The organism is Fibrobacter sp. UBA3718 (assembly GCF_002371935.1).
Classification (GTDB): Bacteria; Fibrobacterota; Fibrobacteria; order Fibrobacterales; family Fibrobacteraceae; genus Fibrobacter.
The window spans coordinates 115,344-173,014 of the sequence record NZ_DFHR01000022.1; the positions used below are offsets into that span (position 1 = coordinate 115,344).

Consider the following 57,671-nt stretch of genomic DNA (forward strand, 5'->3'; position numbering starts at 1 on the left):
AACAATTTCAAGATATTTTGAACCGTGACTTCGCTTCCCTTCAATCTCTTGTTTGAGTCAAACGCGACAGCACGATTCCCCGGCTCAACAATAGCAGGCTGACCTCCGCCATATGATGTCGTAGAATGTCCCGATGCGGCAAATACCAATGCAGCAGATATCAACAAAAATATGGCAAACTTTTTCATAGCCTTTCTCCTACTCTGTCAAGAATCCATTTTTAAGAGTGGCATTTAGCATTGGCAGGCACTGTTTCAAATCTTTGAACGAATCTAGCTGGCAAGACGAGCATTTACTGCCGGACTTACCGCAAAATTTCGGGATTCCGCCGCCATATGTCACATACGATTCGAAGTCGTCATCCTGCTGGCAATCACATTTAAGCATAAAACCCTTCTTGAAAACTATCAGGAACTCTTCTGACGCTCCACGAGAGCACATTCCATGTTGAATATTCTGCCATACTGAGAAATCTTTCCGCTCAACAACCGATTCGTAGTAGCCTTGGCCTTCACCGCCAAAGTCTTCGCACTCATCTGCTGCAGAGCCACCTTCGACACAGCGGACGGACATGGCTCCCTTCTTGCTGTAATTGTTCTTGTCGCTCTTTTGCGCCTTGAAGCTAAAGTAGGCATAGTTTCCCTTGTCCTTGCTCGCCGAGCCATCCGTCCAGAAATCGGCGCGGAGGCCTTCGAGTTCGTATTTTCCCTTACTGTTACGGAATCCGGCCGGCTGCACCTGAAGCGTCTTCTGGTAGTCCGCATCGCTCAGGGAATTCCAGTCGCTTTCCGAGGCTATCCTCCATCCGTCCGGGCAGGCGTTCTGAGCCGCATCGAACGTGTAGAGGCGACCGTACAGTTTGCAATTGGACTCGTCGTCATCGTAGCAGAAGCTGTTCTTCGTCTTGAAGTTCAGGTTTTCGGCCAACCACTTCGTGCCCCCTATCTCGACGACCTTGTACATTTGGCCGTCACGGGAATCGGTTAGCGACTCAGCAATTCCGCTCAAAGCCGCCACAAGAACAATCACCGTAACCAAGGGAATTCTTTTCATACCGATTTACTTTTTTAACGTTTTTTCTTTTTAGCCTTGGTCAAGATATCGATAACCTGGTTACGGTACTTCTGCTGTTCCTTAGTTTCCATCGGGAGATCCCTTGCCTTTCTCATCGCCGAATCATCGACAATGGCACCGCCGCTAATTAGCACCTTGATGATATCGATGGGCTTTGCGAATTCCAAGGCGACATTTAAGGGCTTCTCCCACCAAGAATTCGTCGGTTCAGCGTGGAATCCGTTCTTGAGCAACGTAATCAGCACACGGTGATTGTCGTTGTTCCTGACCGCAATCCTGACGAGAAGATTCTTTTCCGCTTCATTGTAGCCCTGCGCCATCCCTGCGCCCAGCAACAGCGAGACAACTTCGGGGCCATTGTTCGCCACGGCGTCCTGCAAGGCATCCCAACCGTTATTTTCGGAGTCGCGGGCATCGATATCGGCCCCTGCTGCCATGAGCATTTTAGCGAAGGCCGGATTTGAATTAAACTTGGCGGCCATCAGGAAGGGAGTCATTCCGCTCTTGGTTTGCGCATTCACAAAAGCGCCCTTCTTGATGAGCACCTGCATGGCCTTGAGGTCCCTACCAAACAACGCCACCGCATGAAGCGGGGTCCAACCGTCGTCACCCTTGACCTCGTTCACATCAGCACCGTCCCTGATAGCATCGAGAACCATCTTTTCGGTCAGATTCGAGTCTGCACAGAAGCCAACAAAATTCCCACGGAAGGGAGCACGTGCACCGGCCTTCTTCAACATATTGATGATATTCGAGTTTTCCTTGTATTGAGCAAACTCAAGAAGCGTAAACCCACCCTCACGAACAACATTCACGTTTGCTTTCGCATTAACAAGGACACGAACCATATCTTCGTCGGAATTGTCCACAGCAGCGGTCAACGGGGTTGAGTCATCACTGCCGCAATTCTGGTTGACGTTCGCCTTTGCCGCTATAAGGGACTTCACGACAGCGGCGTTTCCTTCCTGATATGCCGCAAGGCAAAGCGGATTTGTAATCGTGCCATCGTCACGACGGATTTTTCTGTTCACGTCCGGCTTTTTCTTGAGAAGCAAATCAACTATTTCCTTGTTTTTATAAACAATAGCGAATTCAAGAGCATTGATTTTCCCGCCATTCTTAAGCGTTGCCACATTAGTCTTGGGATCATACCCCGCTTGCAAAAGGGCCTGGACAATGCCCACGTTCCCTTTTTCAATAGCAACCCGCATCGGGTCAAAATGTTCGCCGTTCCAAATTAAGTTGTTCAAATCCACCTTGGCCTTGAGGAATGCCTGTATCACAAAAATCGGAGATTCTGCCCTAATGACGTCCGCAAACACGGACTGAGTCTTATCCATATTAATGTACCCGTTCGGATCCAAGCCTGCCTGCAAAAGCATTACGGCCATCGTATCACCAACCGGGATCTCTTTATTGGACCACACCAAGCCCCAGAGGGGGACTGCCGCATAGGCCACATCATTAGGATTGACCCCCGTCTCAAGGATGTCCTTCAGTTTGTCCGTGGATCCTTGAGAGATAATGACATCCGACAATACAGATATCTGAGACTTGCCTCGTGGCTTAAAAAAGGCAAGCGCAGGCTTGGCTCCCGCCGCAAGCAAGGTTTTCACGACATTCTGCCTATTCGTAACTCCAAATGCATATCCAAGAGGCATGGCACCGTCCAACGCAATATCATTGACCAAAGCACCCTTCTCGATTAGCTGCCGGATGATTTCATCCTGATTTTGGGCAAGGTCGGAGTTCAGTTCCGCCTCGTCGCTGCCTTCTTCAGCATCCAAATACTCATGTTGCAAAGCATAGTGCATAATGCCGCGTCCGCGATGATCCCACCTCTTGACGTCGGCACCTTGCGAGAGCAAATAGTTAAATGCCTTGAGGTCACATTCCTTCGCGGCCATCATCAGGAGTGTCGCTCCTTCGGCATTCCTGATGTTGTCGATTTTTTTGTCTTTCAACATTTCGCCGCACTTGTCCATGTTAGAACGATTGAAGCAGGCCTTCGTAAACTCCTCGAAGTTCTTCTCGAGCTTCGCGGGCACAAAGTCCTTGCATTCACCGTCCTTTGCAATGAACTGAGGAAAGCGATTCTTTTCCTCATCGAAACAGCTGATGAAGGCGTCCAGCTGGGGTTCAAACAAGCCACTCTTGGGCTGCTTGTCTTCCGCAACCGCCTCCTTAAACAATTTCAAGCACTTATGGTGCTGCTTGAGCCATTCACCGCGTTGAGCCGCACAATCTTGAGCAAAAGCGTGCGAGGCGAAGGCCGCGACAAGCACAACGGCAAAATGTCGAAAGCGCATTTTTATTCCCCTTGCTTTTCGTTGTCCTGAGAATCCTTAACAAGCGCCTTTTCCAAACGCTTCAACGAACGCTGGAGCGAGAAGAGGGCCAGGGCGATGATAATGATGAGAATCGCGAGGAATCCATCTTTGACATATTCCTTGCCCTTCGGGACAAGTTCTTTCTGCGATTCGGCACGTTCGTTGGCTTCACGCAGAGCCTCTTCCCTCTCCGCATTGTAGTCGCGGAGAAGCCTGTAGTTTTCGGCCACACGCTCGTTCGTTTCTGCAAGGAACGCTTCGTAGAAACAAGTCATGTTGTAGTAGAAGTCCGAACCTACATGCAGCTGAGTCATGGAAAGGAACTTATCCGTAGCCTTGTGCCATTCGTCCCTTGCATAGCCATTGACCTTGTAGGCAGGATTGGCCTTGAATTCCTTCTTGAATTCCTTGTATTCAGGCATGCCGACCTTGAAGATCATGGCAAACTGTTCATAGCCAGCATCACCCGCGATCAGTTCTGCGCCAAACTTTGCATAGGTTTCGTCGCTCACATAGTAGAGGTTCAAGAAATCCTTGTATGCAGAGCGGGCCGTCCTGAACGTCTTGAGACGGTCCTGCCCCGGAGCAAGTTTCACGAGCCTGAGCAACTTGTCAAATATCGGGCGACCCGTTTCGGCATTCTTGAGCATGAAATCGGCGAACTGGTCGAAGAGCTTATCCACATCCATGGTAATGGATGCATCCGCAGCGTTTCCAATAATACCATCGATAGTTTCCCAAAGGGTCCAGAGTTCCTCGACTTCAGCCACGCCTTCGAGCCAATTCAAGGAGGTTTTCAAGATAGCGGGGCGGACCGCGACCTGGTAGCGCATCAGGCGGTCTGCCAAATTGTCCGCAGTCACCTGCTGGCTCACACTGTCAAACGGATAAATTCTCTGCAGCTTGGCATGAATCTCGGCACCAGCCTTGGTGTCGATCTGGCCACTGACATAGCAGCGGGAAGGATAAATCCAATCACCGAAATCACCGTATTCGTAGTGACCTTCGCTATGTTCGCATATCAGCTTCTTGCCGGGACGGGTGAGCTTCACGGAAGGCATGGCCTCCTGGAGCTTTGCAAGAGAGACATCCGGCGGCAGGGCCTCGGACTCTTCATCGCCTTCGCGAGAAACAACACGGCGAGCAGCCGGCTTTCTGGCACCCGAGGTCCTTGCAGGTTTCATATTCTGAGCACATTCCTGAACCTGCTGTGCTGTCACTTCCTGCTGTTCAACCATCTTGGGCGCAGACACGCTACGCTTGATAACCGGAGTCAGGCCCCAAATAACCATAATTACGCCCACAATGCAGACGATTATGGCAACCGCCGTGCCGACATGCCCCACAATATGGGTTGCCGGGAAATCGTACTTTTCCTCGATCTGGGTCAGGCGGTCCGTGCTCTTGGGCTTCAGGTTCAACCATTTTTGGTTAATCTTGCCAAAGAAACGGCAGATAGCTGCAACGAATTTATTGTTTTTCATAGGTCATCCTTTATTAACATGTCTTTTCAAAAAATATAAAAAGAAATTTACAAAAACGCGTCAACGAAAAAAAAAGGCAACATTTCGTTGTTATTCTCTCATTTTTACGAACAACCAGCCCGTCAAAATCCATCAAAACGTCATTTTTTGCACCTTATCAGCAGATTTTGACCTTCATGGACTACGACATCCTCCTTTTATATATATTGCGGACGAGGAGAATTATGTTTAGAGCCTTATTTATTTTATTGGCCACGGCAGCATTTTGCTACGCCCAAGCAGGCGCAAGCGTCGAAGTTCCACCATCCATTTTCACATCCGATTCCCTGGAAGCGGAAAGATTGGCCCTAGAAACCCGAACAGATTTCAACGAGCACTACCGTAACCTGATCGAGCAAGAGAAGAAGGATATCAGCCACAAGACAAATCTCGCCATTCTTGGCGGAATGCTAATTGGCGGCGGCGGGGTCCTTACCGCCATGTACGCCAAAGACGGATTCGATTCCGATGGCCAGGAATCGCTCAAAGAGGCGCTAAGAACGGAACTTTTCATCGTTTCTATAGGTTTAACAGCCGTCGGAGTTGTGGGCCTCAGTTACAACCTATACGCGCTTTTCAACAAGGACGGACTCTACAATCAGTTGGAATCATACAAAAAAGCGCACGAAATCTACAAACGCAGGCGCGACGAACAACATAACGGCACAAAGCTCACCCTCGCACCAACGTTCAACATAGCCAACTCCGCGGCGGGGATGAACATGCTAATCCTTTTTTAAAAAAGATTTCATTTATCTCCATGCTTTGCGACTTTATTATTTTTAGGCAAAAGGTCGCATTATGAAAAAAACATTCGCATTTTTGTTTGTTGTCGCAATCGTCTGCTTTGCCCAGGACCGTCACCAGATGGGTAGCAATTACTACGCCTACCCCACTCCGACTGCTAAATACACCAAGGCACCCGCAGGCTACAAGCCATTTTACCTGAGCCACTACGGCAGGCACGGCAGCCGATTCCACCAGCCGGCCGACCACTATCATGCGCTGTACAATACGCTCGCCAAGGCGGATTCCTTAGGCAAGCTCACGGACCTCGGCAAGAGCCTGCTTGAACGCGCCAAGTTCCTGGACGAATACGCCGCCCCGCGTGCAGGCGACTTGACCCAGCTCGGCGTGGCCCAGCATCAGGGAATCGCAAAGCGCATGGTCAAGAACTTCCCTGAAGTTTTCAAGAATAACGCCTATGTAGAAGCCTACGCCAGCACCAGCGTACGCTGCGTCGTGAGCATGGCAGCATTCCTCGAAGAACTGCATGCGCTAAAGCCCAAGGTCGAAATTCACCAGGAATCGGGCAAGTACCTGATGAGTTTCATCAGCCCGCTCGACTTCGGGAAAATCATCGGTGAATCGAACACCCCCACCTGGCAAAAAGAAAACGAAAAACTCTACAGCCACGTGAATCCGACTCGCATGATGCGAACGATTTTCAATGATTCCAACTACATCCAGAAGAATGTAGACGCAGGCGACCTTTTCAGCAAGATTTATGAAATCGGCAACAGCCTGCAAGGTAGCCCCGAAATCGAATTCAACTTTGACGACCTGTGGACCGAAGAAGACCTTGCCGCTCGCTGGCATGCACAGAACGCCTGGTGGTACAGCGTTCTCGGCAACAATCCATTCGCCCAAAAACAGGGGCTCGACAACGCCCGCCCGCTCTTGAAAAACGTTCTGGATGAAGCCGACAAGGTGATTGCTGCCGACACAGCCAAAACAGACAAAACCGCAGGTAAGAAGCCCGCGAAAAAGACCACAGCGACGCTCCGCTTCGGCCACGATACGGTGATTTTCCCGTTTGCAGTGCTTTTACAGCTAGAAAACGGCACGCAGAACACCGGCATCGAAACCGCAGACATGGAAAACCTGCACAAGGTCTGGCGCGACTATGAAATCAGCCCGATGGCCGCCAACATACAGCTCGTATTCTACAAGTCCAGCAAGAAGGGCGCCCCGATTTTAGTGAAAGTGATGCTCAACGAAATCGAGCAGAAACTGCCCGTGACATGCGATACAGCAACAGTAAAGAACTGCCCCGCCACCCCGTATTACCGCTGGGATGACGTCAAGGAATTTTACGGCAAGATTGCAACGGGCAAATAACCTGCGACTGCCTGTATAAAGGAAAATCCCTCGCATCGGCGAGGGACTTTTTATGTTTAATGTTTCTGTTGTACTTGGTCTTGTCGCGGACGATTCTTGTCCGTAACGTGGCTCCGTTCTGGGAGCCGTCTATGCGTAGCGTTCGCATTCTTGCGCTTTCCGTTGCGGCATCAGCAACCTTGCCCGCTGCTTTCGCTCTGTTTTTAGCCATAGGGGCCTCCTTGAGGGGGAAATATAAATTATTTTTTAGGACATGCAAAGGATTGATATGAAAAAAGCATATTGCGTTCTGTTTTCCGCCCTACTGATGGTCGCCTGCGGCGACGACAATTCATCGTCTGCAGATGACCAAGAACTTTCGTCTTCTTCAGAAGAAGTTGCTATCGAATCATCTTCGGACGAAAAAATCGTTAGTTCGTCTTCTGAAAAAAAGGAAGAACAGAATTCTTCTTCAAGCGTTCAAGAAGCAAATTCTTCTAGCGACAAGGGGGAATCTTTGCCTTCGGATGACGGCTGGATTACCACAATAAGCATCGACCATTTTTCTTTCTTTGATGAAGAACATCTCAGGTACTATTTCCTCGAAGAGGAATGCGATTACGATTCCGCCACAAATTCTTTCAAATGGATAGCGGAAGACTACACGGGCGTTTTTGACAGGTACGACGTGTCGCCAACTATGTTCCAATCCGAATATGGCGGAGACTCGCTTAGATATATGATAGACCATTCCTTCGGATTCAAGATGTCTAATGACACTCTATACGAATGCGATTACATCGGAGACTCCTGCGAAACCATAGAAACCGCAACCGTATACGTCGGTACTTCCAAATCCATTTTTTCAACATGGGAATGTGTCGGCAGAATCTATCATGGAATATATGCTGAGATTCCTTCCAACTATAAAATCACCCTTACACTGACTCCTAAGCAGAGAAGCATAACAACCCGCAGCAAAATCACAGGATCAAGCTACACACCCGAACCACGACAATATTGCGGCGTCATCTATGATTTATTTAATGACGAACAAAAAGAGGAATCCTGCAATAATCAACTTCAAAAAGTCCAGGAACTTCCTACCGACACAGTCTTTATAAGCAAAGACTTGTGGATTGTCGCCAAGGATTTAAATAAGGCCGACATTTCCGTAAACAACCAAATCTTCGAGGTTTCATTCAACCACACATTAGAGATGGCCCCCACGCAAATTTCAACATTCACTAATCAAATAACCTTTCAAGGAATCACCTGCGCCTGGTGGCAAAGAAATGTCGAAATAACGCAAGAGTACTGCGAAAACGGCGACCACAGCCAAGATTTCGTCGAAAGCGAATACAGCAACATCCATCGAACATTCATCAAACAACTTCAAGGATCCAGCGACAACGAGAAAGAATTCGATGAATGCATCAAGCAATTTAATTTGAAATAAAAATTGAGTCTTGATTTAACGCAAAATATCCGCCGTCATGGTTTCAAACGCCTGCTGCTTGCAGTTTCGGGCGGGTTGGATTCCATTTGCCTGGCGCATTATTTCATTGTTAACCGCGAAGTACTCGGCATTGAATGGCTCGGAATTGCACATGTGCATCACGGGCTGCGGGTCGGAACAGCCGACAGGGATGCCGCATTTGTGGAGGAATTTGCGAAGTCACACAATATTCCGTTTTTCTTGAAAAAGTTGGATGGCGAAGCGTTAAAAAGTGCCGAAAGTTCGCTCGAAGAAAACGCACGGGACGCAAGGTATAAGGCGCTGGTCGAGATTGTAAATGAAATTGGAGATTCCCGCCTGCGCGGAAATGACAATAAAGGCATCATCGTCACGGCGCACCATGCGGGCGACCAGGCGGAAACGATGTACATGCGCCTCCGCCGCGGCACGACACTCGCCGGATTGCGGGGAATCCAATCGCTGCGGGCGTTAGACTCTATTGGACACGGCACATTTCACACTACACACCTCATCTACCGTCCTTTCCTTAACGTGACGCGCGAGGAACTACTCGCCTACACCCGCGAGAACAATCTCACCTGGTGCGAAGACGAGAGCAATGCCGACGTGAAATTCGCCCGCAACAAGGTGCGGCATGAACTATTGCCCCTGCTGGAACGGGAATGCCCCGGCGCGACAGCACAACTCTGCCGGATTGCGGAGCTTGCAGACCGGGCGTACAAGAAGGTGATGAAGAAATGCTATACTCTTTTCACCATCGCTCTTTGCAAGGAGCCTCTTGTAAAGGAGATCCCCACCTTGGTGGCCATGCGCACTAAACAACAAGTTGTTAAGTGCTGTCCGCCCGCCTACGCGGGGATGACAAGTAAGGAAGCCGGGATTGTTCAGTGCATTACCCTGGACAAGAAAAAGTTCCATAAAATTCTGCGTGAACACGCGGACGCGGACCTCTCGGAAATGTTCCGCCTGTGGCTCGCCGAACAAGGTTTCCGCTTCCCCATCGGGTTCTTCTACGGCCCGAAAGAGCCCGCTCACGTCAAAATTCCGCACCGGGCGGCCTACCGCAGGCGTTCTATCGTTAAAATCGGCCATACCATCAAGATTTGCGAATTTCGCACCCCCGAGGAAGCCCAGAAATTTGTATCTTGCGAGATGAAAGAAAAAGGATTATAATGAGCCAAACCAAGAAGCCCGCCTCCCCGTTCAAGAATCGGAACTTTATCATTGTTCTTATTATACTTGTCATGCTGTTCGTGATGTTCCCGCTTACCGGGCAGGACAAGGAACAAAACCTGACACGCACTGAATTCTTGGCCATGATGGGAGATTCCACCAAGGTCATTACCGAACTTTCGCTGCAGAAGACTCCCGACGGCATCATCATCGAGGGTGCCTACAAGCTCACTCCCGAAGAGATTGCCGAAGCGAACAAGAACAGGAGTCCCATCGCACGCTTCACGCGTTCCGACAATGCGGGTGACACCAAGCACTTCACGAGCCACATGCTCGAAATTTCCAACGATCAGATTACCGCCTGGGAAATGTTCAAGGGCGTGAAGGTGAAGGTCATCCACGAATCGACCACGTGGCTCGACACCATCATGGCGTTCCTCCCGGTCATTATCCTCATCGCGTTCTTCTGGATAATGACGAGCCGCCAGATGGGCGGTGGCGGCAAGAACCCGTTCAGCTTTGGCAAGAGCCAGGCAAAGATTATCGGTAACGACCCGAAGAAGAAGACCACGTTCAACGACGTGGCGGGTTGCGACGAGGCAAAGCAGGACTTGCAGGAACTCGTGGAGTTCTTGAAGGACCCGAAAAAATACGACGAACTCGGCGGACGAATCCCGAAGGGGGCTCTGCTCGTCGGGCCTCCGGGTACCGGCAAGACTCTCCTCGCACGCGCAGTCGCGGGCGAAGCGGGAGTGCCGTTCTTCAGCATGTCGGGTTCGGACTTCGTGGAAATGTTCGTGGGCGTAGGTGCTAGCCGCGTGCGCGACCTCTTTGAAACCGGCAAGAAAAACGCCCCGTGCATTCTGTTCATCGACGAAATCGACGCAGTGGGTCGCCAGCGTGGCGCAGGCCTCGGTGGCGGGCACGACGAACGAGAACAGACTCTGAACCAGCTTCTCGTGGAGATGGATGGTTTCGCAGCAAACGAAGGCGTCATCCTGATTGCAGCCACCAACCGCCCCGACGTGCTCGACAAGGCGCTGCTCCGTCCGGGACGCTTCGACCGCCAGATCGTGGTGGGACTGCCCGACCTCAAGGGCCGCGAAGAAATCCTGAAGGTACACCTGAAGAAGCGCAAGGTACCTCTCGACAAGGACGTGGATGTATCGGCCATCGCGAAGGGAACGCCGGGACTTGCCGGTGCAGACCTCGAGAACCTCGTGAACGAGGCCGCCCTGCTCGCCGCGCGGTTCAACAACAAGAAGGTGACGATGCTCGACTTCGAAGAAGCCCGCGACAAGCTCAGCATGGGTGCCGAGCGCCGCACGCTCCTGATGACCGACGAAGAGAAGCGCCACACCGCCTACCACGAAGCGGGCCACGCCCTCATGACGCTCCTGTGCAAGCACAGCGACCCGCTCCACAAGATTACGATTATCCCGCGCGGCCGCGCTCTCGGCGTCACGATGAGCCTCCCGGAACGCGACCAGGTGAGCTACAGCCGCGAATACGCAGAAGAGCGCATCATGATCATGATGTCAGGCCGCCTTGCAGAACTCATATTCTTCAACCACCAGAGCACGGGTGCATCTAACGACATCCAGCGCGCAACAGAACTTGCCCGCAAGATGGTCACTGAATGGGGCTTCGACGACGAAATCGGGCCGGTATGCTACAGCCGCGCCGACGGCGAAGTGTTCCTAGGTCGCGAAATAAGCAAGCCGAAGGAAATGTCCGAGATGATGGCCGAGAAAATCGACAACGCGGTCAACAGCCTCATCAAGCGTCTGGATGCCGCGGCACGCAAGCTCATCGAAGAACACAAGGACAAGCTTATCGACCTCGCCGAAGCGCTGTTCGAATTCGAAGTGCTCGACCGCGAAGAAATCGACAAGGTCATGGCGGGCGAAAAGCTCACCGGCACCAAGAAGAGCCGCCAGTACCAGGCTCTCGAAGAGATGGCCGAAAAGAAGAAGCGCGAAGAGACGCCCCCGCCCGACCCGGGAAAGCAGCCGCCGGTAGCCCCGGTCGCCGATGCACCCGTTGCAGAAATCAAGCCCGCCCCCGCTGGCGGTACGACTCCGGCAAGCGACGGCGAAGCTCATTCAACTACAGTCGAACCGCACGAACAGGAAAACTCGTAGATGCTGAAGCCTGTCCTGGAACAAAGCCGTGCCCTCCCCTGGAAAGTCGGGAACAAGGTCATTCCCTGTTCTACGCCTCTCGTGATGGGAATCGTGAACGTGACTCCGGACAGTTTCTTTGACGGCGGCAAGCACAACTCGCCCGAGGCAGCCTACGAGCATGCGGTATCGCTCCTGCAGCAGGGAGCGGACATTCTCGATATCGGCGGGGAAAGCAGCAGGCCCGGTTCCGCACCCGTAAGCGAGCAGGAAGAAATGGACCGCGTATGCCCCGTAGTGGAGGCGCTCGCACAGCTTGCAAACATTTCGGGAGACCTCGACAATCCGGGTTCCCGCGAGTTCTACATCTCGGTCGATACCGTAAAGTCGCGTGTCGCGCGCGAATGCATGAAACTCGGGGCGCACATCATCAACGACATCAGCGCCTGCGCGATGGACCCCGAAATGGCGGGCGTCGCCGCAAGCACCGGAGCAAGCGTGGTCCTCAACCACATGCGCGGAAACTTCGGCACCATGCAGCAGGATTTCAAGCCCTATGCGAACGTGGTCGCAGAGGTGCGCGAGGAGCTCTTGTCTCGCGCGGAAGCTCTCATCAAGGCAGGCGTCGAGAAGTCCAGAATTTGCATCGACCCCGGCATCGGATTCGGGAAAACTGCACAGGACAATATCGACCTGATGAAATCTACCGAGGAATTCCTCGCGGAAGGCTACCCCATCCTTGTGGGCACATCCCGAAAGTCCTATATCGGGAAGATTGCGGGCCTCGAAAAGAGCGACAGGCTCATCCCCACCATCACTGCAGGCATTATCGCAGTCCTCGGGGGTGCATCCGCACTCCGCGTTCACGACGTGCGGGAGACAAAAGAATCTATACTTTACCTGGAGGCGCTGAAGACCCATGGTACTGTTTAAACTTTTTGACGTCATCGACGTGAGAATGGCCGACATCCTGGACATTCTGCTCGTTTCCATCATCCTTTACTACGTGTTCCTGCTGTTCCGCGGCACTCGTGCCGTACAGATGATTGTAGGCGGCCTCCTGCTCATTGGCGCATGGCTCATCGCCCAGTGGTGGGAACTGCGAAGCATCTCCTGGATGCTCAGCAACCTCACGAGCATCGGCATTATCGCCCTCGTCATCCTCTTCCAGCCAGAAATTCGAAGTGCCCTTACGCGAATCGGCCAGACCATCAGCCGAGCCGACTTACGCCAGCTTTTCTTCCATTCCAGCGGCCTCGACGACGTAACGGAATCCATCACCAACGCCGTGCAGGACCTCGCGAAGAACCATGTGGGCGCGCTCATCGTGCTCGAAAAGCGCGTGGGCCTTCGCAACTACGAGGAGACCGGAGAAATTTTGAACGCACGAATCAGTTCGCGACTGCTTCGAGCACTGTTCTTTCCGAATTCGGCCCTCCATGACGGTGCCGTGCTCCTGAACAGCCATAGCATCGTCGCGGCAGGATGCATTTTGCCGATGCCAACCGGAAACGTAGAAGGCGATGCGGGCTACGGCATGCGCCACCGTGCAGCCAAGGCGCTCGCCGCAGAATGCGACGCCATGGTGATTGTCGTTTCCGAAGAGACGGGCGGCATTTCTATTGCCTACCGCAACAGCCTGCGCCGCAAGCTTTCCATCAAGGAACTTGAAGCCGAAATCAAGCGCCACTGGGCCGAACTCTTCCACGAAGAAATTGCCGTGCCCGAAAAAGTGGAAATCGAAGAATAGCCACCTCAAACAAGTTTAAGAACCGCCATGACAGAGAATACGCCGAACGAACAGCAAGATCTAGAAAAAGACGAAACCCTCGATGCCAAGGCCAAGAAGCGCAAGAAGAAGAACATTGTCGTTCTTGTCATCATGTTCCTTTTGCTGCTTTGCCTCTTTATTGTGCAGTGTCAGCTCGACAGGATCAAGCAGGAAGCCCTGCAGAAGCAACAGCAAACCGAGCTCGAAGCCAGGCAGAACTACATTCTCGACAGTCTGCGTCGCATGGAAAAGGCCAAGATGGACAGCCTAGCCAGCGCAGAAGAAGCCCGCATTGCCGACAGCCTCCGAGCAGCAGATAGCGCACGCGTAGCAGATTCCATCCGCGTTGCCGATTCGCTCGCGAACCTGAAACCGGAAATCAACAAGGATAGCCTTCGCCATGTGCGCGACAGCGTGAAGCACGTGCGCGACAGCATCCGCGCCGTGAACGATTCGCTTCAGAAAGTGGAACAGGCGCGCAACGACAGCATAGCCAAGGCCGAAAAGGCCCGGCTCGACTCACTTGAAAAGAAGCGCGTGCAGGACAGCATCCGTTCCTCGGACAAGACACCCCCGTCCGCCGAAATCACGCCGCCTGCCGGCCGCTACTACGACCCCATCAAGCTGAAGGTAAAATGCGACGAAATCAAGTGCAAGACATTCCTTTCGATTGGCGACACTATGAATCCGGTCGAGGCAGGCAAGGCCGTTGAATACAACAAGACCGGAAGCGTTTTCTACCTCGCCGAGGATTCCGTCGGCAACCGCAGCAAGTGGGAAGAGGCCAAATACGACATGGCATCGGACAACGTGTGCGGCAAGAACGCCTACCCCGTCCCCGTCGGCGGGAAGACGGTCTGCGTGGACGCCTACGAATACCCGAACGAACCTGATGCCGTCCCGCGTGACATGGTGAACCAGGAACAGGCGGTAGAGCTCTGCAAGCAAGCCGGCAAGCACCTCTGCAGCATCGACGAATGGCAGGCGGCGTGCCGCGGCAAGGACAAAGGACGCTACTCCTACGGCGACAGCTACCGTCAGAACAAGTGCAATACAAACACCAAGGCCGTGAAGCGCAGCGGACGCAAGGAACAGTGCCGCAGCTGGTACGGCATGTACGATATGAACGGGAACCTCTGGGAATGGACTTCCACCACAAGCAAGGACCATCCGAACATGTTCCTCGTGGCGGGCGGCGCATGGAACACGAACAACGAAAGCAAGTGCACCGACAGCAAGTTCAGCTTCTACCCGCAGAACCAATACCCGAGCGTCGGATTCCGCTGCTGCAGATAGAGGTAAATATAGTCGGGCAAACAAGTTTGCCCCCCCGCACAAGTCTTTGACTTGTGCGTTAATGAATGCAGTTCTCGGGCGATGGAATATTTAATCGATCAATTCCACGTGCAGGTGTTCGGCTTCGCCTTTTTCCCAGAGAACGCGGGCTCGACCGGCAAGGCGCTTCTGCGCTATTTCGATAACGGACTTACGTTCTTCGAGAAGCAGTCCCTTCAAGCGAAAGTCGAGAGCCTTGTTCTCATAATGTTTGGAATTGCGGACGTGGTAAGGATAATCGTTTCCGCTTGTTATGACGGGCACATATTCGAAACCCATCACCTCATGAAATGCGTTCACGATTTCAAGGCCCACGGAATCCATCGCTGGCTCCAGGCTTTCGAGGTACACCCCCTGTTTTTGTCGAGTCCGCTTGAGCAAAAGTCTATGGACCCCTCCCTGCGAAAAGGGCTTATGCGACATTTTCAACTGCCGTAGATACTCTTCCGCATCAAAAACAACCTCCGTTTCCGGTTTGGGCTCGAACTTCTGAACAGGGCGATCATTTGTCCTAATAAGCAGATAGACTCCCAAAAGTAGGAGTATTGCCAAAAAAGGAGCTGCGAAGGTCACATATTTCATCGTTCTCTTTAAAAATAACTATTTTGAGAGACATGAAAAAGATTATTTCCATCGCACTTTTCTCCCTCCTCGCCCTCTCCTTTAGCGGATGCCAAAAGGATGAAGGTCAGTTCGTCGGATGCTGGCTTGGCGAAGCCAACATGATTTTCGAAGTCATCCCGAACGAAGGCAACAACTACATCATCCGCAACATCAACGGCGACCTCGACGCCTCCTATAAGGACGGAGCCATTCGCGGCAAGAATTCCTACGACATGGAATACCTGATGAGGGTCAAGGGCGATTCTGCCTTCTACGAATTCGGTGGTGTCACAACCGGATACAAGAGGATTTCCAAGGACGAATACAACAGGATTTTCGAATCCCTGAAGAAGTAGTCCTATTTTCCTTCCATTGTTTCGCGGACAACCTGTTCGAGCGCCTTCGCGTTCGGCACTCCGCTCCAGACACCCTTGATGTAGCCTTCGCCGTCGAGCAGCATGAGCGTCGGTACGGCGCGGATTCCGTAGCGGCGCCAAAAGTCCTTGGTCGCATCGCGATATAGCGGATAAGGAGAACGATGCTGACGTTCATAGAACGCGTTGAGCGTCGAAAGGGGTTCGTCGGCAATTCCAATGACCTCAAGCCCCTGGTTGCCGAGCTTGTTGTAAAGATTTTCGAGAATCGGGAGGGTCTGGTGGCATGGTCCGCACCAGGTCGCCCAAAAATCGAGAAGCGTCGCCTTGGGTTTTACCTTGCGCTTTTCGCCGTTCTGGTAGAAGTTCTTGCCGAATTCCGCCATCTTGCTCCCGATGGCAGAACCCGTGAGACTGCTGATGTCATCGGGACGGTCGGTGAGCTTCACCTTGAGATTTTTCTTCTTGCCATCGCGAAGTATTTCGACAGCGACAACTGCTCCCGCCTTCGAAGACGAAATGACGGAGGTTATCTGCGACATGTCGGTAAGCGGCTTGCCCGCAAAACCGATGACCTTGTCGCCTGCGACAATGCCTGCGGCCACGCAGCCAGAACCAGGATGTACGCCTTTCACATCGAGCGCGAGGTGGTTTTCAAATTCGACCTTCTTGAAGATGAGGCCGAGCCACGGTCCCGCAAACGAAGGCGCAACAGCAAACAGTAGTGAAAACAACAACGTGCGCTTCAAATTATTCATCATTTCATTTCCTTAAAAAAACAGCAGCGAAAAGCGGATGTTCACTATAAGGCGACCGCTCTCGTCCACGAGGAGTCGATCGTTCATCTTGGTGACTGGTTCGCCCAGAAGGTAGCTTGCCTGGACCTCGATTCTTCCTAGCAATTCGGTCTTCTTGAAAAACAGGATGTCGCGTCCGTAACCGAATTCAACCGCTGGCGAAAAGAACCACTCATCAAAATGTTCCATGCAGAATACCGACGCAGAAAAATGCAAAAAATCGTCATGTCCCGTTTGAATCAGCGCTCCCTTGAAATACCATCGCCAGTCAAGTCCGGTCTCAACGAATTCTCCCGCAATGGAAATTCCGCCATGGAGGCCAAGCGAATGAAGGCGATGGATCCGGTATTCGGCATCGACATCGACAGTTCCGTCGAACCCGCGAAGGTAATACGCCAGCGAGAGGCCCCCGCCAACAACAAAGCCCGGCATGGACATGTCGCTGTCAGAAACCTCGTCCTCGACCGGGAGGCCCATAAAATCACGGCTCCACCCAAACGCTACGGCCAAAAGCAGGATCAGAAAAGACTTGAAGACAACGTTCATTGTCAAAAACACAAATAAACTTATTTCTTCGGATTTCGGTCGTCATATTCGCCGAGCGACTTATAGCCGTCGTTCAGCATCGCATCCATGAGTTCGTTTCGCATGGCGTGGGCAGCCATCCAGCGGAAAGCCACCACGGAATAGCACTGCACCGCATCGACACCGAGCTTGATGAGGTCGTAAATCTTGTACCCGTGGTCAATGCCGCCGCACGCAATAACGCTCATCTGCGGATAATGTTCGCGAATATACTTCACGTTCCACACCATGTTGTCGAACAGCGGACGACCAGACATGCCACCGCAGTCGCCATCGGCACGGAGAGGCTTGAGATCCTCAAGTTTTACGTTCACGGGCAGTTCGCTCAGTTTCGCGGTCGGGTACGTATTCCCGATGACAACCCCATTCACGCCCGTACGTACAAGCATTTCCATAATGGAAATCAGGTGCCGTTCCGAAAGGTCGGGGCTGAGTTTCGCATACACCGCCTTGCGCAGTCCGAGACCGTTCCTGAAATTCATTATTTCGGTAAAGATACGTTCCGAAAAACTCATGTCGAGGTCCACGCGTGACTCGCCTGTATTGGGGCAGCTCACGTTGATTTCGATATAGTCACCTGCACGGTAGGCAATCGAGAAACTTTCGAGGATATCCTTCAGCTTTTCTTCGGGGTCCGTAAGTCCCGGAGTCTCCGCGACCGAGATACCCACACAGAGGCCCGCCTTGTGCGCCTTCACGAGTTGCGCATCCACACGCTTCGCAATGACCTCCACACCTTCGTTATTGAGGCCCATACTATTGTGGATGGCACGGTCCTCTTCCAAGAAACCGATGCGCGGACGATGCGTATTCCCTTCGCGGAAATGGCGAGTCGCCGTTCCCACGGTAATGCCACCAAAGCCGACATTTGCGTAATCCTTGATACGGAGAGCCGTCTTGTTCGCGCCGGCCGCCAAAATGATGGGGCAACCGAGATAGAGCGAATTGCTGTGGTCCGAAAAAGTGATGACACGCTTAAGAGGCTTGCTCAAATCCGGGCGTCCGCCCATGAATGGGATAAACGGAGCAAAACGAGCGGCATACTTGAACGAGTCGTGCCTGAACTCCGGGGAATTGTGGAAAATCTTACGAATAAGCGCAAGAACCTTGTCGCTAAAACGCAAATAGTATTCGTGGTTGATGCAATCGTTCGCCATATTATTTAAATTACAAAAAAAAGAGGTTAAAAAGTGCTTACGAACGTAGAAAATAGAATCCAAGAGAGTTTCCCCAGCTATATCGATGCCCTCAAGCGGCTTGTGCGCATTCCGTCTATCAGTTTCGACAATTTTGACCAGAAATTCGTGCAACAGAGCGCGGAAGCCGTCAAGAAAATGTTCGTGGAGGCCGGTCTTAAGAACGTGCAGTTCCTGCTGCCGCCGAGCGGGAGGGCGACCGTATATGCCGAAAGCCTCACGAGCCCCGACAAGCCCACGATTTTACTCTACGCGCATCACGATGTGCAACCCACCATGCGCGAGGCTTTGTGGAACAGCGCCCCGTTTGAGCCCGAAATCCGCGGCGACCGCATCTACGGGCGCGGCACCGCCGACGACAAGGCGGGCATAATCACGCACCTTGCGGCATTCAAGCAGGTACGCGAAATGCTCGGCGACAAGGGACCAAACCTCAAGTTTATCATCGAGGGCGAAGAGGAATCCGGGAGTGCAGGCTTCGCAGAAATATTGCGCGAGCACGCGAAACTCCTGAAGTGCGACGCGGTGATTGTGGCCGACCTCGGGAACTTCGCGAAGGGGACTCCCTCCATCACGACAACTCTCCGCGGGATGAGCGCGGTGAACATCACCCTCCGCAGCACCAAGACGCCGCTCCATTCCGGCAGCTGGTCGGGCCCGATTCCCGACCCCGCTCAGGCACTCTGCCGCATGATAGCGTCGCTGACCGACGAGCGCGGGAACATCGCCATCCCGAATTTTGAGGATGGCCTCGTACCGCCTACGCCCGAGGAACTGGAATCGTACCGCAGTCTCGGCTACAGCGAAAAGACGTTCCGCAGCGAGAGCGGCGTTTTGGACAAAGTAAGCCTCACCGTCCCCGAAGGGGAAATTCTCGAATCGCTCTGGCGCAGGCCTTCCATCGTGGTGACCGCGATGGAGTCGGGCAACCGATCGAGCGCGGGAAACGTGCTCCAGGACTGCGCCTACGCCCGCATCGGAATCAGGCTTGCGCCCGGCATGAACGCGGACCGCTGTTCACAAATGCTCGTGGACTTTTTGAAGGCTCAGGTCCCGAACGGGCTCGAATTTACCGCCGAAATCGAGGACGGTGCAAACCCGTTCGTCACCGACACGCAACACCCCTTCTTCAAGAAGATGAGCGAAGCAATGGCGCAAGCCTACAAGAACGATACCAAGTTCATCGGCTGCGGGGCAAGCATCCCGGGTGCAGAACTCTTCCGCAAGACCTTCGGCGACATTCCCATACTGCTCACCGGCCTCGAGGACCCCGAATGTGCGGCCCACGGCGAGAACGAAAGCCTCTACCTGCCCGATTTCGAGGCAGGCATTGTCGCCGAGACGCTGTTCTTTATGTCGCTTGCATAAAGCGACCCCGTTTTTTTAGAATTTGCTATATTGGAAACCTATGGAAAAGAAATTGGTTGTACTGACGGGTGCTGGTATCAGCGCAGAATCCGGGCTCCGCACCTTCCGCGGAAACGACGGGATGTGGGAACACGAGAATATCGAGGACGTATGTACGCCCGGCGCGCTCAGGCGCGACCCGAAGCGCGTGATGGACTTTTACAACTTCTTGCGCAAGGGACTCCCCGAACACAAGCCGAACGCAGCCCACATTGCACTCGCCGAACTCGAGAAGCGCCTAGGCGACCATTTTCTGCTGGTGACCCAGAACGTTGACGACCTTCATGAACGCGCGGGCAGTAAGCGCATCTTGCACATGCACGGCGACCTGATGAAGCTCCGCTGCATGAACCACCCCGACCACGAATTCATGTTCAAGGGTGAAGAAACGCTCGAGACCAAGTGTCCGTTCTGCGGAGCAGGCACCCGCCCCGACATCGTGTTCTTTGAGGAAGTTCCGCTCTACATGGACATGATACAGAACGCACTGCGCGACTGCGACGAGTTCGTGTACATCGGCACGAGCAGCGTCGTGTACCCCGCCGCCGGTTTCAAGAACTTTGCCAAGCGCTTTGGCGCGAAGGTGACCTGCCTCAACCTCGAAATTCCCGCACACGACCCGGATACCGACGTATTTGTGCAGGGCAAGGCGACCGAAATCGTACCCAAGTGGTGCGAAGAGTTTGTATAAAATGCCGCGACTTAGCGAATCCGAAGCTTTAGACCTGTTTTTAAACGCACCGCTCGACGAACTCTGCGCACGCGCAAACGCCGAGAAGGAACGCCTGCACGGGAAATCCGTGTACTGGGTGAACAACCGCCAGATCAACTACACCAACGTGTGCGTACTGCACTGCAAGTTCTGCGCCTTCTCGAAAATCAAGAAGGATAGCCCCACCGCATACGACTGGGACTACGGCACCATCCGGAACAAGGCCGCAGAAGCGATTGCCGGAGGCGCACGGGAACTGCACATCGTAGGCGGGCTCCACCCGGACCATCCATTCGATTACTACATCGAGATGTTGCGCAAACTTCGCGTAGAATTCCCAAAAGTGAACCTGAAGGCTTTTACCGCGGTAGAGATTTGCCACTTCGCGAAAATCTCGGGCCAGACACCCCTGCAGATCATGACCACGCTCAAGGAAGCGGGCCTGGACGCCCTCCCCGGCGGAGGCGCCGAAATCTTGGTGCAGAGCGTGCGCGACCAGATTTGCCCCGGCAAGGAAACCGGCGAGGAATGGCTCGACGTGCACCGCGCCGCACACAAGATTGGCATCCCGACAAATGCCACCATGCTGTTCGGGCACATCGAGAAGCCCGAGGACCGCATCGCCCACATGCGCATGCTGCGCGACCTGCAAGACGAAGCACCCGGATTCTTCGCGTTCATCCCGCTCGTGTACCACCCGGAGCACAACGCGCTGCACAAGATTGTCCCGAACATCACGAGCGAAGAAGACATCTTGCGCACTGTCGCCGTCGCAAGGCTGTTCCTCGACAACTTCCCGCATATCAAGGCCTACTGGATACAGATGGGCATCGAGACCGCGATGAAGGCGCTACACGCCGGAGCCTCCGACCTGGACGGCACGATTATCGAGGAAAAGATTACGCATGCGGCTGGCGCCACCGTACCCGTGGGCATGAGCCCCGAGCGCATGAAGTCGCTTATTGCAGGCGAAGGCCTTACCCCGGTCGAAAGGGATGCACTATACGAACGATTCTCCTAACGAGAATTGTTCTTTTGGCAATTCTTTTTTATACATTATGGACATGAAGACGTTATCTAGAATTTTATCCGCACTCCTGCTGTTTGTGGCATTCTCCTTCGCCAACATAACGCAGGATTCCTCCGTCAGTCGTTTCGACAAGCTCAACGACCTTGCCGCCACAGGCGACTCCGCCGTTGCGACTGTCGACGCCAACAAAACCTCTGCAACCGACGTTTCCAGCGCCGTGGATTCTATCGGTCGCTCTACTCCCTCCAGAATGACAGCCAATAAGAAGCGCGCCGTCTGGATTAAGCTCGAAGGCGACGTGGAACCTTCCATGTACGATTTCTGCGCCCGCGCCATCGCCGACGCCCTCAAGGAAAATCCGGACTACATCGTCTTTGAAATCAACACCTTCGGCGGCAGGCTCGATGCCGCCTTCGACCTGGTCGACACCATCATGGCGGTCAAGGGCCCCGAGACCATCGCCCTCGTGAAGAAGAAGGCCATCAGCGCGGGCAGCCTCATCGCTCTCGCCTGCAAAAAACTCTACATGCTCGAAGCCACGACCATCGGTGACTGCGCGCCCATTGTGCAGGGCGGCGACGGCACCCCGCAAATCGTCGGCGAAAAAATACAGTCCCCGCTCCGTGCCAAGTTCAGGAACCTCGCCCAGCGCAACGGCTACCCCGAACTGCTGAGTTCCGCATTCGTAACTCCGGAACTCGAAGTGCTCGAACTCACCGCCAAGCTCGACAAGGGCAAGAAGACGGAACGCGACACAACGCTCATCATCGAAGGCCAGAAATACGCTGTCCTCGACAGCGCCGACAAGAAGTTCTGGGGCGCCCCGAAGATTCTCGTGAAGAAGGGCGAACTCCTGACCATGACCGACAAGGAAGCCATGGAACTCGGGTTCTCCAAGGGCACGTTCAAGGACCGTAACGAATTCGAGACGACGCTTGCCATCGAGAAGGCCAGTGAAGTCGAGACGACGCTCGGCGAAGACATCGCCGCCGCTATCGCGGCTATCTCCGGCATATTGCTCATCATCGGATTCGGTGCGCTCTATATCGAGTTCAAGACTCCGGGCTTCGGGCTCTTCGGTATCATCGGCATCATCCTCATCGGCATCGTGTTCCTCGGGCAGTTCGCCCCGCAGCTCGACGGCTACATTCCAGCCATCCTGCTCGTCGCGGGTGTAATCCTCTTCCTTGTAGAAATATTCGTGATGCCCGGAACATTCCTGTTCGGCATCGGCGGCATCATCTGCATGATTATCGCGCTTGCGATGTCGTTCTCGCCCGGAGAACTCCCGGAATACGTCCCCGACGCCGTCGAGACGACGTTCGATGCGACCCCATGGCTACTGGGACTGCTCTACATGCTATGCTGTGCGGGCGTCGCGCTCGTGTTCCCGATTGCCGCGAGCAAGTACCTGATTCCGCTCCTGCCCGAAGGCTGGACCCCCATGCTCAAGACCGACCTGGAAACCGCCGCCTCCCCCACGGAATCCGTGCAGGAAGTGCATGTAGGCGACACCGGTACAGCAAAGACGTTCCTGCGCCCCGTAGGCCAGGCCAGCTTTACTATGCCCGACGGCAGCACCAAGCTGTTTGACGTGCAGACCCACGGCGAAATCATCGAGGCAAACACCCGCGTGAAGGTCGAATCCGTGCAGGAAGGCCATATCTGGGTCGTTCTGGACGAGAACGCCTAAAAATTTTAGTAGAATTTGAAAAAATAACACCGGAGACAAACAATGGATACACTCCTTATCGTTGGAATCATCATTGCGGCCATCGCCGTCATCATCCTTCTCGCCTTTATCGGCAAGTTCTTCAGCCTCTGGCTCCAGGCCTTGTTCTCCAGGGCAAACGTGAGCATTTTCCAGCTCATCGGTATGCGCCTGCGTAAGGTGCCGCCCCAAGTCATCGTGGAAGCACGAATCCTCAGCTGCAAGGCGGGCCTTCCCGTAGACACGAACCTGCTCGAAGCCCACTACCTCAGCCGCGGTAACGTGCTCCGCGTGATTCAGGCCCTGATTGCAGCAAACAAGGCGAACATCAAGCTCAACTTTACGGAAGCCGCAGCTATCGACCTCGCCGGCCGTAACGTGCTCGAAGCCGTGCAGATGTCCGTGAACCCGAAGGTCATCACGACCCCGAAGGTTTCGGCAGTGGCCCTCGACGGTATCCAGCTGCATGCCATTACGCGTATTACCGTGCGTGCCAGCATCCAGAAACTCGTCGGTGGCGCAGGCGAAGATACCGTAATCGCCCGTGTGGGTGAAGGCATCGTCTCGTCCATCGGTTCCGCACAAACTCACAAGGACGTGCTCGAGAACCCGAACATGATTTCCAAGAAGGTGCTCGCATCGGGCCTCGACGCCGGTACCGCATTCGAAATTCTCTCCATCGACATCGCAGACGTGGACGTGGGCCAGAACATCGGCGCCATCCTCGAAACCGACCGTGCCGAAGCCGACAAGAAGATTGCGCAGGCCAAGGCCGAAGAACGCCGTGCCATGGCTTACGCCGCCGAACAGGAAATGAAGGCGAAGGTCATGGAAATGAAGGCGAAGCTCGTGGAAGCCGAAGCCCAGATCCCGATGGCCATGGCATCTGCTCTCCGCGACGGCAAGCTCGGCGTGATGGACTACTACAACCTCAAGAATATCGAAGCCGACACCCAGATGAGGAAGGAAATCGGCAACGCTCCCGAGGCCAAGTAAACGTTTGTAGGGCAATATGGAAACCCTAATATTCCTAGCCATCGCAGTCGTCATCGCGATCTTCGAGAACAAGGTCAAGAAATCAAGGGAACAGAAACATCTGCCTCCCTCCGTGCCCGGCGATTACGATAACGAACATGCGGAAGATTCCCAGGACGAGGCGCAGCAAGCAGCCCCGCCCCGCTCGTTGCAGGACTTGATCCGCCAGTTCGAAAATGCGCAGCGCGAGGCAGAGCAAGGAAATATCGAACCGCCGACTCCCCCTGTGGAGGAACAGCATCGTGATCCGAGCGAACCGCTTACGCTCCGGGATATCGCCGAAGAGGTCATCGGAGAAGACGTCATCGACCTTGAATTCCTGATGGACACCTTCGATGTCGACGAGAATACCGCAGCCGAAATGCTCATGGACTTGCAGGCCCACCGGATCGTGGGCCGAGACATGGGCGAAGGCGAATGCGACGTGCTGGTGCACGACCTCGACGAACTCGAAAACCTGCTGAACCGTACTGACAGCCAGCCCTCCAGTAGCAAAAAGAACGAGGCCACGGAACAGGTGCGGCAAGATGCGGATGAAGATGTTCATAAAGCCGAACTCGAACGCCAACGCGAACTCAACGAACTCGAAGCCCGCGCCAAGGCCGCCCGCGAAAATGCGGCCGCCATCGCGGCTGTATCAGCCGATGACGACGAAACTCCGGTTCGCCGCCATGCAGCCCTCGTCTCGACGAAAAATATCGCCGACGTGCGCAAGGGATTCATCTGGGCGAAGGTGCTGGACGAGCCCCGCTTCAAGCGACGCTGGAGTACACAATACCGCTAAGGGCGCTCTAAACATATTATATTTTCGCCATCATGAAACTTCTACAGACTCCCCCCGACTTAAACAAGATCGCACGCCCGAACTGGATTGAAATCAACCTGGACGCCCTCTGCAATAACATTCAATTTATCCGCAGCCAGATACCCGCGAACACGAAGATTCTCCTGCCAGTGAAGGCCGATTCCTACGGACACGGGAGTCTCGCCTGCTCGTTTGCCGCCAAGTTCGGTGGAGCCGACTACCTCGGAGTCGCCCACATCAGCGAAGGGATGCTGCTTCGCCAATACGGCATGGACTTGCCCATCCTGGTTCTCGGCCCCTGCACGCCCGCAGACTTCGCCTACTTCGTCGAATTCCAGCTCACTGCCGCCATTACGGACATCCGCACGGCCATGGCGTTCGACCAGTTCCTCAAGGAAACGGGCACGACCTGCAAGGCGCATTTGGCGATTGATACCGGCATGAACCGCTACGGTTTCGATGCCGAGGACTTCAACAACATCCGCGCGGCGCTCAGCCTCAAGAGTCTCAAGTTCGAAGGCATGTTCACGCACCTCGCCACAGCCGACATGCCGGGGAACCCGAAAACCGATATCCAGATCCAGCGCTTCACGCGGCTCGTGGACGTGCTTGAAGCGGAAGGCCTCCGTCCGGAAATCTGTCACTGTTCAAGTTCTGCGGGTACGCTCACACGCCCCGAAAGCCACTTCGACATGGTGCGTCCGGGCCTTGCGCTCTACGGCTACAACTGCATGGGGGCGGCCCCCTCGCCGTGGCCCATCAAGCCCGTCATGAAAATCAAGTCCACCATCCGCCACATCCACGACGTAAAGCCCGGCGAGACGGTGAGCTACGGTGGCTACTGGATGGCGCAACAGCCCACGCGCATCGCAACCATCGCCATCGGCTACGGTGACGGCTACCTGCGTGGCGAATACAACAAGGGATTCGTCTTTATCCGCGGACAGCTTTGCCCGATTCTCGGCCGCGTATGCATGGACGCGACGATGGTCGACGTGAGCCACATTCCCGATGTCCAGGTCGGAGAAACGGTCGACGTCGTGAACGGTGAACTCGATTTCCGCATCTCGATGGAAAGTGTCGCGGACGACCACCACACAATTCCGTACGAACTAACAAGCCGCGTGGCACGCCGCCTGTACCGCAAGTACTACTGGAAAAACCGTCTGGTGCGCTGGGACTACCTGCGTCAGGAATTCGGAGTCAAGGACTACAAGGAATTCCCGCTGCGGTAACGCTTATCACATCAAGCCTTTGAAAACCTGGACAAGAACTGTGCCAGGCGCTCGTTGCCCGATTTGCGGAACACGTGGTCGGGGGTCCCCTGCTCCACGATGACGCCACCATCCATGAAGATGACCTTGTCGGCCACGTCGCGGGCAAAGGCCATTTCGTGAGTCACAATGACCATGGTCATCTTGTCTTCGGCCAGTTTCTTGATAATCTTGAGCACTTCGCCGGTGAGTTCCGGGTCCAGCGCAGAGGTGGGTTCGTCAAAGAAAAGAATCTTCGGGTTCATCGCGAGGGCACGGGCAATGGACACCCGCTGCTGCTGACCGCCGCTAAGTTCGCAGGGGTAAGCCTTCTCCTTGCCTTCGAGGCCCATACGCTTGAGCAAGAATCGGCCCATGGCGCGGGCGTCCTTGCGCTCGTCCCCAAGCACTCGTACCGGAGCAAGACAAAGGTTCTGCAGCACCGTCAGGTGCGGGAACAAGTTGAAGTTCTGGAACACGAGTCCCGTAGAAAGACGGATTTCGCGGAGCGTTTTCGCCGGCGCGTACTTGACCGCCGGGCCAGAGCCTAAAGGTCCCTTCGCCGAATCACTCGGCACCACCATGTCCTTGCCATCGACCTGCACAAAACCGCCGTCAACCGTTTCGAGCTGGGTAAGGCAGCGCAACAGCGTACTCTTGCCGGAACCGCTGGGTCCGATAATCGAGAGCACCTCGCCCGCCTTCAGGTCAAAAGAGATATCCTTGAGCACATGCAAGTCGCCAAAGGACTTCTTGACGTGTTCTACCTTGAGGATCGGCGCAGATTCATTCATGTTTTCCATTCCACGCCTCACTTATAGTAATTGAGCTTGCGTTCCACGTAGGCGAAAAGCACGCTCAGTAAAAGGTTCGCCACATAGTAGAACACGCCCGCCACGAACAGCGGATAAATACTCGCATAGGCGGCCTGCTGTTTCTTGGCCAGCGCAAAAAGTTCCGTCACCGCAATCACCTGCGCAAGCGAAGTATCCTTCACCAGGGTAATGACTTCGTTAGCGCTTGCTGGCACCACGCGCTTGACCACCTGCGGGAGGATAATACGGAAGAACGTCTGCGTGCGGGTCATGCCCAGCATGTAGGCCGCCTCGTACTGCCCCTTGGGTATCGACTGGATGCCGCCGCGGAAAATCTCGGCAAAGTAGGCCGCATAGTTTATCGAAAACGCCACGATTACCGCCGGGAAGCGGTCAAACGAAAAATCCACGCCCGCATATTCGCTCAGGTAGTAGGAGCCGAAGTAAATCGCCACAATCTGGAGCAGCAAAGGGGTGCCGCGCATCACCGAGATGTAGAACGACACCGGGTAACGCACCACGCGCCACTTGCTCATCTTAAGGACCGCAATGAGCAGGCCCAACGGAATCGAGAACAGGAGCGTAAGCCCGAAAATGGCGAGCGTTGTGCAGAAGCCGCCCCAGAGAATCGGGAGTAAATTGCTCAGGTCAGACATGGAACCGCGCGCCGGCCGTTATTTGCCGAACCACTTGGCAGAGATTTCGTCGAACTTGCCGTCGGCCTTCATGGCAGCCAAGGTGGAATTCACGGCATCACGCAGGGCCTGGTCCTTCTTGCGGAAACCCACGGCGTAGACTTCGTCGGAGAGACCTTCCTCGAGCACCGTGTAGTCCTTCGCGTTCGTCACAATCCAGTACTTGGCCACGATTTCGTCCAGGAACACGGCGTCAACCCCACCCTTGTCCAAATCCATGAGCGCCGTCTGGTTGTCGTCAAACGGGACGATTTCCTTGGCGGCCTTGCCCGCTTCGGAAGCATCCAGCAGCTTCTGGGCGGTAGAGCCGTTCTGCACGGCAATCTTCTTGCCGGCGAGGGCAGCGAGACTTGCAAGCGCCTTGTCCTTCACCGTGAAAATCATGCGGTTCTTGAGATACGGGTCGCTCAGGTTCATGGCCTTCGCGCGGGCGCTGTCCACGCTCATGCCGTTCCAGATGCAGTCAATCTTGCCGGTGTTCAGTTCCTGTTCCTTCGCATCCCACGAAATCGGCTGCGTCTTGAGCTTCACGCCCAAGCGCGCACAAACTTCGGTGGCGAGGTCGATATCGAAGCCCACGATGTTGTTGTCCTTGTCGCGGAAACCCATCGGCGGGAAGGAATCGTCGAGACCGAGCACGAACTCGCCCGCCGCCTTCACCTTGTTCAGAGATTCATCGGCCTGAGTCTTGGATTCCGCCTTCTGGTCGTTGCAGGCAGAAAGAACCGCGGCACACGCAACCGCCGCAAACATCGCTAAAAGCTTTTTCATCTTGAAGTCCTCTTTTTGATTTACAAGAGAAATATAGAAAAAGGGCCGCATTCCAATGAATACGGATAATCAAGCAGCCCTTTTATTTAACGCCTGTATGATTCGCTTTTTAATTTTTTTCACCAAAACAGGAGTTTCAAGGCGAATTGGGTTGGCATATCAATTTTGAATAATGTATATTATGAGGGAGGTTTATATGGAAGTTCTGAACCCGACACAGCTACATCTTCTAAAGATGTTCTCTTTCGCCAAGGATTCTGAGTCTTTGGAAGAAATTCGTGTTGCCCTGATGGATGTCTTTGCCAAGAGGGTTGAAAAAGACATGGACGATCTTTGGGATTCCGGCAAATGGGACAATAAAAAGAACGAAGCTGTCTTATGCGAACACTTGCGAACTCCCTATAAAGCAGTATGAGAATTGTTCTCGACACCAATTGCCTTCTAGCCTCTCTTTCCAAAAGAGGGGCTTACTAGATTGCGCCATCGCAGGAAACGCTACATACGTCGTTTCGAATGACGCTCATTTCGACATCCTTAAAGAAATTGACTTTCCGAAATTAATCTTGAAAAATCTGCAAGAATTTTCTGCAATGCTACAATAAGCAGAATCGTTATACTACGCAAAAAGGGCCGCATCACTGCGGTCCCTTTTAATGCTTTGAATCCTATCGGGGCTACGCCCCTCTAGGATGACATGCTCAAAGGCCTGAAGCCCCACACCTCAAAGGGAGCGAAGCGACCGACCTCATACCTCACACCTCTTAGTCCTTCCCGTACACCTTTTCGGCATAGGTCACGGTAGCACCGAGGTATTCGCGGTTCATCTTGGCGATGTAATCCACGGTGATACCCTTCGGGCAGGCGGCCTGGCATTCGTACAGGTTCGTGCAGTTGCCGAAGCCTTCCTTGTCCATCTGAGCGACCATGGCGAGCACGCGCTTCTTCGCCTCGACCCTATGACAACCGTTCGCGCTAGACGCAAAAAAAAATCTAATTAGCGCTCACTCCCACCTAAAGGTGGCCATGTACACTAAGCAACAAGTTGCCAAGTGTCCAAAGGTCGCCATCACGACTCGTCAATACGAGTCGCTTTTGGCTCACAGGGGTCACTATCCCTAACGCAAATGCGGCAAATTGCTTTACCAGTGTTACTCTGATTAGAAATGAATATTCATCTATTTAAATGTTTTGATATTTACTTCAGCCTGTCTCAACGTGATGTACTCTCCATTGCTTTCATCTGCAAAATGCCCCATTATTCCCAAGTTTAAGATGCTATTATTGAAGGCCTCTTTAATAAAAAAATTCAAGTTTTCTTCAAATAATGGATTCAAATAAAGCGTGTGACCTCCATTACTAAATCCGTAATTCGTATGTAGTTTACTATTAATTTGGGTAAGAATATCCGCGCAGTTTTGTTTATCTACATCATCTATTTCCTTATTGTCTTTTCGACGAAATCCCAAGAAAAAGAGAATTCCCTTTGGCTCTTCCCTATTGACACTAATTACAAACTTATATTCTATTGTACATTTAAAGTTTTCAGTTTTGTCCTTTGGATATGTAAAATAGTATGCTAAATATAGCCGACGTTTGTCCTTCTTTTCAAGAGCAAATGTTCCTATTTCCGAAAAAGTGCCTTTAGCAAGGTTATCAAGTTTTTCTTTCAAACCATAGAGAATCGGAAAATGTTCGTGATTTACAAGCTTTAATGCTTTTGCGAATTCAGCGACGTCACTCATATTCACATCTCGGCTCTCAGAAGATATTCCGTCAAATCAACCGCTTTTTTCAACGCATCTGCCAATTTTGATTGTGTCGCCGGAGCAGTTATTTCATTTTCTTGTTTTTCATCGGGTCCTAAAGGCCACAACTCTAGACCGCGAACAGACGGTGGATACCCTTCATTTGTGAAGGTTTTAATTTTTGCGTTAGGAAAAACCTTTCGAACCACCTTTATTTCCATGTCTGTTAAATTGTTTTTCTGATAATCCTTTTTCGACGGGTCTATTTTAAGGAATTCTATGGACACATGGTCAATCGGCAGACTTGTTGAAAGAACAAGGTTGACTCTACAGCACCCATTGTCAACAGAATAGTAAACTTCATTTTTGGGAACACAACCAGCATTCACTCCCTTAGGAGAAAGATTATCCTCGCACTTAGATGTCCACGGCACGCCAGCCTGCTGAAAAACAGCATTGGCAAACTGTTCTTGGACGGGATATTGCGGATTCATATCACCCGTGTAGTATTTATTTACCGGCATATAAAACTCCTTTGTATTTAATTGTGAATTGTTTTTTTGAGCGGGGCGGGCTTGCTTGCGCTGGCCCGCGGTGGTGGACTTCCTTGGCAAGCACGCTTGCCTAGGAAGTTCATCACGGAGAATCCTTGAGGCAACGAACCGAGTAGCCGTAGCACTTATTGTAGCCGATGTAGTCGCGGTACGCATCGACCGCGCTCAAGTACCAGTAGTTGGCGCTACCGCTATAGTTCTCAGTGGCACTCCAGAAGTTGGCTCGAGTGCCGACACTGTAGAAGCTACCAGTGCTGTAGTAGCCAGCAGGGAGCGCAGCAAAGCCGTAGGTGTCCTTCGGGTCGCTCCAGTACCCCATAGCCTGCATGGCGTAAGGGGATCCCATAATGGTATAAAGAGTAACCCATTCTTCGCGTGTCGGAATGTGCCAGCCTTCAGGGCAAATTCCACGCACAGGGTATGTCGGTGTACAAAATTTGCCATATCCGCAATTCTTGCCATTCATACTCCACTTGCCCACACTATCCATAGCGGCAGCCCATGTATATAAACGCCCGTATTTTGTGCAACTGTCAGCTTCGTTGTAATAACACCAAGAATTTCCCTTCATCCCTACGTATGCCACACTGTCGGAATAATTCAGGTTTTCCGCCATCCAAGTTTGGCTTCCGATAGTTACCGTCCTGTAAGCCTTGCCATCCCTTGAATCAAACAAATCGCCTTCGACATTTTCTATGGATCCATTCCACAATCCGTCGCTACACAGATAAACAGAATCTTGCGCCACCGAAAGTTGTTTCCTAATTTCATTACCCTCTGTATAACTGACGCAACCCTTCTCAAGAGATATTTCTTCATCTGAAGCATTTCTAAATACACCTGCGTCACAAACGTATTTGTTTGTTGAAATAATCTTTCCATCAACTATTGAACCATCTGTGTTGCAAACTTTTTCGTAGGTATCGTATTCCAAAGCAGTAGCCTCCATCCAGGCATTATTCCTACAGATGTAATAAACATTTTCAAATTCGCTTACAACTTCCGCGTTACTTGTTCCGCAAATGCCAATGGCCGTTTCCCTTTCTGATACGGCCCATTTGGAGCCATCGTAAACATATACTGTATCTGTCACATTGCCTTTCTTGTACTCACCCGTCTTTCCTGTAGTCCATTCGTAGGTATCTTTTTGACAGGTGGTTGCAGCCACCCACTGATTACCATTACAGATAAAGTATTTATTAAAGTTTTTGCTCAACTTGTTGCTGTTCGGAGCAACGATATCCTTACGGTTGACGGAGCACCCGCCCAGCCCATACACGTTGTTCCAATAGATGTCCAAGTAGGTTTCATAATCTGGAATATCCAAGATGTTCCAACTCTTTACCGAGGCCCGAACGGTGCCGTAATCAAGGTCATGCGCCCAGTCTGCCATGTCGGCCTTGGTCTGCAGGTCGTTCCATTCGCCGTCGGTCTTGATATCTGCAATGAACTTGTCTATGGCATTTTGAATCTCGACATCGCTACGGTCACCCATGACCAGCGCCGAAATTGCAAGAAGAGTTGCATTGCCCGCGCTGGTGGTCGCGCTCACGCCCTCGTTCTGGAAAATGGCGAAATCTTCGGAATAGGTCACGGCGGTCGCAAACTCGAAGGCCGTCATGATCTCCTGGGCAGCCTGTTTCTTCGCGGCATAAACACTGTACCCCTTTTCTTGCACCAAGTAAAGTACACGGTCATATTCCAAATGGGTAAGCAGATTTATATTCACTTCGGTCCGTTTCTCCGAAAAGTCGGTCAAGGCTCGGAGCGTCATGGAATCCTTGGACCATTCACCGGTCACCTCGTTCCTGTAAAGACCTCGGACTTCAAGTTTCGCACAAGGGTAAGCAAGGCTCACCTTGGGAATTACAAAATCCCCCTTGTTGCTGGAGATTTCATCTTCGTAAACGACTCCCGAAGGTTTCAAATCCTTTTTCAGTTCATACAGGTTCAGCGGCGAGCCGAACTTGAACGGACCCTTCTGCGCAACACCCGTCACAGAGATATTCTCCCTGACAAAGCCCTCGGGCAAACCATCTTCGCTGGACGAGAACTTCGCGTCACTTTGAGAAACACTAGAAGACGACCCGGCTGATGAGCCTGCCGAATCATTAGCCCGATCAGGGTCCTTATTCGCTCCATCATCCAGAGTCCAGTCACCATTTTCGCAGACATAGGCGGACTTTTCGTCTTTCACGTAAGCGGTTGTCCCCTCACGCTTGCCGGAACACACAGGCAAGTCATCAAACGAGGCTGCAACGATATCGGTATCTGTAGGTTCGACAAGTTCGCCAGTCTGCCCCGAATCAGAATTCCTGTCCGTTCCACTGCCGCTGTCGTCGCCACACGCAGCGAGAGTGAAAGCAATGGATAGTGCTGCAAAATTGCCAATTTTGTTCCAAGCCATGACAGCCTCCACCGGCTAAAATCCTATAGAGTTTCGCCTTGTTCGGCCTAGAAAGCGCGACACCAATCTTGTATGGATACAAAAAAGGGGTGCGGGTTCGCTGCATTTACCAAAGCGGGGCTCTCGACTGCCTCTGACTGATAAATGCAAACGACCCACGCCCCAAACGGGCTGTTGCCCACGACCAGTTGAAATGCTGGCATGACAAACCGAGATATACCGCAAAACGGCATACCTGCGTGAGTGTTCGCCTTGTCCTCAGTCATTGGAAATTGTCGAGATTTCGCTTTGAGAACAGGGTTAAACTCTTTTTTACTCTTTAAAAATAACTTAATTGTTTTCAAAAAAAACTTTTGACATACGCTTTTTTTTTGCAATTTTTCATGTTTTCCCCTAAAATAACAATCTATCGGCTTTGATTTATTTGGATTCCCAACAAAAATATTGTATATTAATACAGGAGTATTACAATCAACTTCAAACGCACTTGTAGATTTCTGCAATGCAAAGGAGCCATCATGCCAAGTACGCTATTGCAAGTCAGGGTGGACGAAAAGACCCGTTCTGCAGCAGGAAGCATATACGAAAAGCTCGGCATCGACTTGCCGACAGCCGTACGCATGTTCCTTGCCAGAACCATTCTGGAAAACGGCATACCCTTCAGTATGAAGCTCCGTCCAGCCGCTCCCGCCGATGTTCTCGAAGCCATGAAACAGGCTTCGCAGTCAGCCGCCGATGCAGGAGTTGCAGATATGTCTCTTGATGAAATCAACGACGAAATCGCACAGGTCCGAGCCGGCAAATGAAATGCTACGCAGTCATTGACACGAACGTGCTGGTCTCCGCATTGCTAAAATGGGATTCCATTCCAGGGCAGGTCGTGCAACAAACCTACGCCCACGAGATTATTCCCGTTTTCAATGATTCTATCTTACAAGAATACGAAGAAGTGCTCTCCCGTGAAAAATTTCATTTTCCAAAAGAGACTGTCGAATTTTTGCTTTCACGCCTAAAGACAATCGGCGAAAACATGACAACCGTAGAATCGCTTGTTGGCAATTTTCCAGACCCCAAAGACGTCGTATTTTTTGAAGTCACAATGGAAAAGAACAAAACCGATGACGCATTTCTTGTCACGGGAAACCTGAAACACTTTCCAAAGCACCCCAAAGTTGTCACTCCAGCAGAAATGCTGCGTATTTTGGACAACATATAATTCTTTTATTTATACGCAAAAAGGGCCGCATCACTGCGGTCCCTTTTAATGCTTTGGATCCTATCGGGGCTTCGCCCCTCCAGGATGACACAGGAAAGGTCGGTGAGCCTGCCGAACCAACTATTCAGTTCACTTCGGCAAGCTCAGTGAACTTATTAATCCTTTCCGTACACCTTTTCGGCGTAGGTCACGGTGGCGCCGAGGTATTCGCGGTTCATCTTGGCGATGTAATCCACGGTGATACCCTTCGGGCAGGCGGCCTGGCATTCGTAAAGGTTCGTGCAGTTGCCGAAGCCTTCCTTGTCCATCTGAGCGACCATGGCGAGCACGCGCTTCTTCGCCTCGACCTTGCCCTGCGGCAAGAAGCTGAGGTGAGAAACCTTGGCAGATACGAACAACATAGCGGATGCGTTCTTACAGGCGGCCACGCAGGCACCGCAACCGATACAGGCGGCAGCGTCGAAGGCGCGGTCGGCATCAGCCTTGGGAACCGGAATCGTGGAAGCTTCAGGAGCGGCACCGGTGTTCACAGAAATGAAACCGCCAGCCTGGATGATGCGGTCGAATGCGGTACGGTCAACGGCGCAGTCACGGATAACCGGGAATGCGGCGGCGCGCCACGGTTCGATCACGATGGTGTCGCCATCCTTGAACTTGCGCATGTGAAGCTGGCAAGTGGTGGTCGCATGGTCAGGACCGTGCGGCATACCGTTGATGACGAGAGAGCACATGCCACAGATACCTTCGCGGCAGTCGTGGTCGAAGGCGAAGCCTTCCTTGCCCTGCTTCATCTGTTCTTCGTTCACGATGTCGAGCATTTCCAGGAAGGACATGTCCGGAGAAACATCGTTGATCTTGACAGTTTCGAACTGTCCCTTGGTCTTGGCATCCTTCTGACGCCAAATCTTCAAAGTCAAATTCAGTCCGCTCATTATTTGTAGCTCCTAGTAGCGAGGTGGACGTTATCAAAGGTAAGAGGTTCCTTGGAAAGTTCCGGTGCGACACCGTCGCCCTTGTATTCCCAGGCACCCACGTAGCAGAAGTTCTCGTCGTCGCGCTTGGCTTCGCCTTCCGGAGTCTGGCTTTCTTCGCGGAAGTGGCCGCCGCAAGATTCCTTGCGGTGCAGGGCGTCGAGAGTGAGGACTTCGGCGAATTCGAGGAAGTCTGCCACACGGCCGGCACGTTCCAGGTTCTGGTTGAAGGAACCTTCGGAACCCAGCACGTTGACGTTTTCCCAGAATTCGGCACGGAGGGCCGGAATCTTCTCGAGAGCCGTCTTGAGGCCGGCTTCGTTACGGGCCATGCCAACGTATTCCCACATGATGTTACCGAGTTCACGATGGATATCGTTAACAGTGCGGTGACCCTTGATGGAGAGGAGCTTGTGGATGCGTTCTTCGGTCTGCTTCTTGCAGTCTTCGAACGCGGCATCGGATTCGGAAACCTTCTCGAGCTTGGTGCCCGCGAAGTAGCCGCCGATGGTGAACGGAATGACGAAGTAACCATCGGAGAGGCCCTGCATAAGAGCAGAAGCGCCGAGGCGGTTTGCACCGTGGTCGGAGAAGTTGGCTTCACCGAGAACGAAGCAGCCCGGAATCGTGGACATCAGATCGTAGTCCACCCAGAGGCCGCCCATGGTGTAGTGGATGGCCGGGAAGATACGCATCGGGACCTTGTACGGGTCTTCGTCGGTAATCTTTTCGTACATCTGGAAGAGGTTGCCGTACTTGGCAGACACGCCTGCAACGCCCATACGCTGGATAGCGTCGGCGAAGTCGAGGTACACGGCCTGCTTGGTGTTACCCACGCCGAGACCTGCGTCGCAGACCTGCTTGGCGTTACGGGAAGCCACGTCACGGGGCACCAGGTTACCGAAGCTCGGGTACTTTTCTTCGAGGTAGTAGTAACGTTCTTCTTCCGGGATCTGGTCCGGGCTGCGAGTGTCGCCCGCCTTGCGCGGAACCCAGATACGGCCATCGTTACGGAGAGATTCGCTCATCAAGGTGAGCTTCGACTGCAGGTCGCCGTGGCGAGGAATGCAAGTCGGGTGAATCTGCGTGTAGCAGGGGTTAGCAAACAGGGCGCCGCGCTTGTAGGCACGGAATGCAGCCGTGACGTTAGAACCCTGGGCGTTTGTAGAAAGGTAGTAGACGTTACCGTAACCGCCGGTGCAAAGGCAGACAGCGTCACCCACGTGGCTTTCGAGTTCGCCAGTGATGAGGTTACGGACGATGATACCGCGAGCCTTGCCGTCGATCACGACGAGGTCCATCATTTCGCGGCGGGGGAACATTTTCACCTTACCGGCGGCAACCTGGCGCATGAGGGCCTGGTAGGCACCGAGCAAGAGCTGCTGACCCGTCTGACCACGGGCGTAGAACGTACGGGAAACCTGCGTACCACCGAAAGAGCGGTTGTCGAGAAGGCCACCGTATTCACGACCGAACGGAACACCCTGGGCCACGCACTGGTCGATGATGAGGTTCGAGTTTTCGGCCAAGCGGTGCACGTTGGCTTCGCGAGCGCGGAAGTCACCGCCCTTCACGGTATCGTAGAACAGACGGTAAACGGAGTCGCCGTCGTTCTTGTAGTTCTTGGCAGCGTTGATACCACCCTGGGCAGCAATGGAGTGTGCGCGACGGGGGCTATCCTGGATGCAGAAAGACTTTACGTTGTAACCAAGTTCGGCAAGGGATGCGGCAGCGGATGCACCGGCAAGGCCAGTACCAACCACGATTACCGTGAATTTACGCTTGTTGGCGGGGTTCACGAGCTTGAGTTCGAACTTGTGCTTGGTCCACTTTTCTTCGATGGAACCACCGGGGATTTTAGAATCAAGAATCATTAGTGGGCTCCTTAAAATTATGCGTTAAAAGAAACTTCGACGGTGCCGACAGAAGGAATCACGAAAGAAGTCTTGGCGGCTTCCTTGGCCTTCTGCTGTTCATACTGCTGCTGGAGTTCATGAGACTTGGTGCGCAGGGCTTCCGTTTCGGGCTGGTTAGCGAGGTAGAAGGCGGCGATAGCGGTGATACCGAAACCGGCAGCAACGACAACACTGTAGATGATGCCGCAGACATCGATAATCGGGGTCCACTTCTGGTGAGCAATGCCCATGGTCTGGAAGGCAGACGAAATGGCGTGGAACAGGTGCATGCCGATAACGAACATGCTGATCACGTAGAACACAGCCCAGAAGGGGTTGGCAAACATGTCGATGGTGGTGAGCCACATGTCGCGGACGATTTCGCCCTTGTCGTTCAGGTACAGGTAGTGTTCGCCGAACTTGAGCATCATGAGGTGCTGGATGAGGAAGCCGAGGATGAAGAGGCCGGACCAGATCATGGTGAAGGTCGCGAAAGTCTTCTTGCCCTTGCGAGCGTTGACTTCGTAGTCGATTCCACCGCGTGCCTTCTTGTTCTCGATCTTCAGCGTAACCGCGAGGAAGATATGGAGAGCGAAGCAAGCCACCAGGCCGAGTTCGACGAGATAAATCAGCTTAATCGGGAAGTGGAGCGGATTGAACCCGGTCAGGAACTCGGTGTAGGCGTTGTAAGACGCCTGGGCCGAAGCCTGGTCAAAGTTCAGAAGCTGGAAGTTACCACACATGTGGCCGAAGATGAACAGGGCGAGTGCCGCACCCGTGCATCCCATGATCTGCTTCTTACCGATGGAGGAGGTAAGATACTTGATGATCCATTGCATTGAGTTGTGTCTCCTTGAGGGGTTTTTGTTTTAAACTTAGAGGACGCAGCAAGCCTTGAGGCTCGGCATTTCGTAAGCGTAGCGTTCGTCTTCCTTGAACCAGAAGTCCAGTTCGCGCTTAGCAGACTCGGGGCTGTCGGAGCTGTGCACGACGTTTTCGGTCATGGAAGGGGCAAAATCGTAGCGGAGGGTACCGGGTTCCGCCTTGGCCGGATTGGTTGCACCGTTGATGGCGCGGACCTTGGCAATGGCATTTTCGCCGCCGAGGGCGAGCATCACGGACGGGCCCTTGGTCATGTAGGCTTCGAGTTCCGGGAAGAACGGCTTTTCCACGTGTTCGGCGTAGAAACCGCGAGCATCGGCAGAGGTCATCTGGTGCATCTTCACGGCGCAGACGGAGAGGCCTGCAGCGATGTAACGGTCGATAATGCGCCCGATGAGGCCGGACTTGACGGCATTGGGCTTGATCATTGCAAATGTCATTTCCATAGTAGGTACCCTTTTTTGAAAGTATGAGAAATATAGATAATTATGGTTCTGCCTCGATCTTTTTCATCAGGTCTTCGGCGAGTTTTCCGCCCGACTTGATGTTGTCGACGAGCCAATCGACGGATTCCTTCAGTTCGCTGTTGGGGAAACGCTTCTGGAAATCTTCCAGAACCTCGAGCGCAAGCGTGTCCCTATGCAGGTTTTCGTTCAAAATGAACCCGCGGCTGAAAAGCGCCTTCTCGACATCGGGACTTTCGGGCCACATGTGCAGGAACACTTTGTATTCCATCTCGGCCTGGGCAAACTGCTCGGCTTCGGCCGCCAACTGCGCAATCTGGAAAGTCGCCTTCGCGAACAGGCTATCGTTATTCGGATTGTAATCGCGCACCTTCTTCCACATAGCGATGGCTGCGGAATAATTGTGGGCATTGGAGAGCGAATCCGCATCCTGTTCCATTTTCGCGACATCGGTCGTCGGGGACTTGATATTGAGAGTCTTTCTCATGACGGTGACCTTCGCGGAATTCCACGATTCCGCGCGCATGCGTTCGATCTTGTCCTTACGGATCCGACGGATATTGTTGCTGAACGCCTGCTTACGCAAGTCGTCCCACGAGCGGTTCTTGTTGGCTTCGTAATTAGAGAAATACTCATACTTCACGACATTCTGCGGGAACTGCAGGTAATCGCTGATGTCCTGTTTGGACTTCTCGAAGCTCGCCTGGGGATGAATGGGATTGCCGTTCTTTTCAAAGTAGGCCTTGAGCGAATCTTCCGGAAGGATAGACTCATGTTCAAGCATTTCGGAATAATGGGCCGTAATGTAGTTCACGCGCGTCTGATGGACAAACGCCCTGTATTCCCAGGACTGGTCGAGCTTAAGGGCGCGAGCCTCTTCCGCAAAGGAGAAACATTCGGCCAAGCTAGAAACGAGGCGGCTTCTCGTACGGTTAACCTTGGGAATCCCGGGTTCCTCGTCTAGAATCTGGAGGATATCCCTTTCCTTCACCACCGGAGCCCCGTTCCTGGAAACAAGCACGTAATCAGAATCCAAATCCAGATAGCCGAACGACTTCATCTGGTTGATCACCTCGCCCTTCACACGGTCGAACGGCTTGACTTCGGGAGGAATTTCACGAACAAGGTAAAAGACATGTCGACCAGGAGTCCTTGTCGTCGCAAGTACCGGAGAAATCGAGCCTTCGGGCTTTCCCGCGAACGCTGCGGCAAGACCGTTTACCATGCCTATCCCATACGGGAACGAGAAGCCATCCTTCACGACTCCCACATAGCCACCGTTCGCGGCAGTCTCCTTGTTCTCGCTATGCTTTGTCGCGATTTCCTTAAACTTTTCCAGACTGGTTACGGGCTTTTTGAACAACTTAGCAAGAGCGGCGGAATCTTCCATCTGCACGTGATAGACTTCGAACGCATGCGCCGTCTTGAATTCTTCCTTATGGGCTTCATAATAACCTTCCGGATTGGGAGGGACAATCTTTTCGACGGTCACCGGAAACTTTTCCCTGATAGCCTGGGATGTCGAATCTATCATGCGGCGTTTGAATTCGCCAAGGAAGAGGAGTGTGTCGTTGTTGGCCGCAGCAAGAGCCCCGGCGGAACGGGAAAGCAGCAAGGCCTCGGCCACCTTCCCACGGACATCCAGGAACTCGACACTGCCCGTAGAATCCGCGAAATCGGCCTTGTGCAGTTCGAAATAGGAACGGAGTTCGGATTCGGGGAACAGTAGACATTCAGTCGCAAAGAAACGCTGGTAGACGACCGTAAGTAGACGTGTTTCTAGGCTCTTCGAATACGCCTTCCACTGCGATTCAAGTTCAGGATGCTCGGCGACCGCCTTGGAGACAAAAGCGGACTTCGCAAAAAGTTCGGATGCGATCCGGTCTACCTGCGGACGCCCCTCTGGGTCAAGCTTCACAGCAAGGTCCAGATCTTCTGCATAAACAGTCTCGTCACCGATCCGTGCAATGACCTCCTCGCTTCCGCCAACATTGTTGCATCCCGCGAGAGCCAGTCCCAAAAGAGCGCTTAAGAAAAGAGCTTTCCTGTTCATTAAATCCTCATAGATTTGCTTGTTTTCGACAAAATATAGTCAAAAACACCCATTGCTAAGGCCAGGCGCCACACGAGAAAAAAACAACAAAAAAGCAGATTTTACGTAATTCGTTGACAATCAACGAGTTAGAGGCATTCAATCGAAAACTTTCATCAAGGAAATCTCCCTTATTTTCTATAATTATGCGCGTTGAAGAAACCGACTTCGACATTTCCGATAACCGCCGCAATAGTGACGGTGGTTGTAGGCGTTCTTGCCCTGAGCGCCTGGTTTGCGCGTATTGCGCTCATAACCTTCCTATCGAGCCCGCACACCTTCGGCGATGTAGAAATCACCCCCCACGGCTACAAGCTGGGCGGCCTCCTCACCCATTCCTGGGATTCCATCTCCGTCAAGACCGGCGAGAACACCTTCTCCGTCAGCGATTTCGACCTTGACATTACCGTATTCGGCGATTCCAGCAAGGTAAAGCTGAACCTCGGAAGCTTCAAGGCGGATATCCACAGCGGCACCCCCGAAAAAGCGGAAAAATCGGAACCTCCCGAACTATCGTTCCCCGAAAAGGCAAAATTCTACCTTCCCACCGAAATGTCCGTCGGCGAAATCGACATCGACATTGACAAGGGCGAAAAAACGGCCAAGCACTGGCAAGCAAAAGACCTGAGCGTCCGGAGCACAGGAACGCAGGCCGTAAAGGTCAAACTCGACGGCATCCAGGGGGACTTCGTGCAGGGGACCGGAAGCTTGGACGTTGCGGCGGACTTCTCGTCCGAAAACGTAAAGCTGAAAGGCAAGGTCAAGGTCGGAAAGGACGAAGTCAAGCTCGACGCGAGCACCCCGAAAACGAACATGGCAGCCGTAAAAACATCCGTGGAACTTGACGTCGCTGACCCGACCCAATGGATTCCCGTCAAACTTCCGCCCGCAGTCCCTGACATCGGAGCGGCCCATGTGAAGGCAACGGCAAGCCTCGACCCCAAAACGGGAAAACCCCGTTACGACGCCACCGTCCGAACGAGAGTCGGGGCATTCTGGCCGCTCATGGCCTGCAACGTCACGGCACGCATCAAGGGCGACGACCGGGACTACCACGTGGAGGCAGACCTCAACAACAACGAAGGCGGCCACATCAAGCTCGAAGGCGACTTCGACAACAACCTCAACGGAGAGCTCCAGGGCCGCGTCGAATACATGAGTTCCGTCTTCGGGCCACAGATGATGCCGCTAGACATGGTCATCCATTCGCTCCACAAGCAGGGCGATATCGTGGACGCGGTCATCGAGACAAGGCAGGGTTCGGCCATCGAGGCTACGATTGACCTAAGCGGCCCCCCGAGCATCAGCTTCACCGGAGACATGTCCCCCTACGAACCGTGGGCGCTGGACTGGAACTTCGGGAACCTCACCCTCAAGAACCGGTTCAACCTCGTGGGGTCATTCAACGGCAGCAAGCTACACGTGAAAGCAAAGATTCCAAATGTCGCCTACGCCTACCACATGAAAGCCGATTCGCTCGAAGTGGAACTCGACCTCGACAAGAACGGCATCGAGTTCACTAACGGCATCATCTACACGGAAAAAGAGACATTCGACTTCTTCGGCGACGTGATGTGGACGCACGAAGAACCGCACACGTCGTGGGACGTCACGCAGCGCCACGGAGGACACGCTTTCGCCTACATCACATGGACCGATTCCATCACCATCCAGGCAAATGCGGACTCCGTCGATATCACGACCATTCCCTTCGCCGATTTCTCCATCAACGGAGACATCTACGGCGAAGTTTCCGGACGCTGGCACCACAACCTGACGGACAATGTCGGATTTCTGGACGTATTCGCCGAAGGCCGTTACGAACCGTTTGACCTGCAAGGGCGAATCCAGGCGCGACAGAACGGCGACACCATCTTCATCGACAACTTCCACGCCATCCAGGACAAGAACATGGTGGAAGCCGAAGCGACATTCGTCCTTCCGAACGATTCGAACCCGGACTTCAAGCCTACCGGCTATCTGCCAGTGCAGGTGCAGCACGCATGGGCGGCGGCAAAGAACTTCAGCATTCCCATCCTGCTCGAAGCAATGAACGACTCCACACTCTCCAGCGGCATGATCACCGGCGACATCGCATACGAAGACAGCCACGGCATGCTCGGGAACATCGACATCACGAACATCGAACTGCGCAAGATATCGAAGGACCTGATCGACATCAACAAGTTGAACATATTCGCCGAAGGCGACAAGGTCGAAGTCAATTCCTACGTAAACATCGGCAAGGGCGGATGGGCTGGCAAATCGCAGATTATCATCAACAACATTTTCCAGGACAAACGCCACGTGACCGTAGACTACAGCACAGACACCGGCGGCGACCTGAACGTCGAAGGCGACATCGACTCCGCCTTCGTATTCACGGGAAAGGCGGCCGTCGCAGGTTCCTGGTTCATTCCCGGCACCACAAGCGAAATCAAGAAGACAGACCTGCAGGCTGACATCACGGCAAACATCAAGGAAGGGCTAAAGGGAATCTCGGCAAAAATCTACAGCGACTCGACATTCTTCCAGCCTCCCAAGATGACAAGGCTCGTCCCCATCAAGTTGCGGGGCTCGCTCGAGAACGGGCTTGTCGAGATAAGCGAACTTTCGACGCACAACCACGAACAGGAAACCATCAACGTTTCCGCAGCCTACAACCTCGACAGCATGACCATCGAGCGGTTCAACATATCGTCCGAACAGTTCAGCCTGAGATCCGGCCCTCATTCCATCATCGTGAGGGACGTGTCCGGAACCGTCGACGACTTCGATAACGAGATGACCATCTCCGTGAACCTTCCCTACATCCAGTACAACTTCTACGACGAGACGTTCGGCGATGGCGAAATCCAAGCTCAGAGCAACCTCGACTTCATCATGCCCCACTCCAAGGGAGACAGGCTGCAGAACAACACCATCGCAGGCAAGCTCGTCGTTGACAAGATGGTCTACCACAAGGCGCTCGAATTCCAGATTACGCCGGCTTCGCTCGACCGCATTCTCAACATGTTCAACAACTTCATCGCCAAGTTGCGTAAATCGGAAATCCAGGAAACAAAGCTTTCGACGGCAAGTCCCATCAACCTCATGATTCACGTGAACGACTCCCAGAGGGACTCCGTCGAAATCGTGACCCCGTTCGCGACCTTCCCCTTCACCTTCGACATCTGGGTGCTCGGCAACACGAACCGTCCGCTATTGCGCGGCGATGTCATCAACGCGAACACCGGATTCATCGGCGTCCAGGAACTCTACGAGTTCGAACTCAACGCCTTCAGAATTTCATGGATGGACGTCCCGTGGCAACATGGCGAAGTCGACGTATCGAGTGCGCAGAACCTCCCCTACTGCGACGACACCGGCAACCGCGAAGGAGAGACGTGCCCCATCAATTTCGACATTACGGGAACCATTACCAACCCGCAGCCGACCCCCAGTTCCAACTGCGGAACCGAGGCTAGTGCGGCGGCCACCTACTACAACATCATTCTCGGATGCATCGCCGACAACAACGACGAATCGACCGACTGGAACAAGATTGCAGGCAAGGCCATCGGCAAGGTGCTGTCTTCGACGGCGAACAAGACCCTCGGCGGCGAATACATCGGCGACATCGACATGAAGGTGATGCTGTTCAACAACAACACCACAAGCGACAAGGACTCGAGCTACTTCAAGTTGCCCATCTCGCTCGACCGCTGGGTCAAGGACCTGAGCCTCATCTTCGGCTACACGCAGGACCAGAGCGAGAACCCGACCTACGACCAGGCGCTCCAATTCGGCGTGAGCTACAAGCTGCCCGTATTCAAGGATTCTACCTACTCGCACAAGAACCATATCGCACCTTCGCTCAACCTGAACGGCCAGCTCATCTCGAAGCAATACCTTACCAATACAGGTACGGGCGGAAACGAAAACCGGCTTGAGAAGAACATCGGTCTCAACTACGGCTACAAGTTCTGGAACCCGTGCCTCCTCGGCATCGGCCATTGCGAGACGGTATCGCCGGGCGAACGCAACAAGCCGCTCGAGAGCAAGCAGGAGGACAAGAAATGAGATTCTTTCTAGGCATCCTTTTGCTATGTGCTACATTCCTTTTCGCCGAAGAAGGCGACAAGCATCCCTGGTACGTGACCCTCGACGGCAACTCGACCTTCTCGAATTTCCAGTTGCAGGAGCAGCTCGAAATTCCCGAAGAATTCGGACAGCTCGACACCATCAAGCAAGACTTCATGATGGGACTTGCGATAGAGAACATCAAGGCCCTCTACTATTCACGCGGGTTCTTCAGCCTCGACCTCAAACTCGAAATCCAGCGCGAATTCATCCGCCCTGACAGCGTGCAGCGCGGCTACATCATTTCGTTGCGCGAAGGCGAACGCTACCATTTCGGCGGGACAACCATCCTTGTCCCGGACAGTTCAAAAATCGAAATCGACAAGAGCGCCCTGCGGACCAACAACAAGGAACGACTTTTCAACCACGACGACATCGCCGAAGACATCCAGCTTATCCAGCAGACCTACCGCAAGGCGGGCTACCTGCACACCTACGTGAGCCCGGCCGAACTCATCGACACCGTCAGGAAGTGCATCATCGTCGAAGTGAGCGTAAACCCTGGAGCGAAGGTCATCATGGGCAACATGATCAGTACGACCCAGAAGGTCACCGACAAGACGAACCGCAGCAAGGAAGCCGGACTTTCCGACACGGCGTGGCTATCGTCCTTGTGGAAAACGCCACAGGGAGAAATCATCGATGGTAACAAGTTCAACTCGTTCAAGAGCAAGTTGCTTTCGACACAGCTATTCACGCAAATCAAGCTGAACGACTCCCTGAGAGCCGACGGACTTTCGGATGTGCACCTCGACGTGACCGAGCGCATTCCCGGAGAAGCGAGATACGGAGTATTCTTCGAAGAAATGTACGGGTTCGGCGCCATCGCGTATGCAAAGCACAAGAACTTCTTCGGAACGTTCAACGAATTCTCGACCTCCTTCCAGATAGCGCAGAACAAGCAGGAAATTTCTCTCGGCTACGCGAACCCGCTCTTGTTCGGGACATCGTTCACGTTCATCCCGACCGCTATCCGACTGGAAGACCGTTTGAGCTTCAACCACGAAAAGATTGCCCCCCCCGCCTACCCCGACAGCATTGAAGAACGTTACGAAATCATCAACCGCGGAGACTTGACCTTCGGCATTACCGACCACATCCGTTTCCGTGGCACCATCGATACCCGATTCGTGAGCAAGAATGGCGAGGACATGTACAAGGTGAAGGGAGAAATCGCACTCACCTTCGACTACACCGATGACTATTTCAACCCCACGAAGGGCATACGTATCGCGCCCACAGTCGGTGCAGGCACCAACCTGAACGCCAACCTGGAAAAGCTGACTGTGATAGGGAACCCCTACACCTATGGCGAAGCGACTGTCAACCTCTACCGTCCGCTGTTCTGGACATTCTACGGAGCATTGAGCGGAAGCGCGGGCAAGTTCTTCGAAACAGCGCTCGAAGACGATGCGCGCGTATTTTACCAGGGTGGCAGCCGTTCGGTGCGTGGTTACCGCTTCCGCAGCATCTATACCAGCTACACTAGCACCGATGACGAAGGGAACGAAATCATCAACACGGGACTTACGCCGATGTATCTTCGAATAAACGAAGAAATCCGCTGGTCGTTCCCGTGGAAAAGCTGGAGCCACTGGCAAATCGTACAGTTCTACGACTGGACGCGCATCATGGACCAGGACAGCGAACAGTTCCCATCCAAGACAAGCGAATCGCTCGGACTCGGGCTCCGTTATCGCTGGCAGTTCCTCACGTTCCGCCTGGATTACGCATTCAAGAAGAACCTGGACAACTGGAACATGGAAAACTTCGCCTGGGGCAGGTTCGCGTTCGACCTATCGCAGACGTTCTAGAATTTTTTGCAATCAGACGGTCTCGCGGTAGAGGCGAGAGAGGCTCGCCTGCGCGGGAGCAACTTCGGCTTCGATTCCGGCGGCTGCAAGAATGTCGCGAATTTTTTCAGGTGTCAGAGTATTGCCGCGGACCTCTACCTTGAACGTCGCGGTTTCGCTCGCGATGTCGGCGACCCGCCCGCTCTTCAAGACGTGCCCGCGGTCGATAATCGCGAAGTCAGTCGCCTCCTCTTCCATCTCGGCGAGGATATGCGAGCACACGATGGCCGTACCGCCTTCCTGCCTGCGCCAGTCCGCAATGAGTTTCCACACCGTCTCGCGCGACATCGGGTCAAGATTCGCCACCGGCTCATCCAGAATCAAAAGACGCGGCGCAGGAGCCATCGCGCGAAGCAACTGCACCTTCTGGCGGTTCCCGAGCGAAAGCTTGCCCATGCGGGTATCGAGCGGCGGGAGTTCCAGGCTCTTCGCCAAGCGGGCAATGCGTTCGCGGGCCGCCTGCTCATTCCACCCGGGAATGCGGGCCGCATAGAACCCCACGAAATAGTCCACGTACTCGTTTATCGAAAGTTTCGGATATACGCCCGGATTCTCGAGCAGTATACCGCAGGCGAGCGGGTCGAGGAACGAACCTCGCGAACCCGAACCTGCAACCCCCTTCGCGCCAGAATGCGTATTAGACCCGCGCACATCGTCCGCAAGCCCAATCGTGCCCGAGAATTTCGCGAAACGCCCGCACAGCAGGCGGAGTAATGTAGTCTTCCCCGCCCCATTCGGGCCCAGCAGCGCAAAGAAACTCCCCCGCGGGATTTCGAGCGACACGCCCGAAAGCGCGTCCACGCCCGATTTCGGGTAACGGAACGAGACATTCTCGACTTTTACCAGCGGGTTTTCCATCGCGCGCCCCGCAAAACTACTTGCAGAATTCCTTGACCGCCTCGGCCGGGTTCTTGATGAGCGAGAAAGCGTCCTTCGTCTGGCGCACCGCCTCCATCTGCACCTTCTCGGATGCACGCTGCAGGTACTGGATGCAACGCCAGTCCGTACGCACGGCGGCAAGCTGCACCGGCTCTGTACGGTCCTTGATGCTCACGAACTCAAAAGCATGGTAGTCCTGCTTCACCGCGGCAATCACGATGGCTGCCGACGGGCGCACGATATCTTGCAGGGCATGCCAGTCGCGTTCCACGAGCGCCGCCTGGATCTTTTCGCCCATGAAGGGCACAGCCTTTACGGCTTCGGCACTCGCGCGCACCGCCTCGGCCCACAGGTCCTCGCCCGCGTTGTCAATCTTCTTCACGATTTTCCAGTCACTGCGCACCGCGGCCTTGAGAAGTTCCGGGTTCGTCACGAACTTGAGGATATTCGGGTCGCCGTTCACCGCGGCAAGGAGCGCGGGCTCGTCGAGGGCGTTGAGCGCCACCTTCAAATCTTCGCAAAGGCCGTTCTTGATGTAGAGAATCGCCTGCACGTTCTGTGCAAACGCAGCCTTCTGCGCGGCAACAGTCGGGTTCTCGATAAGACTGATTGCATACCAGTTGAGGCCAATCGCCTCGAGCTGCTGTTCTTCGGTCGGGTTCTCGATCTTCTTGATTTCAGTCCAGGACTGCATAAAACCTCTTGTTTATGCGGTAAAGATAGTAAACTAGTCTTTAAGACAGCGAACCGAGAACCCGTAGTTATTGTAATCGTCACTGGACATGCCCGCAGCATAGTCGGCGTTGAAGTCCAAGAACGCACTATACGGACCGTTATTGATTTCAGTAGAACTCACAGTAGAACTCCGGAAGAACGTGTGGGCGCCCGCGTAGAGATATCCCCCACCCTTAACCCTGTAGCCAGCAGGGAGCGCCGAGAACCCGAATGCATCCGAGCCTTTGCCACCGGATGTGGACTTGAGCATTTTGCCTGCGGTCGCTTGTCCACCAACAGCAGTGATCAACGTTTCCCATTCGGCCTTGCTAGGCAAATGCCAGCCGTCGGGGCAAACATCAACCACAGCATCCCAAGTGTATAGTCGGCCATACTTTTCGCAAAACTCGACAGAATCCTTGTAGCAGAAGCTAGAGTCCGTTTCATAGTTGAGGTTCTGCGCCATCCACCACTGGCCGCCGATTTTAACGGTCTTGTAAGTCTGGCCGTCGCGGTCATCCGCCAACTCGCTGTATTCACAATTGTCTTCCTTTTCGGTCTTACAACCGACGACAGAATCCGAAGACTTCGCAGAACTGCTGGATTTGGCACGGGAAGAAGACGAGCCGTCCGAAGGACGGGTCGAGAAATCGCTATCATCGTCACCGCAAGCGACAAGCATCGCCGCACAAGCAAGAATTCCAAACCAAAGGGAACGCATATTTTCTCCTATTGTTTACTTGAAATATAAGAAAAGGCCCCCCGGCTTTGAACCGAGGGCCAATTTACTTTAGCCTATTTGGTCAAAAAAGGTATTTTAGACACCACATTATACATTGACAGAATGATAAAAAGCCCCGGCGGAATTAGTCTCTAACGCAACGGACAGACAACCCGAATTCCTTGAAGGTTCCGTTCAGGACCGCAGTCTTAGTGGGGCTGACCAAGAGCAATTTGTACGCTTCAGCGTTATTGGCGAACTCGCTATTGACCTCAGTAGAGCTCCAGAACTCCGCATAGAAGCCTTCGTAGTTGTAATACACTTCCTTGATGCCCGCAGGCAACGCAGTAAAGGAATAATCATCCGTTCCGTTGCTGCTTATACTCAAGTCACTCAAGTTTTTCAATCCATCTTTGGACTTGATGTGTGCAGGCATCGCTAAGGCCAAGCCAAAGGCCAAGCCTTTCGCACTGCTTTCCCAACCGCTAGTGGACTTGAGTTTGGAGCCTGCTCCCATCCATTTTTTTTCATTTTCCTTATCCTGTGTTCCGCCCACGGCCTTAAGCAAGGTCTCGAATTCAGCCTTGCTGGGAAGGTGCCAATCGGCGGGACATGCACTTCTTGCCGCATTCCACGAATAAAGCCTTCCGTATTTCTGGCAGTTCGACTCCTCGTCTTTAAAGCACCAACTGCTATCCGTTTTGAAATAGAGGTTCTCCGCCATCCAAACCTGATTGCCAATTTTCACAGTCTTGTAGGTTTGACCATCGCGGGAATCAGTCATCGTTCCAATCTCAGAATTGGAGCCGCAAGCGTTTATCGCGAATGACAACGCAAGCAAAGCAAGAATGGCAAAAGTACGATTCATAGAAACTTAATCCTTGACGCAACGGACAGAGAACCCCTCAAACTCAACTTCCTTTTCAAGAAGTGCTGTTTCGAAGGGCGTCAAAATCACCTCATATGCGAAATCATTTTTATAGGCCTTATTTTTTTCGATGTCGTCATCACACTCAACAGAACTATGAAAGTACGCAAGGGAACCCTCGTAGCCGTAATCTATTCGGGCGCCGGAACCAACACCGAGCGCAGAGAACCCAAAATTATCCGTACCAAGATCGTCACTAAGCCAGCCAGAAGCTGTCTTGAGTTTTGTGCCGGCACCCAAATAGCCACCGACTGCGGTGAGCAAAGTCCTCCATTCTGTCGTATCGGGCAGGTGCCAGCCCTCGGGGCAAACACCGCGCACAGGGTACGTCGGCGAACAAGCCACATCGTAGCCACACCCCTTGCCGTTTGAACTCCATGTACCCACGCTATCCATCGCAGCGCTCCACAGATACAGGCGACCATATTTTTCGCAATATTCGGCAGAATCATTGTAGCAGAAACTACTTGAATCTAGTTCATCTGTGGGTTGCAAATAAGCATAGTTCAGGTTTTCCGCCATCCACCACTGGTCGCCGATTTTCACCGTCTTGTAGGTCTGCCCGTCACGATCGTCCACCAACTCACCGTATTCGCAAGTATCCGTACTATCGGTCTTACATGGAATCGCTAAAGTCACAGAACTAGAAGAAGGCTTTGCCGAACTGCTTGACTTAGCTGAACTGCTTGATTTTACACTACTACTCGACTGCGGTGCGAGACTCGACGAAGATTCCTTCCCGTCCGGACGCGTCGCAAAATCGCTGTTGTCGTCACCGCAGGCGACAAACATCGCCGCACAAACAAGAACACCAAACCAAAGGGAACGCATATTTTCTCCTATTGTTTACTTGATAATATAAACAAAATTCACACCATTAAACAGCACTTTATGGTATATAAGAACGGCTTGTTAGGGACTCCTACGGAGTCCCTCGCTGCTCGGCTCGGCAATGCAGAAATGCAAGCATTTTTGCGCTGCACTCACCTCACTGCTAGTCTTTTACGCATCGGACCGAACTCCATCCAGTGTCAATGTGCCGGAGGTAGCAGCGTGCGCACCCAGCAGTGTTGGACTCGACGTAAGAAAAAGGCATTACACTTGCGGATTTGCCATTCTCCGTAGTAGAGCTCCAGAAGTCCGAATGTTCACCCTCTTCGCCATAGGCCGCAGTAGACGCAATACCAACAGGAAGTACCGAGAATGAATAGAGATCGGTTCCGTTTTTTTTGTTTTGCCACCCACGCTGCGATTTGAGAACCTCGTTTGCAACTGTTTGTCCGCCGACAGCCTCGACCAAAATTTCCCATTCTGTTACCGATGGCAAATGCCACCCGCTGGGGCAAACTCCACGCACAGAAGATGTCGGCGAACAATCCTCTTTGTAGCCACACCCCTTACCGCTAGAACTCCATGTACCCGCACTGTCCATGGCCGCGCTCCATAGATACAGGCGACCGTACTTCTCGCAATATTTGGGAGAATCTTTATAACAGCGGCTACTTGAATCTAATTCGTCTGTGGGCTGCAAAGAAGCATAGTTTAGATTCTCCGTCATCCACACCTGACCACCAATCTTTACAGTCTTGTACGCATGACCGTCCCGGTCATCCACCAACTCTCCATATTCACATGTATCCGTGCTATCAGTCTTACACGGAGTCGCCACAATCGCCAAACGGCTGATGGACCCATCATCGCAGTCTTCGCACACGTTCAATGGATTATCCTTGATGCAGCGAACGGACAACAAAAAGAACTTAGCGTAGTCCTCAAAAACAGCACTATCAAGGTCGCTGTTAAAATCAATGTCTAACGCATTAGTAGTACTGTACTCGGTAGAAATCCAGAAATGAGTGAACCCTTCATAATATACTCTCTCACTGGCGGACCACCAGCGACCATGGCCGGCAGGGAGCACAGAGAACCCGAAAGCATCCGTTCCAATCCAATCACGAGACTCGCTGATAGATGACCTGAGCACCTTGGCAGCCGTCAATCGTCCACCAACAGCCGAGAGCAAAGTCTCCCATTCTGGTTTCTTGGGCAAGTGCCAACCGCTGGGGCATACGCCCTGGATATTTCCCGGTGGCAAAGAACATCTATGGGCATAGCCACATTCGTCTTCCGATTTGTCTACTGCCGAAGCCCAATAGTAAAGCCTTCCGTACTTGGTGCAGTAGATTTCTTTGTCCTTGTAGCAAAAACTAGAGTCCGTTTCATAGTTGAGGTTCTGTGCCATCCACCACTGGTCACCAATCTTCACCGTCTTGTAAGTCTGCCCGTCGCGGTCGTCCATCAACTCGCCATATTCGCAAGTATCCGTGCTATCAGTCTTGCACGGAGTCGCCAAAGTCACCAAACTAGAAGAAGACTTCACCGAACTGCTACTGGACCCTTCGGCAAGCTCAGGGACCTTTGAGGAACCGCTCGACTTCGGTGTGACGCTGGACGAAGATTTCGTAGATCTGCTGCTGGACGAAGACTCATCATCGCAATCCTTGCACACGCTCGAAGACGAATCGTCCGAAGGACGAGTCACAAAATCGTTGTCGTCGTCACCGCAGGCGACAAGCATCGCCGCACAAGTAAGAATTCCAAGCCAAAGGGAGCGCATAATTTCTCCTAAAGTTAGTCCTTGACGCAACGGACGGGCAGCCAGCGGTTCTCAGAGCCGGGAAGCAAGTCTGCATCGCCGTGCCTGTTGCTAAAAACCATTGAATACGCATAAATGCTACTATTCTCTGTAGAACTCCAGTAGCTAGCTCCGATGCCCTTGTAGCTGTTATATCCATATCCATCGTCAAACCTGACGCCGGCAGGGAGCGCCGAGAATCCGAAATCATCCGTTCCGTTGCCACTTTCGCCATCATAGTCATCCCAACTGCTGGTGGACTTGAGAACTGCGCCGACTCCTGGCCATGAATAAGACGTGTTGTCGACATTTCCGCTCACAGCCACAAATAGTGTCTCGGCATCTGCTTTGCTAGGCAGGTGCCAGCCGTCGGGACAAACGCCACGCACAGGGTACGTCGGTGAACATTCCACTTTATAGCCACACCCTTTGCCATTCAAACTCCATGTACCTGCACTGTCCATCGCCCCAGCCCATGAATAAAGCCGACCATACTTGGTGCAGTTGCTGTCCGCTAGATTGTAGCAGAAGCTGGAGTCCGTTTCAAAATTCAAGCTCTCAGCCATCCACTCCTGGTCGCCAATCTTAACTGTCTTATAGGTCTGACCATCACGGTCATCCACCAATTCTCCGTATTCGCAGTTGTCTTCCTCCTCTATCTTGCACGGAATCGCCAAATTGATTATACCCGATGACTTCGCCGATTTGCTGTCGGGATTGTCCTTGACGCAACGAACCATGAACTCGTTGTCCTTACGATTCCTAGAGATGTACGTACCGTCGCTGTTGTTGTAAAAGGCAATGAAGTACGCGTAGGCGCTATTGCGCTCCGTAGAAATCCAGTAAAACACACGGACGCCCTCGTCTTCGTAAGTCCCATTGTAGAGCCACCCGTCACCAGCAGGGAGCACCGAGAACCCGAAATCATCCGTTCCGTTGCCACTTCTCCAACCTGATGTGGACTTGAGTATTTTTCCAACATTCGACGAATCACCGACAGCGTCGAGCAACTCTTCCCATTCAGCTTTGCTAGGCAGATGCCAACCGTCGGGGCAAACGCCACGCACTGGGAATGTGTATGTCGGTGCGCAAGCCTTGCCATATCCGCAGCCCTTGCCATTCGTATTCCACGTTCCAGCACTATCCATCGCAGCGGCCCATGTATAAAGCCGACCGTACTTGTCACAATATTCGACAGAATCGTTGTAGCAGAAACTTTTATCCGTTTCAAGGTTCAGGTTCTCCGCCATCCATACCTGGTCACCAATCTTCACGGTCCTGTAAGTCTGGCCGTCGCGCAGGTCCTTGAGCGTATTTGCAATTGCGTCGTATTCACTGCCGTTCGCCTTTGCGGAACTGCTGCTGGACTTGCCATTGCGAGAACTAGAAGAGTTCGAGGCAATCTCTTTCCCGCTGGACGAAGACTCCTTCCCGTCCGGGCGCGAGATAAAATCGCTGTCGTCGTCACCGCAGGCGACAAACATCGACAAGACAAGTAAAATGGACCCTATCGCGGCGCTCCGCTTGCTCCAGGGTGACAGTTTAGGCATATTTCCTCCTATTATCCGAGGTAAATATAAAAAAAGCCCCCGGCTTAACCGAAGGCAATTTCTTTAGCAGACGCGAATTATCTTACTTGTACAGCGGGTGCTTCTTGCAGAGAGCCACGATTTCTTCGCGGATCTTAGCGAGAGCGGCATCGTCGTCCTTGGCCTTGATGCAGCGGTCGATGATGCGGGTCACTTCGCGGGTATCTTCTTCGTCAAAGCCACGGGTCGTGATAGCAGCAGTACCGAGACGCACTCCGGACGGATCCATCGGCTTGCGCGGATCGAACGGGATTGTAGAACGGCTGCAGGAGATGCCGACCTTTTCCATCGCGACTTCGGCTTCCTTACCGGAAACGCCCTTGGAAGTCATATCGACAACGATGAGGTGGTTGTCGGTACCGTCGCTAATAACCTTGTAGCCCAGCTTCATCATTTCGTCGGCCATGGCCTGAGCGTTCTTGATGACGTTCTTGGCGTAGGTCTGGAATTCCGGCTGCAGAGCTTCGAGGAATGCAACGGCCTTACCGGCGTTGATGTGGTCATGCGGACCACCCTGCATACCCGGGAACACGCCCTTGTCGATTTCCTTGGCGAGGGAAACTTCCTTGAGTTCGCCCTTCACCATCTTCTGGATGGTGCGGTCCTTGCACATGATGATAGCGGAACGCGGGCCACGGAGAGTCTTGTGGGTCGTGGTCGTCACGATGTCGAAGTACGGCACCGGAGAATCAATAGCCTTACCGGCGATGAGGCCAGCGACGTGAGAAATGTCAGCCATGGTGAGGGCGCCGACTTCGTCAGCGATTTCCTTGAAGCGTTTCCAGTCGAGGTTGCGGCTGTAGGCAGAGAAACCGGCGAGGATCATCTTCGGCTTTTCGCGGAGAGCGATTTCGCGGACCTTGTCCATGTCGATGCGGCCCGTTTCCTTATCGACTTCGTACTGCACGAAGTTGTAGAGCATGCCGGAGAAGTTCACCGGATGGCCGTGAGAAAGGTGTCCACCGTGGTCGAGCTTGAGGCCGAGGACCTTGTCGCCCGGTTTGAGGACGGCGAAGTACACGGCAGCGTTGGCCGGAGAACCGGACAGCGGCTGGATGTTCACATGGTCGCAACCAAAGAGTTTCTTGCAACGTTCGATGGCCAAAGCTTCCATCTTGTCGATCACTTCGTTACCACCGTAGTAGCGCTTGCCCACGTAGCCTTCGCTGTACTTGTTGGTCAGCACGGAGCCCATGGCTTCCATGACGGCCTTGGAGGTGTAGTTTTCGGAAGCGATGAGTTCGATGCCATATTCCTGGCGTTCGGCTTCTTCCTGGATGATGTTGTAGATTTCCGGATCGGTCTGTTGCAGTGTAGATTTGAGCATTTAGCTACTCCTTGATTTGTACGGCCCAAATATAGAAAAAAGCGGAGCCAGTCACCCAGCCCCGCTCGATTTTATCAGGAGTATTTTGATAAAAAGAACAGAAGAACTACCTCAAAGCAGGAGTTTCCCAGTCAATCCATTCAGACTTGTTGAAGTTGATGGTCTGGGTGTTCTTGCTGTAGTCAATCTTACCCGTCTTGGCGTCCTTGCCGAGCAGGAACTTGTTCATAAAGTCCTTGACTTCGTCGAACTGTCCGTTCGGGAGCGAACAGTGCGCGTGGCCGCCTTCCTGGCTATAGGTGTAATTTTCCGTCACGCCGAGAGCCTTGTAGGTTTCGAGAGAAGCCTGACCGCAGTAGTTAGACGGCACTTCGCCCAGCCATTCCTGGCCCGCGTTATCGAGGATGAGGAGCGGACGCGGGGCGACCATGCTCACGAGCATGTGCTGGTCGAACGGGAGCGTATTTTCCCTGCCGTCGTAGTTCTTGAAGCTAGAAATCATCCACTTGCCTTCGGAACCAGCGCTGGCCAGACCCTGCACGAACTGCTTGCCCTTCTGCTTGTTGACCTGGGCACCGACACGCCAGAGGGAAGCGCCACCGGAACCGGATTCCTGCGGAATGGTGAGCGCGATGCGTTCGTCAAAAGCGCCGATGGCGAGGGCTGCCTTACCCAGGCGGGAACAACCGCTAACAGCCAGGTGCTTGACATCGATGCCTGCATCGGGGTCTTTTTCCAAAGCGTCGATCAGACGGCTCACGCCCCATGCCCAAGCGATAATGGTGCCCTGGCCGCCGTTGTAAAGCTGGAAGAACTTGCCGCCACCGCTTTCGGGAGCGACATTGTTCGTATTGAAGGTTATCATGGCGATGTCCAAGCCGTTGGTCGAGGAGCCGAGGCTTCCGCATGAGCCAAATCCCTGGTCCAGGCCGATGAGGGCCGGCTTCGGCTTGTCCTTGGTGCCGGCACTGTTGATGGTGACGTCGAAGGAGGCGGACTTGCCCTTGTCGGTAACGGTGACGGTGTACTTGTTGCCGGACTTCTTGCCCTCGACCTTATCCGGATTGCGCGGCTTGGTGCCGAACATAATCTTTTCGTACATCGCGCCGATTTCTTCGCGGCGGCACTTCCATTCGTCCTTCGTGGAAATGCGCTTGCCGTCGAGGCCCATGAACGGGTCGGGCAGTTTCGCGTTGTTCACGCTCGTCGGGATGTTGCCAATCTGGCATTCGCTGCGGTGGTCTTCCACGAAGGAAGGCGATTCCGGCTGTGCGGCCGAGCTGCTGCTCGACACCACAAGTTCTGCCGAAGAACTAAAGAAATGATGATGCGAAGAGCTGGAAGAAACCACGACAGCCGAAGACGGCGGCGGAAGCGCCGCGGACGACGAACTTTCGGTCGGCGGCAAAAGCCCCGCGCTCGAAAGCGGCGAGACCTCGACGGTATCCCCATCTTCGAAGGTTTCGTGGCTTATTTCAAGGACTGAACGCGAAGAAGAAGACCCCAAAAGGGAATCCCCCGCAGACGAGAGGCCTCCCTGATCCCCAAGACATTCCGGAGTTGTACATTCCACGGGCGAAGTGTCTTCCCCGCAGGCCCAAATTCCGAATGCGACGAGCGCAAACGGGAACATATATTTCCACTTTTTCATAACCATCCCCAAAGTTTAAAGTCGCCCATTCGACTTTATCCGGGCTCTAATAAAATAAATTCCCCTCGGGTAAAAAAGTTCCGGTTTTTTCATAAAGCGTTGTTCGCATTTACAACAAAATCGTGACGCGGGTCATAGTCACAACCATGTTTTTTTGGCAAGGGGTCGCACTTAAAAAAAATATTACAATGGAGAATATAGGCGAGCCGACAGCAACCGCCTTGCGCCCGTTCTCGGAAATGCAACGTTATTTTTGGCTTATTTTCCGCTAATTTCCGTTTTTGGGCCCCATTATATAATAAATTGTAAGCGATGAACAAGGCAAACT

The 57,671-nt window shown here is 53.2% G+C and carries 50 protein-coding genes and 1 pseudogene (2 of these 51 cut by a window edge); 22 read left to right on the forward strand and 29 right to left on the reverse strand.

The genetic code is table 11. The annotated features are described in order from the left end of the window. The 4 genes in view from B4A77_RS08720 to B4A77_RS08735 are tightly spaced (at most 14 nt apart) and all read right to left on the reverse strand, a layout consistent with a single transcriptional unit that may run on beyond the window. Positions 1-188: the 5' end (the start) of a YbjN domain-containing protein gene (locus B4A77_RS08720; RefSeq protein ID WP_290731484.1), read on the reverse strand. Its footprint begins 367 nt before the window's first position; the window shows 188 of its 555 coding nt (coding positions 1-188); the start codon lies at positions 186-188; the stop codon falls past the left edge of the window. A gap of 10 nt (positions 189-198) precedes the next feature. After that, complete coding sequence (locus tag B4A77_RS08725; RefSeq protein WP_290731481.1) at positions 199-1,053, reverse strand: FISUMP domain-containing protein; 855 nt, start codon at positions 1,051-1,053, stop codon at positions 199-201. A 14-nt stretch (positions 1,054-1,067) separates the two neighbouring features. Next, a complete protein-coding gene (locus tag B4A77_RS08730) occupies positions 1,068-3,383 on the reverse strand; it encodes an ankyrin repeat domain-containing protein (protein WP_290739996.1) in 2,316 nt (771 codons plus the stop codon). 2 nt (positions 3,384-3,385) lie between these two features. Beyond that, entirely contained in the window at positions 3,386-4,888 is a 1,503-nt protein-coding gene (locus B4A77_RS08735; protein WP_290731475.1) for a hypothetical protein, read from the reverse strand. Positions 4,889-5,064: 176 nt separating this feature from the next. Between B4A77_RS08735 and B4A77_RS08740 the strand changes: the two genes are divergently transcribed. The 8 genes from B4A77_RS08740 to B4A77_RS08775 all read left to right on the forward strand — a co-directional run bounded on the left by B4A77_RS08740 (position 5,065) and on the right by B4A77_RS08775 (position 14,870). Next, on the forward strand, positions 5,065-5,667 hold the full coding sequence (locus B4A77_RS08740) for a hypothetical protein (protein ID WP_290731472.1): 603 nt from the start codon (positions 5,065-5,067) through the stop codon (positions 5,665-5,667). Between the two features lie 61 nt (positions 5,668-5,728). Beyond that, complete coding sequence (locus B4A77_RS08745) at positions 5,729-7,048, forward strand: histidine-type phosphatase (RefSeq protein ID WP_290739999.1); 1,320 nt, start codon at positions 5,729-5,731, stop codon at positions 7,046-7,048. 253 nt (positions 7,049-7,301) lie between these two features. Then, complete coding sequence (locus B4A77_RS08750) at positions 7,302-8,486, forward strand: hypothetical protein (protein ID WP_290731466.1); 1,185 nt, start codon at positions 7,302-7,304, stop codon at positions 8,484-8,486. A gap of 3 nt (positions 8,487-8,489) precedes the next feature. After that, positions 8,490-9,680, forward strand: a complete 1,191-nt coding sequence (gene tilS / locus B4A77_RS08755) for a tRNA lysidine(34) synthetase TilS (protein ID WP_290740002.1) — start codon at positions 8,490-8,492, stop codon at positions 9,678-9,680. Further along, positions 9,680-11,824, forward strand: a complete 2,145-nt coding sequence (ftsH, locus tag B4A77_RS08760) for an ATP-dependent zinc metalloprotease FtsH (RefSeq protein WP_290740005.1) — start codon at positions 9,680-9,682, stop codon at positions 11,822-11,824. The genes tilS and ftsH overlap by 1 nt, the downstream gene beginning before the upstream one ends. Beyond that, positions 11,825-12,736: a dihydropteroate synthase gene (gene folP, locus B4A77_RS08765; RefSeq protein WP_290740008.1), complete on the forward strand. Its 912-nt coding sequence runs from the start codon at positions 11,825-11,827 to the stop codon at positions 12,734-12,736. It abuts the gene before it with no gap. Next, the gene (cdaA, locus tag B4A77_RS08770; RefSeq protein WP_173365355.1) at positions 12,723-13,553 is read left to right on the forward strand and encodes a diadenylate cyclase CdaA; all 831 of its coding nucleotides are present in this window, start codon (positions 12,723-12,725) and stop codon (positions 13,551-13,553) included. The genes folP and cdaA overlap by 14 nt, the downstream gene beginning before the upstream one ends. Before the next feature lie 27 nt (positions 13,554-13,580). Continuing rightward, positions 13,581-14,870 (forward strand): formylglycine-generating enzyme family protein, encoded by a 1,290-nt coding sequence (locus B4A77_RS08775; protein ID WP_290733792.1) that lies wholly within the window; start codon positions 13,581-13,583, stop codon positions 14,868-14,870. A 90-nt stretch (positions 14,871-14,960) separates the two neighbouring features. Here B4A77_RS08775 and B4A77_RS08780 read toward each other — a convergent pair whose 3' ends face one another. Continuing rightward, positions 14,961-15,233: a hypothetical protein gene (locus B4A77_RS08780; RefSeq protein WP_173382611.1), complete on the reverse strand. Its 273-nt coding sequence runs from the start codon at positions 15,231-15,233 to the stop codon at positions 14,961-14,963. Positions 15,234-15,523: 290 nt separating this feature from the next. On the opposite strand from B4A77_RS08780, the gene B4A77_RS08785 reads away from it, so the two are divergent. Continuing rightward, positions 15,524-15,868: a hypothetical protein gene (locus B4A77_RS08785; protein WP_173382612.1), complete on the forward strand. Its 345-nt coding sequence runs from the start codon at positions 15,524-15,526 to the stop codon at positions 15,866-15,868. A 2-nt stretch (positions 15,869-15,870) separates the two neighbouring features. On the opposite strand, the gene B4A77_RS08790 is transcribed toward B4A77_RS08785, so the two are convergent. Genes B4A77_RS08790 through B4A77_RS08800 form a run of 3 tightly spaced genes read right to left on the reverse strand, consistent with a single transcriptional unit; the run spans position 15,871 to position 18,425 of the window. After that, positions 15,871-16,647 carry a redoxin domain-containing protein gene (locus B4A77_RS08790; RefSeq protein ID WP_290740011.1) on the reverse strand — a complete coding sequence of 259 codons (777 nt, stop codon included), beginning with the start codon at positions 16,645-16,647 and terminating at the stop codon, positions 15,871-15,873. A 9-nt stretch (positions 16,648-16,656) separates the two neighbouring features. Continuing rightward, a complete protein-coding gene (locus B4A77_RS08795; RefSeq protein WP_173365351.1) occupies positions 16,657-17,235 on the reverse strand; it encodes a hypothetical protein in 579 nt (192 codons plus the stop codon). A 14-nt stretch (positions 17,236-17,249) separates the two neighbouring features. Next, positions 17,250-18,425, reverse strand: coding sequence for a dihydroorotate oxidase (locus tag B4A77_RS08800; protein WP_290723880.1), 1,176 nt, complete (start codon positions 18,423-18,425; stop codon positions 17,250-17,252). A gap of 33 nt (positions 18,426-18,458) precedes the next feature. Between B4A77_RS08800 and B4A77_RS08805 the strand changes: the two genes are divergently transcribed. From B4A77_RS08805 to alr, 7 genes are read left to right on the forward strand one after another with little or no spacing between them, the layout of a single operon-like run. Further along, on the forward strand, positions 18,459-19,832 hold the full coding sequence (locus tag B4A77_RS08805; RefSeq protein ID WP_290740014.1) for a M20/M25/M40 family metallo-hydrolase: 1,374 nt from the start codon (positions 18,459-18,461) through the stop codon (positions 19,830-19,832). Positions 19,833-19,872: 40 nt separating this feature from the next. Then, positions 19,873-20,562 carry an SIR2 family NAD-dependent protein deacylase gene (locus B4A77_RS08810; RefSeq protein WP_290740017.1) on the forward strand — a complete coding sequence of 230 codons (690 nt, stop codon included), beginning with the start codon at positions 19,873-19,875 and terminating at the stop codon, positions 20,560-20,562. 1 nt (position 20,563) lies between these two features. Next, a complete protein-coding gene (gene mqnE, locus B4A77_RS08815) occupies positions 20,564-21,604 on the forward strand; it encodes an aminofutalosine synthase MqnE (RefSeq protein ID WP_290733783.1) in 1,041 nt (346 codons plus the stop codon). 43 nt (positions 21,605-21,647) lie between these two features. Further along, complete coding sequence (locus tag B4A77_RS08820; protein WP_290731439.1) at positions 21,648-23,306, forward strand: NfeD family protein; 1,659 nt, start codon at positions 21,648-21,650, stop codon at positions 23,304-23,306. 42 nt (positions 23,307-23,348) lie between these two features. Further along, positions 23,349-24,320: a flotillin-like protein FloA gene (floA, locus tag B4A77_RS08825; RefSeq protein WP_173382619.1), complete on the forward strand. Its 972-nt coding sequence runs from the start codon at positions 23,349-23,351 to the stop codon at positions 24,318-24,320. Between the two features lie 16 nt (positions 24,321-24,336). Then, positions 24,337-25,143 (forward strand): hypothetical protein, encoded by an 807-nt coding sequence (locus B4A77_RS08830; RefSeq protein WP_290733779.1) that lies wholly within the window; start codon positions 24,337-24,339, stop codon positions 25,141-25,143. Positions 25,144-25,175: 32 nt separating this feature from the next. Continuing rightward, the gene (gene alr / locus B4A77_RS08835; protein WP_173365344.1) at positions 25,176-26,399 is read left to right on the forward strand and encodes an alanine racemase; all 1,224 of its coding nucleotides are present in this window, start codon (positions 25,176-25,178) and stop codon (positions 26,397-26,399) included. A gap of 11 nt (positions 26,400-26,410) precedes the next feature. Here alr and B4A77_RS08840 read toward each other — a convergent pair whose 3' ends face one another. The 3 genes from B4A77_RS08840 to B4A77_RS08850 are packed head-to-tail and all read right to left on the reverse strand — an operon-like array spanning position 26,411 to position 28,698. After that, positions 26,411-27,211 (reverse strand): amino acid ABC transporter ATP-binding protein, encoded by an 801-nt coding sequence (locus B4A77_RS08840; protein WP_290740020.1) that lies wholly within the window; start codon positions 27,209-27,211, stop codon positions 26,411-26,413. Positions 27,212-27,228: 17 nt separating this feature from the next. Further along, positions 27,229-27,888: an amino acid ABC transporter permease gene (locus tag B4A77_RS08845; RefSeq protein WP_073114339.1), complete on the reverse strand. Its 660-nt coding sequence runs from the start codon at positions 27,886-27,888 to the stop codon at positions 27,229-27,231. A gap of 18 nt (positions 27,889-27,906) precedes the next feature. After that, positions 27,907-28,698: an amino acid ABC transporter substrate-binding protein gene (locus B4A77_RS08850; protein WP_290740023.1), complete on the reverse strand. Its 792-nt coding sequence runs from the start codon at positions 28,696-28,698 to the stop codon at positions 27,907-27,909. A 196-nt stretch (positions 28,699-28,894) separates the two neighbouring features. Here B4A77_RS08850 and B4A77_RS08855 point away from each other — a divergent pair, with 196 nt between their 5' ends. Continuing rightward, the gene (locus B4A77_RS08855; RefSeq protein ID WP_072811069.1) at positions 28,895-29,113 is read left to right on the forward strand and encodes a hypothetical protein; all 219 of its coding nucleotides are present in this window, start codon (positions 28,895-28,897) and stop codon (positions 29,111-29,113) included. A 346-nt stretch (positions 29,114-29,459) separates the two neighbouring features. On the opposite strand, the pseudogene B4A77_RS08860 reads toward B4A77_RS08855, so the two are convergent. The 4 genes and pseudogenes from B4A77_RS08860 to B4A77_RS08875 all read right to left on the reverse strand — a co-directional run. After that, a pseudogene (locus tag B4A77_RS08860) lies at positions 29,460-29,654 on the reverse strand (succinate dehydrogenase/fumarate reductase iron-sulfur subunit); the annotation flags it as partial. A 219-nt stretch (positions 29,655-29,873) separates the two neighbouring features. Further along, positions 29,874-30,440, reverse strand: a complete 567-nt coding sequence (locus B4A77_RS08865; RefSeq protein ID WP_290733770.1) for a hypothetical protein — start codon at positions 30,438-30,440, stop codon at positions 29,874-29,876. A 2-nt stretch (positions 30,441-30,442) separates the two neighbouring features. Next, positions 30,443-30,967 carry a hypothetical protein gene (locus B4A77_RS08870; protein WP_290733768.1) on the reverse strand — a complete coding sequence of 175 codons (525 nt, stop codon included), beginning with the start codon at positions 30,965-30,967 and terminating at the stop codon, positions 30,443-30,445. Between the two features lie 112 nt (positions 30,968-31,079). Continuing rightward, entirely contained in the window at positions 31,080-33,404 is a 2,325-nt protein-coding gene (locus tag B4A77_RS08875) for a fibrobacter succinogenes major paralogous domain-containing protein (protein WP_290733766.1), read from the reverse strand. A gap of 518 nt (positions 33,405-33,922) precedes the next feature. Here B4A77_RS08875 and B4A77_RS08880 point away from each other — a divergent pair. Both B4A77_RS08880 and B4A77_RS08885 read left to right on the forward strand, forming a co-directional pair. After that, positions 33,923-34,210, forward strand: coding sequence for a type II toxin-antitoxin system RelB/DinJ family antitoxin (locus B4A77_RS08880; RefSeq protein WP_290740029.1), 288 nt, complete (start codon positions 33,923-33,925; stop codon positions 34,208-34,210). Further along, positions 34,207-34,620 (forward strand): putative toxin-antitoxin system toxin component, PIN family, encoded by a 414-nt coding sequence (locus tag B4A77_RS08885; RefSeq protein WP_173382988.1) that lies wholly within the window; start codon positions 34,207-34,209, stop codon positions 34,618-34,620. The genes B4A77_RS08880 and B4A77_RS08885 overlap by 4 nt, the downstream gene beginning before the upstream one ends. Positions 34,621-34,775: 155 nt before the next feature. On the opposite strand, the gene B4A77_RS08890 is transcribed toward B4A77_RS08885, so the two are convergent. Genes B4A77_RS08890 through B4A77_RS08910 form a run of 5 tightly spaced genes read right to left on the reverse strand, consistent with a single transcriptional unit; the run spans position 34,776 to position 40,885 of the window. Next, a complete protein-coding gene (locus tag B4A77_RS08890) occupies positions 34,776-35,552 on the reverse strand; it encodes a succinate dehydrogenase/fumarate reductase iron-sulfur subunit (RefSeq protein ID WP_073054923.1) in 777 nt (258 codons plus the stop codon). Further along, entirely contained in the window at positions 35,552-37,465 is a 1,914-nt protein-coding gene (locus tag B4A77_RS08895) for a fumarate reductase/succinate dehydrogenase flavoprotein subunit (RefSeq protein ID WP_073054921.1), read from the reverse strand. Before B4A77_RS08895 ends, B4A77_RS08890 begins: the two co-directional genes overlap by 1 nt. A 17-nt stretch (positions 37,466-37,482) precedes the next feature. Beyond that, on the reverse strand, positions 37,483-38,325 hold the full coding sequence (locus B4A77_RS08900; protein ID WP_290723916.1) for a succinate dehydrogenase cytochrome b subunit: 843 nt from the start codon (positions 38,323-38,325) through the stop codon (positions 37,483-37,485). A gap of 36 nt (positions 38,326-38,361) precedes the next feature. After that, complete coding sequence (ndk, locus tag B4A77_RS08905) at positions 38,362-38,814, reverse strand: nucleoside-diphosphate kinase (protein WP_072797367.1); 453 nt, start codon at positions 38,812-38,814, stop codon at positions 38,362-38,364. A 40-nt stretch (positions 38,815-38,854) separates the two neighbouring features. Continuing rightward, positions 38,855-40,885 (reverse strand): peptidyl-prolyl cis-trans isomerase, encoded by a 2,031-nt coding sequence (locus tag B4A77_RS08910; RefSeq protein WP_290740036.1) that lies wholly within the window; start codon positions 40,883-40,885, stop codon positions 38,855-38,857. Positions 40,886-41,077: 192 nt separating this feature from the next. On the opposite strand from B4A77_RS08910, the gene B4A77_RS08915 reads away from it, so the two are divergent. Both B4A77_RS08915 and B4A77_RS08920 read left to right on the forward strand, forming a co-directional pair. Beyond that, on the forward strand, positions 41,078-44,986 hold the full coding sequence (locus tag B4A77_RS08915; protein ID WP_290740039.1) for a hypothetical protein: 3,909 nt from the start codon (positions 41,078-41,080) through the stop codon (positions 44,984-44,986). Continuing rightward, the gene (locus B4A77_RS08920) at positions 44,983-46,860 is read left to right on the forward strand and encodes a BamA/TamA family outer membrane protein (protein ID WP_290723923.1); all 1,878 of its coding nucleotides are present in this window, start codon (positions 44,983-44,985) and stop codon (positions 46,858-46,860) included. The genes B4A77_RS08915 and B4A77_RS08920 overlap by 4 nt, the downstream gene beginning before the upstream one ends. A gap of 12 nt (positions 46,861-46,872) precedes the next feature. Here B4A77_RS08920 and B4A77_RS08925 read toward each other — a convergent pair whose 3' ends face one another. The 9 genes from B4A77_RS08925 to B4A77_RS08965 form a co-directional block, all read right to left on the reverse strand. After that, positions 46,873-47,757, reverse strand: a complete 885-nt coding sequence (locus B4A77_RS08925; RefSeq protein WP_290740042.1) for an ABC transporter ATP-binding protein — start codon at positions 47,755-47,757, stop codon at positions 46,873-46,875. A gap of 16 nt (positions 47,758-47,773) precedes the next feature. Beyond that, positions 47,774-48,472, reverse strand: coding sequence for a hypothetical protein (locus tag B4A77_RS08930; protein ID WP_290740044.1), 699 nt, complete (start codon positions 48,470-48,472; stop codon positions 47,774-47,776). Positions 48,473-48,505: 33 nt separating this feature from the next. Next, entirely contained in the window at positions 48,506-49,213 is a 708-nt protein-coding gene (locus tag B4A77_RS08935; protein WP_173382492.1) for a fibrobacter succinogenes major paralogous domain-containing protein, read from the reverse strand. Positions 49,214-49,358: 145 nt separating this feature from the next. After that, positions 49,359-50,081 carry a fibrobacter succinogenes major paralogous domain-containing protein gene (locus B4A77_RS08940; protein WP_290740047.1) on the reverse strand — a complete coding sequence of 241 codons (723 nt, stop codon included), beginning with the start codon at positions 50,079-50,081 and terminating at the stop codon, positions 49,359-49,361. A 6-nt stretch (positions 50,082-50,087) separates the two neighbouring features. Beyond that, positions 50,088-50,972: a fibrobacter succinogenes major paralogous domain-containing protein gene (locus tag B4A77_RS08945; RefSeq protein WP_290728721.1), complete on the reverse strand. Its 885-nt coding sequence runs from the start codon at positions 50,970-50,972 to the stop codon at positions 50,088-50,090. Between the two features lie 163 nt (positions 50,973-51,135). Continuing rightward, positions 51,136-52,758 carry a fibrobacter succinogenes major paralogous domain-containing protein gene (locus B4A77_RS08950; RefSeq protein ID WP_290728720.1) on the reverse strand — a complete coding sequence of 541 codons (1,623 nt, stop codon included), beginning with the start codon at positions 52,756-52,758 and terminating at the stop codon, positions 51,136-51,138. Between the two features lie 14 nt (positions 52,759-52,772). After that, entirely contained in the window at positions 52,773-54,326 is a 1,554-nt protein-coding gene (locus tag B4A77_RS08955) for a fibrobacter succinogenes major paralogous domain-containing protein (RefSeq protein ID WP_290728718.1), read from the reverse strand. Between the two features lie 82 nt (positions 54,327-54,408). Next, positions 54,409-55,692, reverse strand: coding sequence for a serine hydroxymethyltransferase (glyA, locus tag B4A77_RS08960; protein WP_290740049.1), 1,284 nt, complete (start codon positions 55,690-55,692; stop codon positions 54,409-54,411). A gap of 106 nt (positions 55,693-55,798) precedes the next feature. After that, positions 55,799-57,343, reverse strand: coding sequence for a hypothetical protein (locus tag B4A77_RS08965; RefSeq protein WP_290740051.1), 1,545 nt, complete (start codon positions 57,341-57,343; stop codon positions 55,799-55,801). Between the two features lie 312 nt (positions 57,344-57,655). Between B4A77_RS08965 and B4A77_RS08970 the strand changes: the two genes are divergently transcribed. Continuing rightward, a protein-coding gene (locus B4A77_RS08970; protein ID WP_290740053.1) for a RelA/SpoT family protein crosses the window boundary here: on the forward strand, positions 57,656-57,671 show its start. It continues 2,126 nt past the right edge of the window; the window shows 16 of its 2,142 coding nt (coding positions 1-16); its start codon is at positions 57,656-57,658; its stop codon lies off the right edge, out of view.

Excerpts from the sequence above, each read along its gene's own strand:
- alr (WP_173365344.1), top strand. The coding sequence starts at position 25,176 with ATGAAACTTCTACAGACTCCCCCCGACTTAAACAAGATCGCACGCCCG.
- cdaA (WP_173365355.1), top strand. The coding sequence starts at position 12,723 with ATGGTACTGTTTAAACTTTTTGACGTCATCGACGTGAGAATGGCCGAC.
- B4A77_RS08945 (WP_290728721.1), bottom strand. The coding sequence starts at position 50,972 with ATGCGTTCCCTTTGGTTTGGTGTTCTTGTTTGTGCGGCGATGTTTGTC.
- B4A77_RS08930 (WP_290740044.1), bottom strand. The coding sequence starts at position 48,472 with ATGCAGTCCTGGACTGAAATCAAGAAGATCGAGAACCCGACCGAAGAA.
- B4A77_RS08870 (WP_290733768.1), bottom strand. The coding sequence starts at position 30,967 with ATGCCGGTAAATAAATACTACACGGGTGATATGAATCCGCAATATCCC.
- B4A77_RS08810 (WP_290740017.1), top strand. The coding sequence starts at position 19,873 with ATGGAAAAGAAATTGGTTGTACTGACGGGTGCTGGTATCAGCGCAGAA.
- B4A77_RS08830 (WP_290733779.1), top strand. The coding sequence starts at position 24,337 with ATGGAAACCCTAATATTCCTAGCCATCGCAGTCGTCATCGCGATCTTC.
- B4A77_RS08790 (WP_290740011.1), bottom strand. The coding sequence starts at position 16,647 with ATGATGAATAATTTGAAGCGCACGTTGTTGTTTTCACTACTGTTTGCT.
- mqnE (WP_290733783.1), top strand. The coding sequence starts at position 20,564 with ATGCCGCGACTTAGCGAATCCGAAGCTTTAGACCTGTTTTTAAACGCA.
- B4A77_RS08750 (WP_290731466.1), top strand. The coding sequence starts at position 7,302 with ATGCAAAGGATTGATATGAAAAAAGCATATTGCGTTCTGTTTTCCGCC.
- B4A77_RS08920 (WP_290723923.1), top strand. The coding sequence starts at position 44,983 with ATGAGATTCTTTCTAGGCATCCTTTTGCTATGTGCTACATTCCTTTTC.
- B4A77_RS08955 (WP_290728718.1), bottom strand. The coding sequence starts at position 54,326 with ATGCCTAAACTGTCACCCTGGAGCAAGCGGAGCGCCGCGATAGGGTCC.
- B4A77_RS08725 (WP_290731481.1), bottom strand. The coding sequence starts at position 1,053 with ATGAAAAGAATTCCCTTGGTTACGGTGATTGTTCTTGTGGCGGCTTTG.
- B4A77_RS08845 (WP_073114339.1), bottom strand. The coding sequence starts at position 27,888 with ATGTCTGACCTGAGCAATTTACTCCCGATTCTCTGGGGCGGCTTCTGC.
- B4A77_RS08775 (WP_290733792.1), top strand. The coding sequence starts at position 13,581 with ATGACAGAGAATACGCCGAACGAACAGCAAGATCTAGAAAAAGACGAA.
- B4A77_RS08950 (WP_290728720.1), bottom strand. The coding sequence starts at position 52,758 with ATGCGCTCCCTTTGGCTTGGAATTCTTACTTGTGCGGCGATGCTTGTC.
- B4A77_RS08900 (WP_290723916.1), bottom strand. The coding sequence starts at position 38,325 with ATGCAATGGATCATCAAGTATCTTACCTCCTCCATCGGTAAGAAGCAG.
- B4A77_RS08885 (WP_173382988.1), top strand. The coding sequence starts at position 34,207 with ATGAAATGCTACGCAGTCATTGACACGAACGTGCTGGTCTCCGCATTG.
- B4A77_RS08965 (WP_290740051.1), bottom strand. The coding sequence starts at position 57,343 with ATGAAAAAGTGGAAATATATGTTCCCGTTTGCGCTCGTCGCATTCGGA.
- folP (WP_290740008.1), top strand. The coding sequence starts at position 11,825 with ATGCTGAAGCCTGTCCTGGAACAAAGCCGTGCCCTCCCCTGGAAAGTC.
- B4A77_RS08865 (WP_290733770.1), bottom strand. The coding sequence starts at position 30,440 with ATGAGTGACGTCGCTGAATTCGCAAAAGCATTAAAGCTTGTAAATCAC.
- B4A77_RS08925 (WP_290740042.1), bottom strand. The coding sequence starts at position 47,757 with ATGGAAAACCCGCTGGTAAAAGTCGAGAATGTCTCGTTCCGTTACCCG.
- B4A77_RS08735 (WP_290731475.1), bottom strand. The coding sequence starts at position 4,888 with ATGAAAAACAATAAATTCGTTGCAGCTATCTGCCGTTTCTTTGGCAAG.
- B4A77_RS08840 (WP_290740020.1), bottom strand. The coding sequence starts at position 27,211 with ATGAATGAATCTGCGCCGATCCTCAAGGTAGAACACGTCAAGAAGTCC.
- B4A77_RS08855 (WP_072811069.1), top strand. The coding sequence starts at position 28,895 with ATGGAAGTTCTGAACCCGACACAGCTACATCTTCTAAAGATGTTCTCT.
- glyA (WP_290740049.1), bottom strand. The coding sequence starts at position 55,692 with ATGCTCAAATCTACACTGCAACAGACCGATCCGGAAATCTACAACATC.
- B4A77_RS08820 (WP_290731439.1), top strand. The coding sequence starts at position 21,648 with ATGAAGACGTTATCTAGAATTTTATCCGCACTCCTGCTGTTTGTGGCA.
- floA (WP_173382619.1), top strand. The coding sequence starts at position 23,349 with ATGGATACACTCCTTATCGTTGGAATCATCATTGCGGCCATCGCCGTC.
- B4A77_RS08740 (WP_290731472.1), top strand. The coding sequence starts at position 5,065 with ATGGACTACGACATCCTCCTTTTATATATATTGCGGACGAGGAGAATT.
- B4A77_RS08730 (WP_290739996.1), bottom strand. The coding sequence starts at position 3,383 with ATGCGCTTTCGACATTTTGCCGTTGTGCTTGTCGCGGCCTTCGCCTCG.
- B4A77_RS08880 (WP_290740029.1), top strand. The coding sequence starts at position 33,923 with ATGCCAAGTACGCTATTGCAAGTCAGGGTGGACGAAAAGACCCGTTCT.
- B4A77_RS08890 (WP_073054923.1), bottom strand. The coding sequence starts at position 35,552 with ATGAGCGGACTGAATTTGACTTTGAAGATTTGGCGTCAGAAGGATGCC.
- B4A77_RS08745 (WP_290739999.1), top strand. The coding sequence starts at position 5,729 with ATGAAAAAAACATTCGCATTTTTGTTTGTTGTCGCAATCGTCTGCTTT.
- ftsH (WP_290740005.1), top strand. The coding sequence starts at position 9,680 with ATGAGCCAAACCAAGAAGCCCGCCTCCCCGTTCAAGAATCGGAACTTT.
- B4A77_RS08910 (WP_290740036.1), bottom strand. The coding sequence starts at position 40,885 with ATGAACAGGAAAGCTCTTTTCTTAAGCGCTCTTTTGGGACTGGCTCTC.
- B4A77_RS08780 (WP_173382611.1), bottom strand. The coding sequence starts at position 15,233 with ATGGATTCCGTGGGCCTTGAAATCGTGAACGCATTTCATGAGGTGATG.
- ndk (WP_072797367.1), bottom strand. The coding sequence starts at position 38,814 with ATGGAAATGACATTTGCAATGATCAAGCCCAATGCCGTCAAGTCCGGC.
- B4A77_RS08785 (WP_173382612.1), top strand. The coding sequence starts at position 15,524 with ATGAAAAAGATTATTTCCATCGCACTTTTCTCCCTCCTCGCCCTCTCC.
- B4A77_RS08940 (WP_290740047.1), bottom strand. The coding sequence starts at position 50,081 with ATGAATCGTACTTTTGCCATTCTTGCTTTGCTTGCGTTGTCATTCGCG.
- B4A77_RS08875 (WP_290733766.1), bottom strand. The coding sequence starts at position 33,404 with ATGGCTTGGAACAAAATTGGCAATTTTGCAGCACTATCCATTGCTTTC.
- B4A77_RS08850 (WP_290740023.1), bottom strand. The coding sequence starts at position 28,698 with ATGAAAAAGCTTTTAGCGATGTTTGCGGCGGTTGCGTGTGCCGCGGTT.
- B4A77_RS08800 (WP_290723880.1), bottom strand. The coding sequence starts at position 18,425 with ATGGCGAACGATTGCATCAACCACGAATACTATTTGCGTTTTAGCGAC.
- B4A77_RS08895 (WP_073054921.1), bottom strand. The coding sequence starts at position 37,465 with ATGATTCTTGATTCTAAAATCCCCGGTGGTTCCATCGAAGAAAAGTGG.
- B4A77_RS08935 (WP_173382492.1), bottom strand. The coding sequence starts at position 49,213 with ATGCGTTCCCTTTGGTTTGGAATTCTTGCTTGTGCGGCGATGCTTGTC.